Consider the following 57,671-nt stretch of genomic DNA (forward strand, 5'->3'; position numbering starts at 1 on the left):
GAGTCATAGCCGCGATATTCGAGCCGCTTCAGCGCGTCGACGATGAGCGGCGCAACCTGCGAATGGCCGACGATTCCAACGATACCGCACATGGCTTTGCCCCATAGCCTGCAGAATTCCAGCCCCATTGCACACGAGAGCCATGCTATCCCTCCCCGACCACGGGCTGATCGTTCATTTGAAGGAGCCCATGGACTTAATCGAAAGCCGACCTGTCGTGCTTGAAGTCCGAAGTCGCCCAAAGAGGGCGCAGTTCCGTGGCGGAGCCTGCGTGGTCGGCCAAGAGACATCTAAAGACGGGCAGTTCGTTCGAATGATGCGCTTCCGCCAGCCGAGGCGCATGTTGACTCAGCCGGCAAACCAAAACACACCCAACAGCCGGTTAGGCCCGGCCGCCTGATGCCCCCCTCCAAGAGGCTGTCGGGCCGCTTGATCCACATGGGGCCCGGACTGCCCCGGATGCCTGCAAGCGAGCGGCACTTGAGTCCACGCAGGAGACCAAACCTTGGCCTGTCGCTCATGATCTCGACCGCTCCTTGCCGTTAAGGCGCTGAAATCGCTGGCGCTCGGCATCGTTTGATTGCACGAAGACGCCGAACTGACCTCTCGATACAAAGGGGAAGCTTAATCCTCGCCTTGCTCGATCCAGGCATGCTGAAGGGGGATGTAGGGCATGAAGTTCAGAGATTTGATCAGGCGTGCCGACAACGCCGAGAAGTCCTTCGAGGATCTCGAAGCCGACTTGGCGAACGCCGTCGACGAGTGCCTTGGTTTGTCCGATCTGTCAGAGCAGGCAAGAGATGCCGTCGCGGACGAGACGCCCATGCAAGAGGACAACAGCGAACAGGACAAGAGCGCCCAAACCGGAGACAGTGCCGGCACTGCGGAACCCGCGCGACGACTGACCTCTCATACGCAGAGCCGTATGGCCGCCTTGACTTCGTTCGATGGACTGTTTCGCGATGCGAAGCTCCATTTCGAGGAGATCAACGCGAAACTGTCGGAGATCGCAAGCACACATCACCTGACCCGCGAATTGTTCCACATTCTTCACGCCGACATTCTGCGAGCCAACGAACTCGAGCTGGCGAATCTGAACCTGACCGCGGAGCAAAGGAGCCTGTCGGACAGGCTCAATGATCTGAATCGAAGGCAGCACGAGCGGGAAGGCATTGTGGAGGCCTTGCAGCAGCGCGAGGCAAGCCTGGTTCAAGACTGTGAGGCGCTTCGCGGCGCACTGGCCGGGGCAAGGCTGGAACTCGTGGAGGCCGCGAACACGAACGCAAAAAACGAAGCGGAATTCGGAGACCTCACTAACGCACTTGCAGCGGCTACCGTCGAGGCCGACAGACGCGCGCGCGAAAACAAACAGCTGCGGGAAAAGAATGTCAGCCTGTCGATCGACCTCGAAAAAGCGCTGAAGCGGGAAGACGAGGCGCGGCACAGGCTCGACGGGTTTTCCACGATCCATGCCAACGAAGCGGCACGAAACTCCGAATTGCTGGCTGCACTCGGCAAGAGCGAAAAGGAAGCGACACGACTCCATACGTCGCTTGAGGTCGCCCAGGCGAAACTGTCCGAGCTGACGGAAGCCGCCCGTATCATGGAAGCGGAGAAGAACGCCGAGATCGAACGCTGCCGTGCCGAAATTCGAGGATCGCGTTCCGAGATCCAGAACCTCCATTCACGACTGGAACTCGCATCAAACGCAAACAGCGAAGCCTCGAACGAACTCGCCAAGCTCAGGCTTCAATGGAGCGAGGCCGTGGCGGAAAAGCAGGTCGCGGATGAAAGGTTGGCCGCTCTCACCAAGGAGGCTGAAACCGACAAGCTGAACCTCTCGAAGATAACCGCCAATTTTTCACAGCTTTCCCTGCAGCAGGCGTCCGATCAGATACAACTCGATGTCCGCCGGCAGGAATGCGAAGACCTGCGGGCCGAAATTGCATCGGTAAACGCCAGGATCAGGGAACTCCTGCCGCTTGAGAGGCTCCATGCGACGACGAAGGCGAACGCCTTGCCGCACAAGAGCGATGCAGCCAAGGTTCCCGTGACGGCGGAGCGAACACCGCGCTCCATGCGCCGCGTTCGTCGCAGGGCGCTCACCGCATCGTAGGAAGAGGGCTGCCCATATCCGCGGCCCGGTTGCAACGATCCGTCACGTCACTGACGGAAAGCCCGCGACATCTGATCCGTGAGAGGCTTCAGCAGATAAGACCAGACGCTGCGTTCGTCCGTGCTTATATGAACCTCTGCCGGCATGCCTGGTTTGAGCACCTTGGCGTCGGTCAGGCAGGCTGCCTTGTTCTCGACATTGATACGCGCCGAGAAATACGAAAGCTGTTTCTGCTGATCCTTGATCAGGTCCGCCGAGATGCGCTTGACCGATCCCTGGCAAGCAGGCGTGGTGCCGGCGTCGAAAGCAGGAAACCGGATCGAGACCCGCTGGCCGGGACGAATATCATCTATGCGCGACGGCGGAATCAGCGCGTCGACGACGAGGTTGTCGGTGTCGGGGACAATCATCATGAGCACTTCGCCGGGGGCGATGACGCCGCCGATTGTATGGATAGAGGATTCCTGCACCGTTCCCGATTGCGGAGCGCGGATGGTGGTCTTGGTCAATTCGTCTTGCGCCACAACCTTGCGCTCTTCGAGTTCGGTCTGCTTGGCTTCGGTTTCGCGAAGCTCGCTGGTCACCTCACTGCGCCTCTGTTCATCGAGCTGAAGAATTTGCAGTTCGGTCTCGCTGATCCGGGCCTGCGCCTCGGCAACCGCCGCCGCGAGGCGCCCTGACTCTCCGTGCGCCCGGGTGGCATCCAATCTGATGTTGCTCAGTCGCTCCTTGGACACCAGCTTTTTTGTGAAAAGCGCCTGGACGTCGGCAAGATCCCCATCCAGCAAGACCACGGATTGGTCTTCCGCGGCTTGCTGTGCCTTGAGGCCATCGATCTGACGCTCGAGTTGCTTTGAGCGACTTTGCAACTGTGCCTTCTGCCCCGTCAACGCCGTGGCGCGGCTTTCAAACAGGGCGCGCTCGCCATTGACGAGTGCGGCCAGTTCCGGGTCGCCCATCCGCGTCTGGAGGCCGGAAGGAAGCTGCATCTCCGACAGGCCTTGTCGCTCGGCTTCCAACCGCGCAAGTCGAACGGTGGCGCGATCGAGATCCTCACTGATTATCTGCAGGTTGGCCCGCGTCAGCGTGTCATCCAGCCTGGCCACCACGTCGCCGGCCCGGACATGATCGCCATCTTGCGCGAATATGCCGCCAATCGTGCCGCCGGTCAGATGCTGCACTTTCTTTATGTTGCTCTCGACCACCACGGTGGCAGGCGCAATCACCGCGCCGGCGATCTTGGTCAAACCGAGCCAAAGCCCGCCGCCGACAATCAAAAGGGCCGTGATCGCCGCACCCAGGATCAGGTTGGCCCGGATATCATCCCGCGTCTCGGCCGAATTCGCCTCGGTCCTTCGGGTCGCATCGCCGAGCGGCACGTATGAAAACATCGTCGCGTCAGACACGGAGCAGCACCTCACGCATGACCGCTTACTCCCTTCTGCATCGGGACAACCGACGCCGGCCGTTCAGCGGGCGAGGGGAAGGGCCGGATAACGTTGGCCAGGACCTCCTCGCGCGAGCCGAAGGAGTGAAGCGTCCCATTCGACATTACGAGTACCTTGTCGATGTTGGTGAGGGCGGAAGGACGGTGCGCAACGACGATGACTATGCCTCCGCGCTGGCGCACCGCCAGGATCGCGCCGGCCAGGGCGGCATCGCCATCGACGTCCAGGTTTGAATTCGGCTCGTCGAGGACGACAAGAAACGGCTCGCCATAAAGTGCCCTGGCAAGCCCGACGAGTTGCCTCTGTCCGGCCGAAAGGGCTGCCCCTCCCTCGCCCACGCGTGTTTGAAAACCATTCGGCAATCGCATGATCATCTTGTCGACGCCCGCCGCCCTGGCGGCTGCCAGCACGCCCTTGGCGTCGCCCTTGCCGCCAAATCTCGAAATATTGTCGGCAACCGTTCCATCAAACAGTTCAACATCTTGCGGCAGGTAGCCGATATGGGCGCCAAGCTGTTCGTGACCCCATTGGTCGAGCGAGGCTTCGTCCAGCCTTACCGTTCCGCGAAGCGGCTGCCACACGCCCACCAGCGCGCGCACAAGTGTCGTTTTCCCGGAACCGCTTGGGCCGACAATCGCCATTCCCGCGCCCCCCTGCAGGCGGAAACTGACATTGGCCACGGTCGGTTTTTGCTGGCCTGGCGGGGCAATTGTCAGTTCCTCGACCGCAAGCATCGCCTGCGGGGCTGGCAGCTCCATGAGCTCGTCATGGCTGCCGAAGGCGGTCAGCGCCCTTGCCAGTTGGGAATAGCTCTGACGGAATGCCACAAACCCTCTCCAGTTTGCCATCGCCGCGTCAACCGGGGCCAACGAGCGGCCCAGCAATATGGAGGATGCTATGATCACGCCGGGCGACGCTTCACCTCCGATCACGAGATAGGCACCAAGTCCCAGGACGCAGGACTGCAAGGCCATCCGCAGCGCCCTCGACGTTGAACCGGTGGCGCCTACGATGTCGGAAAGGCGCTCCTGGTGCGTGAGATATGCGTGATTGACCTCCCCCCATCGGCGGGCGAGCCGCCCGGAAAGGCCCATCGCGCGGACAACCTCCGCATTGCGGCGGCCAGAGTCGGCAAGATTGCGCTGTGACACAAGCGTCTCGGAGGCGCGCGCGGCCGGGCCGCGGCCAAGGATTTCCGCGACAACCGTGAGCAGCACGACAACAATCGCGCCGCCCGTCGCCAGCAGACCGAGCGAAGGATGCAAAAGAAAGATGACCAGTAGATAAAACGGTATCCACGGTGCGTCGAAGACGACAGTCGGCCCTAATCCGGAAAGGAAGCCGCGCAACTGATCCAGGTCACGAAGCGGCTGTACCCGGCTCGCGTCCTGCCCGCCGATGAGCGGCAAGGACAATGAGAGCCCGAAGACCCGTTGCTGCAGAGTCTTATGGAGGCGATTGCCGATTCGAACCAGGAGGCGAAGCCGCACGAAATCCAGCAGGCCGTAAACCGCGTAAAGGCCCAGCATCCCGATCGTAAATCCGACCAGCGTCGGAACGCTCTGCGAAGGCAGAACGCGGTCGTAGACTTGCAGCATGTAGACGGAGCCGGTCAGGGCGAGAATGTTTATGACCGCCGAGAACACGCCAACGCCTACCAGTGCGGGCGCGGCGCCAAGCATAGCGCCACGCAGATCGGGCGAGTTTCCACCAAGGTTCATGGCTTGCGACCTCCGGTAAGAAGTCGTCGGGCAGGTTCACTGGCTCCGCCGGCCGTCAACATTTTTTTGGTTTTCAGGAGCGTTTCCCTTTTTGCCTTATAATATTACGCCCCACTAACGTACGTGGCCTTCGGTCAAAATGTAGCAAAATCGTGACGCTGGCCCGAAAAACCGGGAATCGACGCATCAAACCAGGGGAAAACTGCCGTTTTAAGGTGCGAGGGTGGCTGTACAGATCGCGTTTCAGGCAAACGAAATCGAGCCTGCGTCATTTTTCCTGGGGGTGAGTCGCCGCTGAGGCAAAGCCACGGCGCCCGGCTCATAGCCGCTTCACTGAACCATTTGAGTAAGCGATCTCGCCTTTCTAGTGCTTCCTCGCGATAACAAGGAAATGCTGCGCCAATTGTCCGGGAACGCGCAGGGTTCTGGATAGCTTCTCGAATGGCTCGATCAGTGCTTCACAGATTCCCGGCAGGAAGCGTCCCGGCCGAGGCAGATAGCCGTAAGGTATCACCTCCTCCACGAGGAAGCCCGAAGCGGTCAGGAGTTTCTTGAATCTGGTTTCGCTTAGCGTGTTGCGAACCGTGCGTCCAAGCGACCAATTGAGCAGCCGGCAAACCAGGCCGATGGGCGAAGTCGCATTCATATGAACGTTGCACACGAGCCGTCCGCCATCCTTCAGCTGCTGGTTTATCGCTTTCAGCGCCTCCCGTTTCAGCTGATCCTCGGCATTCAGAAAGAAGCGAAAAGCGGTTACGACATCGAAGGTCTCTTCGAGGGATTCCATCGTCATATCGATGTTGCGCAGTTTCACATTGTTCGGAACTTGCGCGCAGGCAAGCATGGATTTGGAAACATCGACGCCGACCACCTCGCCGAAAACCTGAGCCGCGACGTTGGTGATGCGGCCTGTTCCGCATGCAAAATCGAGGCAGTTTCGACCGGCTCCGCCCATTGGGCGAAGAAGGTCCAGGATCATTGGCCTTTCGATTTTGTCCCACAACGCACCATAGTAGCCGGACTCGTACGTCATGTTGTAGTGCGTGCCGTAGCCCGGCGCGCAATGACTGGTCCTGTAGTCGTCCGACACCCGGTCGCCCTGAGTGTGGATCTGTTGGCTGGACGCCAGGTCCTGCCAAACTGCGCACTTGCGGGGTTGGGACTCGGCCATGAGAATTCGAACCGCCGAAGGCGTATCGACGGCATAAGCCGCCGGCTGCACCATCCGAGCCGTGTTCGTCAACCATTTCCGCTTCGCATCTCGCTTGGAACTGAGCCTCACCAGGATCTCCTGTTCGGTTCGTTCGACCCTCCAATCGAACAGTTTCCCAAGCCCCCTTCTATCGGCCGGCGGATCGAAGCCGCCTATTGGATCGCGGCACTTTGCAGATCACTGCTGAACTTGGCTTCGACGGTATCCCCCGGCATCACAATCGTATCTTCGTCAGCCGAGATTTTGCGCCACTCGTGGCCTATCTTGCGCACAATGGTGACTTGAGCCTGGATCGTTTCGCCGGCAATCGGCAATGGCTGGGCGGACGCTCCGGTCGGCTGCAACTTCTCGCTGGCGGCGTGGAGTCTGGCGGTGACATCCCCCAGCCGCGCGTTGGTGTCCTTCAGATCCGTCAGCAAGCCAACTTTCCTCTGATTGTCATTGCGTTCGCGCTGCCTGACATAGTCCTCCTGCTGGCGCCGCGCTCTCATGAGCTCGACCGAGGTTTGCAGCGCACCGCTTGAAGAGAGAAGCAAGGCGCGCCTGACATCGGCGAGCCGGGTGTTGGTCAGATTGCCCGCGTCGAACGCCTTGGTTACTTTCGCCAGGTCGTCCTGATCCGCCTTCACGCTCTCGGATTCGACCTGTTCGCGCTTCTGCAAAAGATCGATCTGATCGGCCGCGTCCTTCTGGCCCTTCTCAAGGAAAGCCTGTTCCTGCTGGAAGTCGCTCAGCGCTATCTTCAACGCATCCGCCTCAGCCTGGGCGATCGCTGCCCCGACGCTGGGCGACAGAGGCGACCCCTGCGGTGTCTGCTTGTCGAAATCCGCCTGGTCCTGAAGTTCAGCGCGGAGACGGGCGGCGTGAAAATACTCCTTGGTGTAGTCCCCCCAAAGTGTTTCGTAATCACGCCTGAGATCGACCGGGTCGGGTCCGGTCTGGCCCGCCCGTGACCGCAAGAGGCTGAAGCCGCCGGAGACGGCGAGCGCCTGCCGCACGGTCATGAGCGGACGGTAAGCCTGCTGTCCCGGCGTAAGCACGTCGCCCGTCACGTAGATCGGACGATAGTCGGCGATGATGGCCGTTATATCACCTGGTTTGACGACAACCATCTGCTCTCGTCCATCCGGCAAACGCAGGTGAAAGATCGTGGCCGGCAGAAGCGTCTGCATCCGGTTCTGCAACTCGGACGCGGTCAACCCCCCGACCATAACCATCCCGACTTCGGGAAGGGCGATATTGCCGTCCATCTGGACCACGGCTCGCTGCGTCCGATCCGGAATTGGCGCTATCCCTATCTCGACTGTATCGCCAGGTGACAGGCGATAGGGCTCGACCTCGCCGGCGGCAGCCATCGATGTCAGGAACATCCCGGCAACCGAGGCAAGAACGGTTCGTTTAGTGAAGGCCATTTGCGACAATCTCCTTCTGGTTCGGCACCGGCTCCGAAGGCCATTCAAGACGAGAAACGAAATCGTATACCGGGCCACCGGGCACGCCCCAATTGCTCGACCAGATCACCTGTGAGCCATCCGGAGACGGCGAGGCATGCGTCTCGCTCCAGTAATCGAAGTGCGCGTTTTGCGTGTCGACGACACGGCGGACCTCTCCGCTGCCGTCCAGGCGCAGTGCAATGACCTGCTGAGCGTAAGGCGCCCAATCCGGGTGCTGCGCTATTTCGGCTGGCGTACCGCCATAGCTCAGAAACACCCAGCCCGGCCTGTCCAGCGACCTGAGCGACGCATGCATGGCCTCGCCATATTTCATCAGCGAGGTGACCTTGCCGTCAGCCAATCGGCGCTTGATCACCTGATATTTGTCGGGATCCGATTTGCTGATCCCGACATAGATTTCGCTGCCGTCGGCATCGACCGTCATGTCGCCGTGACCGGGCCGGTGGTGCTCCATCCACTTCTGGCGCAGGACGCCGTCGATGGAAAAGATGAAGTTCGGTTCATTGCCGTCCGGCAATGCCTGTGAGCACAAAATGTTGATCCCGAGCGGGGAGATCGAACACGAGCCGGTGGTTCCTGGAAGCTGGGCAAGATCGATATCCGGGAACTTCTTCCGCTCCTTCAGGTCGTAGCCGAAGACCACCGCCTTGCCGTCATTACGCGTCGCACGCACGGCAATGCGGTTGCCATCGCGGCTCGGATTGCCTTTGTTAGGCCCGAACTGAAGTTTGCTGTAGGCCGACGAGGCGAACACGACATCCTCATGGTTGGTGCGTGGCGCCCAGGTTGAAATCTGCCGGCCGGCAACGCAGATCATCAGCTGGGCATCCCTGGGATGCCATTCGCATTCAATCGAGCGGTCGCGGTGGAATAATGGCACGTAGCTGTGGCCGTCGAGAAAGCACATGCCACCGCAACCATTGACGATCAAAAGAAGGCTCTGGTCGGCATTCCAGGCCTGTGCGCTTGAATAGCGGTGGGTGCAGTATTTCGTCCCGCATACACCGGCCAGGCCGAGAATTCCGGGTTCTGTGATCCGCAAGAAGACCGTGCCGGACGCCGGATCCCTTGTTTCACCGAGATAGTCCGGAAGGTTGGCCGCCACCGGCGGGCCCGATGCGTTGCTTGCCCGGCCGCCGGCCATGTAGAAGTTCAGGAATACGGCACCGGCAATCAGCAACAGTGCCACCACATGCCGGCGCAGCAGGGTCATGTCATATAACCCTTTTCGCGCCGCACCCGGCCTTCGCCAAGGCGCGCGCGCCACCATGCGATCGTCCGCTCGAGCCCATCGCGCAGACTGGTCTGCGCCCGCCATCCCGTCTCGCTTTCAAAGCGCGAGGAATCGGCGAGCAGGGCGCGAACCTCCGAATTTTGCGGCCGCAAACGGCTTTCGTCGCGATGGATCGGTTTTTTGGAACCGCTCAATTCGAGGACGAGGTCCAATACGTCGGAGATGGTCACCGCACGTTGGCTGCCGGCATTGTAGGCGTGGCCGAATTCGAGCCCCGCCAAGCCTGCCGTCAGGAACGCCGCGGCGGTGTCTTCGACAAAGGTCAGGTCACGGATCGGGCTCGTATCACCGACCATGATCGCCGGGCAGTTGGGGTCGAGGGCCTGCCGAATGATGGTCGGCACGATGGCGCGCTCACTCTGGCGAGGACCATATGTGTTGAAGGGCCGCATGATGACGACTGGAACATCAAACGACCTGGCGTAGGACTCCGCCATCATGTCGGCGCCGATCTTGGATGCCGAATAGGGTGACTGTCCCTGCAGCGGATGCGTTTCGCGAATGGGCATGGTCTGGGCAGTTCCGTAGACCTCGCTCGTGGAGGTATGCACTACCCGCTCCGTCTCCCATTGACGCGCCGCTTCGAGCACGTTCACCGTGCCCAGGATGTTGGTTTCCACATAAGACTGGGCGGCCGCATAGGAATATGGAATCGCGATGAGGGCAGCCAGATGAAACACAACAGCCTGGCCACGCATGATCCGGTTCAGGAAGGCGCTGTCGCGGACGTCACCGCGGACGAGCTTCAGCCGGCCGCGGATGTTGTCCGGCAAATCGTCCAGCCACCCATGGCTGTCGAAGGAATTGTAGAGCGCCAGGGCCGTGACATCCGCCCCGTTGCGAACAAGCGCTTCGGTGAGATGCGAACCGATAAATCCATCCGCGCCTGTCACCAGAACTTTCTTGCCATTGTAGCTCATGACTGCGCATTCCCTTGACTTGATGAAGCGCTTTCCATTTGGAGTTCATACGTCGATCGGCGGTGATGGAACCCAGCCGACAACCGCCAGGAAGCCGCGTGCCATCCACATGATGTCGGAGCCGATGGTGCGCTGCGGATAGTAGGACAGGTCGAGTCTTGCCTTGGCCGGGAAAATGACCTCCCGGTAGAACAGGATCGGATCCACGGATTGGGGAAAGAAACGCGCCTCGTGCCGGAAAAGAACCTGCGTTGGGCCCAGCAGGCCAGGTTTGTAACGCAGAACGGCCTCCAGGCCACCGTGGAAGCAATCGGCGAAAGCCAGGCTCTCGGGTCGTGGTCCAACGATCGCCATCTCGCCTTTGAGGACATTCCATAGCTGCGGCAATTCGTCGAGTTTGGTCGCGGCGAGGAACCGGCCTACGGTCGTCATGCGGCTGTCGCCAACCATGGTCAGGGCGAGGCCCTGGGAGCTGCAGTCCACCCTGAACTTGCGGAACTTGTACATGCGGAAGGGTTGGCCGCCGGCGCCCATACGGGTTTGCACGAACAAGACGGAGCGGCCACCTTCGAGCAGAAGCGCCACGGCAATCAGCAGCATCAGCGGTGCCAAAATGACGGACGCGGTGCCGGCGACCGCGAGATCGATCGAACGTCTCACGAAGCCATGCGTGGGGCTTGAGACGAGACGCCGGTGGAGGGAGAGGTCTGATGCATTCATGCCGCGGTTCCTGTCTGGGCGCCGCTGCTGAGCGCGGCTGCCAGCGCAGCCACAACTGCTTCCGCGACAGGTGACGTGATCTGGGGGTGCAGTGGAATTGTCAGCTCTCGCTGAGCAAAATCCTCTGTGCGCGGCAAATGAGTGTCGGGATACCGCTCACGATAGAACGTCATCTGGTGCACCGGCGGATAATGGATCGTGGTCTGTATCCCCAGCGTCCGCAGTTCGTCGATAACATCCTGCCGCCTCGCATAGCGCGGCAGGAGGATCGGCATGATGTGGTAAGCCGACGTCCGGGGTTCGCTGAAGGGAACTGTCACGGCAGGGCAGCGTTCCGCGATGAGGCGCCGGTACAGTACGGCCAGGATGCGCCTGATTTCGTTCCACTCCTGCAGGTTCTGCAGCTGAACCAGTCCGATCGCCGCCCGCAGCTCATCCATGCGGTAGTTGAACCCGAGCATGGTGACATCGTATTGCGGCGTACGACTGTTCAGCCGCTGATGTGTCCCGGTGGTCATGCCATGCCCGCGGGCCTGGCGAATCCTGTCGAGCAGATCGGGGTCGCGCGCAATCACGGCGCCCCCTTCCGCCGTTGTCATGTTCTTGTTGCCATAGAAGCTGAAGGCAGCCGCTGCGCCGAATGTCCCCACTTCCCTCAGGCCAGGGGCATGCGCGGCATCTTCGATGATATGCAGCCCTCTAGCCCGGGCGAAACGCTGCCATTGCTCCCGATTGGGGAGGTAGCCCGCGAAGTGGACGAGAATGACCGCCTTTGTGCGTGGCGTGCACCGCGCTTCGGCTTCCGCGAGCGACATCAGCGGCACGTCCGCCGACTCTATGTCCACAAAGACCGGCGTGGCCCCGACATACAGCACGGCATTCGCGGTCGCCACGAAGGTCAGTGACGGAACCAGCACCTCGTCGCCCGGGCCGATTCCCAGCGCATGCAGGATGAGATGAAGCGCCGCGGTACAAGAGCCGACCGCAACGCAATCCTGCGCGCCATGGATGTCGGCAAAGGCCTGCTCGAAAGCTTGTACCCGCTCTCCCATGGTAAGCCAGCCGCTATCAATCACCTTCGATAGGGCTACCTTCTCCGGTACACCTAGAATTGGTGCGCTCACCAAGAGCATCTTGACCTCCTGAACTGTTATTTGCTGGTTCGGCCTCTACATCTGAAGTCTTCACGCGGCCGCGGCGGCGACCTCGATCGAGGTCGACTGCTCTTCCCAGGCAATCGCCTGTGCGTTCTGGAAGTCGTCAACACGACCGATGTCGAGCCAGAGACCGTCGTGCTTGTACACATGCACGGCCGTGCCGCCCTGCATCATCTGGAGCATCAGATCGTCGAACCCGAATGGGATGCCGGAAGGAATGAACCGCAGGACATCCGGGTTCATGCAGTAAATGCCCATGCTGACGAGATGGGAAAGTGTCGGTTTTTCCCTGAAGAGCTGAACGGCATTGTCGACCTCGTCGATGACGCCGAAGTCCATCTTGATCAGTCGGCAGGCAGTGGCGATCGTAACCGGATCCTTGTGCATGCGGTGCGCGGCCACGAACCGGCTGAGGCTTAGATCGGTAAGAACATCGCCGTTGAGCACGATAAATGTATCGTTCAGTTCTTCCCTGATCAGGGACAGAGGCCCGATGGTGCCGAGCGGCTCCATTTCCTGGGTGTATCTGATCTTCAGATTCCATTGCGATCCATCTCCACAGACGCTGCGGATCAGGTGCCCGAGATAGCCGGTCGTGATGTAGACCTCTTCTATGCCGTTGCGCCGCAGCCACTTGAGAAGCAACTCAAGAACGGGCCGGGCTCCTATCGGCATCAAGGGTTTCGGCAAGACCGACGTGAAGGGCCGAAGGCGCGTGCCCATTCCGCCACATTGAATCACCGCTTTCATCCGATCCTCCCTGAATTACAATTTGGTTCTGTCCGGGCATCTCGTGTTCGAGTTCATTCGGACTGGCATCCGGTCCGACCCTCGGCGGCAATCCGAACATCATACGAGAAGGGTATGTGACAGCTGGGGTGGCTGTCGTCGTGCATTCGAATGGCAACGAGCCAACGCTTTTCCGGTATTGATTTTCCGCGAAATCGAGGCCTGCCTGAGCGGTCAGGACTTGGCCGCGAGCAGCGTTCGCCGAGTACGGGTATTGGCCCTTGGGGCCCCAGCGAAGGCAGGTGCTGGCATCAAAAAGCCGTGAGGCACCGCGACCTCTCGTGCTCGATATCGCTCAGCAGGCCAGGTAGCTCGCGCAGGGTTAAAAAAAATAACAGAAGCTTTTTCGCAATTTAGGATTATATTATCCATGCGTGATGTTCGCGGGTGGGGACGCCGTGGATATCACTGTGATGTCACGACAGGTGGTTGATCACGACTTTCAGCATCGCCACAGTTGTGTCCATCACGGAGGAATGGGAGGTTTCAGCGGGTTTTCTCGTCAGGAACCGAGTGAGCGTTGGGGTAGTTCAATGTATCGGATCGTCATCGCTGACGATCACGGCTTGTATCGGCGCGGCTTGCGGCTGGCACTTACGGCTGGCATTCCGAATGCCGAAATATTCGAGGCTGCGTGTTTCGATGCCGTGGTCAATCTTCTTGAGGAGCAGGCATCCATCGACCTTGCGATCCTCGACCTTAACATGCCCGGACTGTTCAATCAGGAGGTTCTCGGTGACGTTCTATCGGCCTATCCTGGCACGCGCTTTGCGATCGTTTCCGGGGATGATTCGCGCTCTGAGATACTGACCGCTCTTTCGATCGGACTTCACGGTTACATCGTCAAGTCGCAGAAAGACGAGGAAGTCGTGCTGGCCGTAAACGAGATCCTCTCCGGCCGGATCTATGTGCCGGCGCTGTTGTCTCGAGCGTCGGCTGAGAGGCAATATCCGACCTTGCCCCCAGCGAAAAATCCAATTCGTCGGAGCGTGAACGGCGCCAATCTCGACAGGCTCACACCGAGACAGCAGGATGTCCTCAAACTGATGGCGGAGGGGTATTCGAACAAGGAGATCGCCCGCAACCTGGATATTGCCGAGGCGACAACGAAAATCCATGCTGCCGCCATTCTGCGCGAGCTCGGGGTCCGAAACCGGACCGAAGCAGCCGTTTTGCTGCAAAGCTGGCTGTCGAGGAATGTCAACTGACGACGGATCGCTCAAGGTAGGTGGTTTGGGTGACATGCACGGTATGAGAACTTAAAGCGTATCACGAGGCCGTCGCGCAAATGGCGCGCTTCAGAGTTCGATTTCCTTCCGCGACAGTCGCAATGAATACCGCAGTCCATGCTCCGATATTTCCAGTTTCGGGGAATGGCCGACAAGCGGCGTGCCGTCGACTCCGATTATCATGGAACCGAAACCGTGGCGCACGACCTTTGCGTTCTTCCGCCGCCCCGATTCCACCCAGTCGAACACAAGATCGTCGCCCGCGCCGGCGGGTGCGAATTGCCACTTAACCTCAACCCTGCCTTGTGAGTCACCCAGCGCACCGTGTTTCACGGAGTTTGTCGTCAGTTCGTGAAGTATCATCGCAAAGCTCTCGGCGGCGCCACCTGGTACTAAAACGGAGGGGCCGCTGATCGTTATATCCCGTGTTTCCTTGAAGGGCTGCAGTTCCTGGGCCACGAGCTCGTGAAGCAGCCCTGAAATATTGCTGTGACCTGAAAGGAGCATGTGAGTCGCTTCCAGCGTTCTGATCCGATCGATCAGCATTTCCTTGTATTTGGCAACGTCGTTCTCGGGAACATTGATCATCTTCACCAAGGCCGTGATGACCGGGAACAGGTTGCTGAACCGATGGCGTTCTTCGCGCATGATGCGCTCGCGCTTCTTCACGGCAGCGCGAAGAAGCGTGGTTTGTCGACGCTCGGTGAGATCGGCAGCCACCCCGATGCGCAACGGTCGATCGCCGTGTTTTTCCTGCCGACCACGCAGGGCAATCCAGCGCACATGGCCGTCCGTGCGTCGGACACGGATCTCTATGTCGTAATTCACACCGGACGATGGTTTTGCCGAGGCCGCCAGCTTCAGCCAATCGGCCGGATGAATCACGGTCGAGAGCTCTTCCAGGGGGCGGACGCGCGTTGGCGGCAGGCCAAGGATGTCCCAGAACTTGTCGGAGCCCGTGACTGTCCCCTCCTTGAGATCGATACGCCACGTGCCCAGGCGTCCGGCAGACAGGGCGAGATCAAGCCATTCCTTCTGAGCCCGGAGAGCCTCGCGTGCGGCTCGGCGCTCGGAAATATCGTCGATCACCACGAACACGCTCTCGGTGGAGACCTCGTCGGGCCGCGACGAAGACAGGGCCAGACGAGCCCAGAATGCCTTGCCGTCCTTCCTCAACAGGCGAACATCCGCAGCGGATGACGCGGCGCCATTGCTCAGATCCTTCAACAAATCCCGCACGGCATCTCGATCGTCAGGAAGAACAAGCGCCTCCAGCTCCAGTTGCGCAAGTTCCTCTTCTCCGTAGCCGGTCATCTCAAAAAGACGTCTGTTCGATTGCAGCAGTTCGCCACTTCGATTGGCATTCGCAAAACCCAAAGCCGCGCGCTCGAAGGCCCAACGATAGCGGCCCTCGGCGGCATCGATGGCAGCAAGCCTTGCCTCTGCGACCTCAAGCGCCTCGCGCAAATCCTGTCGCAGGCGGTGAAACACAAACGCGATCAGCCCACCCGAAACCAGAAGGAAGATGGCGCGCGTCCAATCCTCCGCAGAGATTTGAGAGTTCAGGACGCGCCGTTCCCACAAGCCGGCGGCTGCCATGAGAAGTGTCGCGGCGATGGCGAGCACTCGCCCTTCGAGATATGCAATGACAATAATCGCCGGAATAAATGCAATAAATGCTGCATCCTGCCCAACATGTATTGTATTTGCCGCTTCGAATACTAAAGAGACCGCCAGCACCAACAGCGAAGCTACATGAGCTAACGGGGAGCCTGACACATTCAATTTCAGTCGGCGCAGAAACGAACCCATGCGCCAGACTACAACCTTCCGTCTAGTCCGTCGAGACTAGGCCATGAAAGGGCAACCTAGTACCACTGCCGGATTGCCACGCTTTTCCCGGCGAATAAGATCGAGGGTTGGAAGGGCTCATCAGAACGTACATTTCGACGAACGCTGCGGAACCGTTCTGCCGCGGAGTTCTTCAACTATGTCGAAACACAAGACAGAGGAGCGCGCTCTGGGCGATATGTAAAATTTAGAGCAAGTAAATAATGCGTAATTTACTTGCGTCAGAAGCAACTAGGGTTGGGGTAGAAGCTATGACACTGATTGACAGGCACAACGACGTGGCTGCGGGCAGCCAATACATCGTACTGAGGAATACTCGCAATGCACGCTCGACACAGCTCCCGGATCGATCGGACGCCAGAATTGGCGGGGCGCGGCGACGCAGTTTGGAATCCATAACCGGCATGCTCGACCGCATAGGCTGCGGCTATCTGGTGCTGGATCGCGACAGAAAAGTAATCGAATGGAACGGGGCCGCTCAAGACACACTGGAGCGCCAGGGCGAAGCGGCCGAAACGGCCAGCGAGCTTTCCGCGGGGCTAAGGCGACTGGTCGCGAATGTTCCGGTCCATTTCCAGCCAGGCTCGCTGTCATGGGTGGTGATCCGCAGCAGAGGCGACAGGCCGGTGATCCTGAATGAAACGGGTGTCATCGCACCCGACGGGACGAGCATCGTCGCCTTGCTGGATCGGGAGAACACCTCAGCGGCCAATCCTCAGACATTGCAAAGGATGTTTGGCCTGACCAGCGCGGAAACGCAGCTGGCATTGCGCCTGGCTCAAGGCGATGCGCCGCTGGAGATCGCTCGCAGCTGGCGCCTCAGCCGCACGACGATCCGCTCCCAGCTTGCCTCTCTGTTCGCCAAGACCGAGACGAAGCGCCAGGCAGAGCTGGTTGCTCTTCTGGGGCGCATTTCGGTCCTGCCGTGAGATAGGCAACCTCGCCGGATATCAGCATCCGTCCGGATCCACACGATCGGGAGCCAGCGTTGCAACGCAGCCGGCGGCTGCGTTGCTCAGGTCGTGGAACTGACGCCGCCCTCTCTCACCATTTCGATGCGGTCGCACACAGGCAGCGCCTGGGGTCTCGAAACAGGAGTGACTTGCTATGGCCGAACTGAATTCGACAGGGCGGAAGCTGGCGGATGCCGCTCGCGTGCAGTCTGACGGCGCTGTCTCGGAACTTGCGCGCGCTGGGCCGGTCGTCGTCACAGGTGCCGCTGGGTTCATCGGATTTCATGTCGCGTCACGACTTTTGCGACACGGCGTCGAGGTTGTCGGCGTCGACAATTTCACGCCCTACTACGATCCAAGGCTAAAGGAAGAGCGATTTGCACGCCTCTGCGCCGAGCCGAGGTTCACGCCAATGCGGATGGACCTCGCGGACCAGGCGCTCGTGAAAGCGCTGTTTTCGGACTTCCGGCCGTCGCATTTTGTGCACCTCGCCGCTCAAGCTGGAGTGCGCTATTCGCTCGTCGACCCGCATGCCTATGTGCAGTCGAACATCGTCGCGTTTCTCAATGTCCTGGAGGGTTGCCGGCGCACCGGCGTCGGCCATCTCGTCTATGCTTCGTCGAGCTCAGTCTATGGCGCCAATCGAAGCATACCGTTTTCCGAGCACCATGGCGCCAGCCATCCGGTCAGCTTCTACGCCGCGACCAAAAGCGCCAACGAATGCATGGCGCATTCCTACAGCCACCTGTTCGGCCTGCCCGTGACCGGATTGCGCTTCTTCACCGTCTATGGTCCCTGGGGCAGGCCCGACATGGCGGTCTATACATTCACCCATGCCATAGCCGAGGGACGAACGATCGAAATCGCCAATGCCGGCCACGTGTGGCGAGATTTCACCTATATCGACGACATCGTGGAAGGCGTGGTTCGCGTGCTCGCCGCGCCGCCGCGCGCCGATCCCGATTGGGACAGTCAGGCAGCCGATCCCGCCACCAGTTCGGCGCCCTATCGGATCTACAATATCGGCAATGACCGGCCCGAGGAGATCAACCGCCTGATCGCCATCATCGAGACGGCGCTCGGCCGCCGTGCACTTCGCGTCAATGTGCCTTTGCCTCCGGGCGACGTTCTGGAAACCCGCGCCGACGTCGGCGATCTTCGCCGCGCTGTCGGCTTCGCGCCGGCAACCGCACTCGAGGACGGCGTGCAACGGTTCGTGGAATGGTACCGGGATTTTCACGGAAAGCAGGCCAGCCGGGAAAGGCAAGCGTTCATTCCGGCATAGAACAAGACAGCGGGTGGCTGGCGGTAACCGGAAAGAGGACAACGCCGGTTCATCAACCCAAAGCCCATGGGATCCACGTGCGAACGGATGGCGTTCGCCCTGCCCCCTGGAGCAGTTCATCATCTCATGGACATGGCGAACTTCTCTTAACTATTTGTTTTTCATTATTTTTTCTGGAAACCCGTTTTCCCTGGAATTGCCCTGGCCGGCAGCACTGTGGCGCTCGATCAGTCTGCCTTGGGATACGCCGGCACCGGAAATGGACGCAACTGCTGCGGGGCGCCGGACCCGACTCCCAAGAGGCGCCGGGCACGGCCAGTCAGCGGCTTCTCGAACAGGCGGTAAGTGATGAGTGCCACGCCGAAAGTGGTCGCCAGCGCCAACGCGATAAAGGTCCATGGGCCAAGCAACAAAATCAGGCCAGTTCGCCAGAAGATGATACGCATGGCGCGGATCACGAACGGATGCAGCAGGTAGAGAGCGAAGGACGCATCGCCAACACCAGCGCCCCATCGCGCGGCCCGACTTTCATGCCTCAACTCACTTGGCGCCAAGGCGGCACTCCAGACGATGAGAGATGCCGGGATGCCGTAAACAACGGGGCGGGCAATGCCGATCGAGATTTCGGGAAATGCCGCCGCGAGCATCAGGGCGGCCAGTCCCGTTGCAGCGACGCAGGCCCTGATGAGACCGGATGGCCGCAGGCCAGAGGCGCACATGATCCCGACCATCACGCCAAGGGCGAACTCGAGAATGATCGGATCGGTCCAGAACGCGAATGGCTCTCGCAAAGGCGCCGCGAGACGGCCCGCGAACACCATCCCAACCAGGGTCGTGAGCAGCACCGTGACAGCCCAACGCATGGGGAGCATGATCGCCGCCGCAAACAATACGTAGAAGAGCATCTCATAGTTGAGTGTCCAACCTAGCTCGTAGAGAGGCTGAACGACGCCGTCAGGGCGAGTGGCGGGAATGAAGAAGTAGGATTCGATTACGAACCTGGAATTGATGTAGGTCTGGTTGAGGAAGGTGGGAGCGAGCAACGCCACGACAAGATAGAGCGTGGTGACCGACCAATAAAGCGGGACAATCCGAGCTATCCGGCGAGAAAGAAAGAGACGCGCGCCACCCGTCTTTGCGAACAGCTGTCGCGACGTGTGCACCATGATCAGGCCGGAAATCACGAAGAAGATATCGACTCCAGCGCTCCATGGTATCGGATTCCAGGCTTGAAAGGTTCGGCCGGCCTCCAATTCCAGGCTCGCCGCATCATGCTGGGCGTGACGCAGCGCAACCGAAGTTGCCGCGAGGGCGCGCAGAACCTGGACCTGTGTGAGGGTTTGACGTTGACCGGGCTCGACAGGCGTCGATCTTTCGGACCGATGGCGCATCGAAGACGTCGAGGCCGACTCCATTGGTTCTTGTCCCATGGATGCTCCGCAGCTTGCCACAACACGGTGACGACCGTCCGGAACTCACGCATCCTTCGAATGACTGACACTGCCCGTAAAATATGATGGCCCTGCCAGCAGGCTTTCAGCCATCTCGGAGGTGCCAAGCCCATTCGCCGCGATGCCGATGAACATGCACCAGGCTTTCGTTCACCGACTGTTCGATGACGCGGGCCGGCACCGACGGATGAAGCGCCCTTATTTGCCCGCCCTCAAGAACCAATTCCCCTGTTGGGCGTCAATCGCGCTCGGCCTGATCGAGAGCAGAGCAAAAACCAAGCCCGGCAAGATTTTCAGTCGCTTGCCGATATAGATGGCCATGGCAACGCTCCAGATACTCAGGGCAAGCGCGACACCCACGGCAGCGCCGATCGGGCCGTACATCGCGACGCCGACGGCACAGGCCACGATGTTGGCCGCGGCGCCGGCGACCATCGTCGTTGCGGCGGCCCATTCGTTTCCAGTCATGGTCAGGAGATTCTGCTGAGGCCCGCACAGCGCGACAAAGACATATCCCAAAATAAGAACACGCGCGATTGGCGCTCCCGCGCTGTAGCCCTCACCGAAATAGCTCAAGAACGGCTCGACGATCAACATCATGGGGATGGCCACCGCTATGGCGCCACCAGCGGAAAGCAACGTGGCTCGTGCGAAGAGCTGCTGCAGGGCCTGACGATCTCCCCTGGCATGCAGATCGGCCGCGGTTGGCGAAAACATGGTAGCGACGGCGATGCGAGAGAGCCCCACAAGCATCGCGACATTCAACGCCAAGGCGAAAATACCGGCTTCACGAATATGGTCTGTCCAGCCCAAGACCAGCACCCCTGCCCGGCTGACAAAAACATCGAGCCCGGTGATGAGCATGAGCGGTGGGGCTGCAAACCACCATTCCCTTGATTCATAACTAGGCTGAGTCTGCCGCAGCCCAGGTGGTTCAAACCTCCTCGCGGTGATGAACACCAGCCCTACCGTGAAGGCGGAACTGATCAGCACCGCCACCATCACCGCCGGCGCGTCCACGACCCGTAGTGCGGACTTGGCCATGATCGCCACCAATATCAGCAGGAGCCCATCTCGCACGATGCGCTCCGGCAAGAGCGCCGAGACGACGCCCCCAAAGGCACGTATGAGCGTAGCGCCAATGGCATAAGCGGTAATCAAGGGTACGGCCGCCATGCCAAGCACGATACTGATCTCAAGTCCGCTTCGCATGTGATCCGATTGCGCATGATCCGAGAAGACGAGGACCAGGGCAGCGCCCGTCATCCCGAATAGCGTCGCCGCAAGAAGCGATTTCTGCAGGGCGAATTTTATCACCCCCCGCGCCAGATCAAGCCTGCCGTTGGCTCTGTAGGCGGGCACAAAACGCAACAAGGATACATTGAAACCAAGCGTTGCCAGATAGGCGAGCACTGAGGTCCAAGCCAGAACATAGGAGTAGATGCCGTAATTGCCGGGCCCGATGAGACGTGCAATGGCCAGCTGTGCAAGGCTCGTCAGCCCGGCACCTCCGATATATATCAAAAGGGCGAAGACGCTTGCTCGAGCGAGCCGCGAGCCGACGTCCTTGTTCCGTCGAGGTGTGGCTGTTGAGGGAGGGGCGGCGGGATAAACTGAAGCCTTTCGAGACACGCGACTGTCGAGACCCATGACGTGGGTATCGGGGACGCCTTCTCTTCGGTCTTGACCTGCCAATCCCCTATCCATCCGCGAAAGCGCGGAAATGACTTGCTTCTCGACCGTACAAATACCCTTGAACGTCGATTGACTGTCGACATTGTCGACGGGAATGATTTTTCGGCCGGAAGTCGCGAGGAGGTCATTTATGGATTCGAACACACCAACGGAGAGCATATTCACGTTCAAGTCGGCCTCAAAAACCCGCTCCGCCGGCGGTTGGTGCTTGATCCGCTGCCGTAAACGGTTCTCCACGACATCGGACGGCACCACCAGCCTGATGGTGAGATCGGCCCGCGGCGCGAGGCTGAGCGCCGTTGCGAGCACGTCGTTGTCTGTGTTCCCATTGAAGGTCGCCAGCGTTCCAATCGCTTGAACGTATCCCTGGTCGAAAATTATAATATCAGGCGATCGCTTGGCCCGGCTCCAGCAATGCGAAAGATGCAGAAGATATCGCCAGATACGAGCGCGCCAGATTCTCTTCTTTGGCGTTATCAATCTTACAATCGACAGCGAAAAGGAAAGATCGTTCGCTATCCCCCCCGACGAAAGCAATATTCTTAAAGTCGAGAATATTGCCGACGCGATTCTCGTGATGAACAGAACGATTCCAAGATCAAGGCTTCCCGCCCTCGTGCTGGGCTTATAGCTGAGGGCGACCTTGGCGTTATAGCCTTTCCCACGCAATTGCTCCGCCAGCGCGTGTGCAAAGGTTGTCTTGCCGGATCCTGGCGGTCCAAAAAATTCAATGATCATTCCGGGTCAGGTCCGATTGTGGGAACGCACCTGGTTCCCTGTGGTATTGTCAGGAAGCGGAGGCGACGGCCCATCAAACCTTCGCCAACAGGAGGTCGGCGTTGTCCCCGACCCGGTAGCCGCCGTGCCTCTTTAGATTCACCTGGGTGAGCACGCTCCCCACTGGAACGGCGACGGATCCACCGCCCCGGAGCGACTCCAGAACACCACGGGCAATGCTGCGCCTCGTCCTGTCCCAGCGAACGGCGAAAAGCACCGCGTCAGCCCAGCGCTTCAGAAGTCTGGTTTCTGGGCCGCCGAGTCCCAGCGGCCCGTTCATGATGACGACGTCGTAGACCGAGAGCAGTTCGTCCGTGAACTGCGATTTGTCGACCGTCGACAGAAGCGTCAGCAGATCATCCGAAGGGGCTGGAGCGGCCATGAGATCGATGCCGATTTCTGGCATTCTCGTGATTGCATCCTGCAGCGTGCAGCGTTCACTCACATAGTCTCCGAAGGAGTTGTGGGCCTTGACGGTGCTGAATTCGCCACGAAACTCGTTCGTGAGCCGCACGTCCTTGCGATCGAGGTCGAGGAAAAGCACCTTTCCGCCCAGTCTGGTTGCCGCCAGCGCCAGGCTCCATGCCAATTCTGTCTTGCCCTCGTCCTGGATGCTGGACGTAACGAGGATGATATGCGGCGGCTGACCCCTGCCCTGGGTTGGCGCCGCGGTGACGAGAAGGGATGTCGCGGCTCGACTGAACGGTGAGTTCTGCTGGCCCAGTACCAGATGCCGCAGCTGTCTCGCGTGAAGTCCCGAAACCTTGGGAAGCAGCCCTATGCACGGAATCCCAAGCTCGGCCTCGGCTTCAGCTTCGCTGCGCAAGGTCTGATTGAAATTGTTGCGGATCAGAACGAACACCGCCCCCATCAGGCCAAACACGATCATGCCGGGTGGAATCAGGAAAATTGGCGACAGGGTCTTGGGATTTGACGGCGGCCATGCCGTTGAAAGAACCGCTACGCCTGGCGAAGGAGCGGCGATGCGCCGTATCAGATCCTGCTGGCGGCCAAGGAGCTCGTTGTAGTGCTGTGTCACGATGGCCACCTGCGGCTCGAGGGCACGCAATCCGGAAAGCTGGCTCGCGGTGTCGGCCACGGCCGCGTCGAGCACTCTCTTGCGGTCCTCGAGAGCCGCGACCTGCGCGCGGTAGACATTCGCCTCCGCGGCGATGTGCGCGATGGCCTGTTCCATCTCGAGGGTGATCGCGCTGCCCGGATCGCCGTTCGCGGCGGCCGGCTGGCGTGCCATCAGGTCCGTCAGCACAGGCGATCCGATCTCTTCGGCTATGGCCGAGACAGGGGCGCCCGCCTTTCGCAGGTCCTCGATATGGCTAAGGCGCGATTCCGAGGCGGAAAGATTGGCTTTCGACAGGAAAATCTGCCGGCCGAGTTCCGCTGTTTCATTGGCTGCGTTGTTGGCCGCACTTTGATCAACGGCGCCGTGTGTCAGCCGGTAGGTCTCCAGCCGATCGGTCGCTTCGACCAGATCCTTTTGTACTTGCGGCAGACCGGCGACCAGCGACTCCAGCTCGTGCTGATCCGATGCACGGCGTTTCTGCACGAGGTCTTCGATATAGACCTGAGCGAATGTGTTGGCGATGAGCGCCGCACGCGCCGGACTGGCATCGGTGAAGCCGATGGTGATGACGCGCGAGCGCAACTCTTGTCCGACCCTCATCCCGTTCCGCAGCGTCTTCAGCTCGGCGGCATCGGCGGCCTCAGCCGCTTCCGGACTTCCCGCCGCCGGCTTGTCCTGCGACCAGATCCGGTTCAGGAGATTGCTCACGAATGAGCCAGCGGCGGGCGGGACGGCACTGACGCCGTTTTTTCCGGCAGCATCGGCATCCTGAGCCTTGCGTAGCGCGACCAGAACTCGACGCAGGTGGGCTTGCGACGAGAGCATCGTCAGATGGTCATCTATGCTCGAATCCAGCGAGTCTTGAACGAGCGCCGTGCCGCCCGGATTGCCGGTGCTTGGGGCGTCGATGATGACCTGCGTCGTCGCCTCGAACAGTACCGGACGGGTAAGACCCGCCAAGCCGGCCAGGATGCCACCCAGAAGGGCAACGGCAAGCAAGAACCATTTTCTCGTCGCCAGGGTGACGACGAGCTGATGGAAGGGAGACGACGGTTGCATATGCTCGCGTGGCGGTCGCCTCATCCGCGAATTGGTGTCAAGCGTAGCGACGGCCATTTGCGTAGCGCGCGGAAGCCTGGCGCGGCTGGCTATGGAACCTTCCATCTCAATCCCCTGTCAGTTCGATATCGTAAGAAAGATGTGTTGACGGCGCCGATGGCCGCATGGCTTCGTTGCGCCACGCCTGGAACATCAGCAGCGGCCACAAGTCGCGGAAATGATCCTGGTTGCCACGCAGGTGATCGCGCCAACATGCGTCGACCTTCGCACAGTCGATGATCCCGTCTCCGGACAGGCGTGTCGTGGCTATGATATCCGTTGCCCAATCGCGCAGGGGTCCTTTCAGCCAGGCTCCGACCGGAACGTCGAAACCTTGCTTCGGCCGATTGACCAGCGAGCGCGGGACATACCGATCGAGGAGCTGGCGAAGGATCCATTTGCCCTTGCCATTTCGGACCTTGGCACTGGTCGGCAGGCGCCAGGCGAATTCCACGACGCGATGGTCTAGGATCGGGCACCGCCCCTCGAGGCTGTTGGCCATGGTGGCGCGATCGAGCTTCACCAATATGTCGCCCGGCAGATAGCCTGTCATGTCGTCGAACAGGAGACGCGAAAGCAGGTCGTCGAGCTTTGCCGCGACGGCAAGCGACGCCGGCGGCTTGCGATGAAGGAGGCTGTTGGTGGAAGACCCCGTCAGTTGCCGAAGCAGCTCGTCTTCGTCTCGCGCCGCGAGCAGGCCGGCGAGGCGGTTCAACCTGTCACCGCGCAATCCGTGCCGCACACTCGCCGAAAGCGGCAGGCTGCCGAAGATGTCTCGGTGGGAGGCCTGGGCCAGCAATCCAGCCCCCGCTGCCAACATTCGACGAAACGATGATGGCAGCTCATGCTGCCTTCTGAGGCGCGTTGCCAGGAAGTGCCGGGAATAGCCCGCGAAACATTCGTCGCCACCATCACCCGATAGAGCCACGGTTACGTGCTGCCTGGCGAGGCGCGAGACCAGCAGCGTCGGTATCTGCGACTCGTCGGCGAACGGCTCGTCCCAGATCCGCGGCAGTTCCGGAATGACTTCAAGCGCCGCGGCCGGTGAAAGGTGAAGTTCGGTATGATCGGTGCCCAGATGCCGAGCAACCGCGGCCGCATGAGGGGCCTCGTCGAACCCGCTCTCACCGAATGCTATGGTGAAGGTCCGAACGGGCTTCCGGGACTGAGCCTGCATCAGCGCGACGACCGCCGAGCTGTCGATTCCGCCCGACAGGAAGGCGCCAAGCGGGACATCCGCAATCATCCGTTCCTTGACGGCAAGGCCAAGCAGCCTGTCGAGCTCTGTCGTAAGCTCCTCGTCGCTGCCGGCGATCGGATCCCGTTGCGCCTTGCTGGCGACATCGGCCAGCGACCACCAGCGGCGAACACGATGCGCAAGCGACCCGGCGCCGCGGGCATTGGCGAAATCCGCCGCCGTCACCGACAGAACTGAACCGGGCGGCAGCTTGAACACGCCCTGCCAGATGCAGAGGTCATCCGGCACCCACCCTTTCGAAAGCATCGTCGCCGCCGCATCGACGTCGACTTCCGGGTTGAAGCCCGGGAAGCATGTGATCGCCTTCAGCTCCGAGGCGAAGACGAGCGCTTCACGTGTCGAGGCGACATAGAGCGGCTTTTTGCCCATTCGGTCGCGGGCGAGATGAAGAATCCGTTTCTTCAGATCCCATAGTCCGAAAGCGAACATGCCGGCGAAGCGCTGGAGTGCCGTATCGAGGCCCCAGCTCTCGATCGCGCACAGCATGACTTCCGTGTCGCTGGTGCCGCGGAAATGATGGCCCTCCCCCTCCAGTTCGCGACGCAGATCGCGGAAATTGTATATCTCGCCATTGAAAGTGATGACGTAGCGGCCGCTCGCGGAATGCATCGGCTGGCGCCCCGCCTCCGACAGGTCGACAATGGCCAGACGTCGGTGGCCGAAGGCGATCCCGGCCTCGCGGCTCATCCAGAATGCCTCGCCATCGGGCCCGCGATGACGAAGGGCCATCGCCATCGGCCCGATCGCCCTGAGGGCATTGGTATCGGCTGCATCTGGCGCCAAGAGAATTCCGGCGATCCCGCACATTCTAATATCTCCTCTGGCGAATGATCGTGGGAACCGACTGAGGCGTTCCAGCGACGAGGCAGAGGGTCAAAGAGAACCACACGATCGGGTGCCGGATGATCAGGTGCGGAGCACTGAAGACAGCGATAGATGCTGTAAGCGCCACGAGAGCGTCCAGCCTCGCACGCCAGGCGGACCAGGCGGCCGAGCCGAGGATCCACAGCAGGGCCAGGACTGAAATCAGGCCGCCCTGGGTGTAGAGATCGAGGATCGTGCTATGGGCCTCGAAGGGTCGCGGCAGAAACTGCTGATTGACCACGGGGGGAGTATCAAGGTGTGGGCCTGGGCCCAGCCCCAGAGATCCGGATCTTGCCCCCTTGTCCAATGCCGCGTCCCAAAGGTAAAGGCGAAGTGCCGCGGTTTCCGCGGTCGCTTCCCCGCCCTTGTCCTTGGTGAGGCTCTTGGCGAAATCTTCGGCGCTGGCGGCCTCGCTGATGGCGTAAGGCGCCATCGATACCGCCAATGGAAGGAACGCAACAGCGAGCAGGAGGCCAAGTTGTCGCGAAAGGCTGGCCTTGCCGCCATCGCCCGCCAGCAAGGCCCGCATCCGCAATCCGAGAAGGATCAGGCAGGCCAGGACTGTCGTATAGAGATAGGTATCGCTCTTTGTCAGCCTTCCGACGTAGAAGGTGAGGATCAGGCTGAATAGCCCAAGGCATCTTCCCAACGGATTGCTGGTGGTCATGGCAAGATGCAGGGCCAGGGGACCAAGCAGAGCGCAGTAGAGTGCAAGCTGGTTCGGATTCTCAGACCAACCGCAAAAGCGATCCCAGTACCAGGGACGGACGCCAGACTGATGGATCCAGCCGAAACCAACCCCTACCTGAATGACAAAGCAAGCACTCGCGATAGCGATCATCCACCAGGCGATACGACGTAAACGGACAGCCGCGTTCGGCTCCGCGGCGGCCAGGCAGGTGACGCAGGCCAACAACGCATACGCCATCGTGTCGTGCAACAAAGGATCGAGGAACAGCGTGGTCGTCAGAAAGCCGATGATGGAACCGACGCCCAGGGCAAGCGTCAGGATCAGCCAGAAACGTGCAAGTTTGGCCAGGGCCGGCGTTACCTCCAGCCGGCCGCCAGCAAGGACCCGCGTGATCGACAGCAATATCCAGAGCGTGAGGAAGAGTTCGCTGTAGCCGAACGGCAGCCCCGGGATGCTGAGCTGCACCGCGTAGGACATTGCTATGCCGAAGGCCAGGAACGCATCACGAATCATTGCCGCGCCTCACCCAATCGGGGGTTTCGCGCACGCTCTTCCATCATTGTCGCGGGGGCCGATCGAGCAAGACTGCCGCTGCCACCGAGCACGGTCTTGTATAGCTCGCAATACTGGTCGACGACCCACGACAGCGAAAAGCGCTCCCGCACGAGTCCGACGGAACGGCCGCCCATGATTTTTCCACGGGCGCGGTCGGACAGGATCTCAATTATTCTGGATGCGAATCCTTCCGCGTCGCGCGGCGCGACGAGATAACCGTTCCAGCCATCCTCGACCACGTCATTGCAGCCGGGCATTCTCGAGGCCACGATAGGCAATCCGGACAATCCCGCTTCCAACAGCACGCGCGGAATCCCCTCGCGATATTGCGTCGGAAACGCGAACAGATCGGCCATGCCAAGAAGGGCCGGAACATCCCGCCTTGGCCCCAAGGCGATCACGTGAGGAGCATATCGCTCGATATCGGACTTGTTGACCGCAAATGGACCTTCGGAATCCTGCGGGCCAACGAGCACGAAACGCGCGTTGGGCCTCTCGGAGAGGATGCGGGGAACCGCCTTGAGCAGGGTCGGGATCCCCTTCTGACGGGTCAGCCGACCGACAAAGATTACGACTTCGGCCGAATGAAGGCCCAGTTCCTCGCGCACCGTGGCGGCTGACGGACCACGATACCGAGCTGTCGAGAATGCATTCAAGTCGATACCAGAACTGCGGATCAGTCGCGCTTTGCCGTTGCCCACCAGCCGGTAGCGCTCGAAGAAGGCTTGATCGTCGCGATTCTGGAAAACGGTCATCGCTGTCCACAACGATGCGAGGCCCTGGAGAGCGCAGAAGACCGGACGCAGCGCCAGAGCGCGCGGCTCCAGCGACGAGAATGTCCAACCAAGGCCATTGATGGTGCGGATGACCGGAACCTGCCCGCGCACGGCCAAGGGCGTCAGGAGGTTGGGCTTGGTGTCGAAACTCTGGACGATGTCCGGACGCAGTTCGGACATCAATTTGCGGACCCTTCCGAGAGCGCCCCATTCCCCGCCGCCGCTGCTAAAGCGGTCGAACCCAAATCGGCGATGTGGGATGCCATGGAGGGAAAATACCCCCCCCACGTCGCTCGACACGGCAGTGACTCGAAAACCCTTCTCGCGCATCGCCAGCAGGAATGGGATTCTGAGACGGTGATCCTCGCCTCCGATGCAGACAAGGTGCGGGTTCATCCCATGCCCCCAGGATGCCGGCAGTATCCCGACCGCATCAAATGGCTGGCTCTTGGATCCGCTCTCATGACCGGTTCATCGCCCCTACACGCACAACGCCCAAACCCACGCTACCAAACCCACGCTAGGAGCAGGGCTTCCCGCTGTCCTCGTCTGTTTGAATGAAGCAGGCGCTGGACGATGCGGCGATGATAGGTCGGCGCATATCGGATCGCCGAGTCCGGTCCGGAATCATTCGTTCTAACGATGCCACGACCAGCATGGTCGCGTACGACACTGCAAAGCCAATCAGCAAAAGGGGAACTGCGTTGGAAGCGTTCGGGCGCCCGCGTTCAAAAAGCCCGTTTCCACGCGCTTTGGCGTCCGTTAGCGGATTGGCAAGCCGGCAGGATGTTGCGATTACCCCCGATATCGGACCTCCAGACGATTTCACATGGAAACGGGCATCGACACGCCCTCTGGACGTGGACGGACCAACCAGCCACCCATTCCAATGGATGTGCGACGATTTCTCCGAGAAACCGGCGTTCTGGCATCTGGAGCGAGTTGTCGAGAGGTACCCGGACAAAACCGCGATCAGTGACGGATTTACATCGCTCAGCTTTGCGGAATTGTTGAACGCAGTCCGAAACCTGGCGGGTGCGATCGCTGGTTCTGTCCCACCGGGCAAGGCGGTCGGGCTCCTTATCGGAAATACGCTGTGGTATCCCGTGGCCATGCTCGCCGCCATGCGCGCTGGCAGGCCTGCCGTGCCGTTAAATCCCCGGGATCCGTTTCAGCGCCTCTCTGCAATTGCCACCAGCGCGCGGCTGGCCGCGATCGTCAAGCCAGGACCAGGTGGGCCGCCAGGTTGGCCGGATGCCTCGCCCATGAAATGGATCGATGCGGCAAGCTGCATGGGCGCAGCGGAGGGCAGCTTGCCGGCGCTGCCTTCCGATCTGTCGGTCGATGCCCCGGCGATCGTTCTGTATACGTCAGGCAGCACCGGGACTCCGAAGGGTGTCGTAAACAGCCAACGGGCGATCCTTCACCGCGTTCAGCAATATGTGGATGCCTGCCACATCGGTCCCGATGATGTGTTCATGCCGCTGACAGGGCCGGCGACAATCGCGGGATGCCGAGAGATGATGACCCCCATGCTGTGTGGGGGCACGTTGTATCTCCTGGACATCGAGAGCGCCGGCATTCGCGCCGCCCGCGACAATTTCAAGAAATGGCAGGTGACAGTTGCCTATCTCGTGCCCGCGCTGCTGCGTGTGCTGATGAATGGTGCCGCGTCCGACACATTCTCTTCGCTGCGGATCGTGCGCGTTGGTGGAGAAAAGATCTTATGGTCGGACATCGACCGGCTCCGCGCCAGCGTTCCCGAGTCCTGCTTTGTGCAGATCAGCTATTCATCCACGGAAACAACAGGCACGCAGTGGTTCCTGCCGAGGGATTATCCGGAACAGGGTGCAACGGTCCCGGTTGGCTTCGTCCTCCCCGGCATCGAATACACGATCGTGGGAGAAGACGCACGCGAGGTCGCCCCGGGAGATGAGGGCGAGTTGTTGATCAAAAGCAACTACACCACGCTGGGCTATTGGGTGGATGGGGAAAACGTCCCTCTTCAGGCAAGCTCCGCCAATCCCCGGCTTCGGATCTTCGCAACGGGCGATCTGGTCAAGGTCGACGACACTGGACGGATGTGGATCGTCGGACGAAAGGGACGCCAGATAAAGATCAATGGAAGACGCGTCGAGCCTGCCGAACTGGAACTCGTCCTGCGCCGCGCGCCTCAAGTGAACGATGCCGTTGCGGTGGTGACGGACGCGAACGAACTTGTGGCCTTCGTCGTCCCGGCGAGAGCTGGCGGAAGCGAGTTCATCGCTGAATTGCGCGACTTGATCAGGACAGCCTTGCCGCCGGCGGTTCATCCAACGCGGCTGCATAGTGTTGCTGAGATACCGCAACTCAAGGGCGGCAAGGTCGACGGCGTCAAATTGCGGGATCTGGATCGCGTGCTGAATGCGCAAGACGCCCAAAACGCGCAAGATGTCCAGCAGGCGACCGACCCACTTGACATCGCAGGCGTCGCGGCCGCCGTCTGGGAGAGGATACTCCCGGGTAAAAAAGCGGCTGGCAGCCACTGGGACGATGCCGGTGGCGATTCACTGAAGCTGCTGCAATTCGTCATGGAACTTGAGACAGCCTTGGGACGTGAACTCAACCTGGAGGCGTTCACCGTCGGGATGAGTTTCGCAGATGTCGTCAGGGCCGCATCGCCGGGACAAGATACAAGCAAATCGCGTGTCGATGCTTCCGACGCCAAGCCCATCCTGTTCATTGTGCCTGGATCAATCGGCTACGGTCCAAGCCTGGCGGCCTTCGGCGCCGAAATGAGCACTGTCGCCAAGGTTGTTGCGGTGCGCTACGGGGACCTCAACGATCTGCTCAAGGGCCATGACACAATACCGCGAATGGTGGATGCGGTCGTCGAGCAGATCAGCCAGGCCCAGCCGGAGGGCAATGTGAATCTGATCGGCTATTCGCTTGGCGGCGGCGTCGCGTTCGAGGCCGCCGCCAAGCTTGTTGCCGCGGGTCGATCGGTCACGTTCCTGGGAATCCTCGACACCAATATCGGGCCAGGGCGGCACAACTACCGCGAAACCGTTGCACGCACCGCCCAGCGCATCCGCACGCATAGAGTGACGGTGGATCGCATGACCTTGCGGGCGCTCGCAAAATTGTTTGCCCAATTTGGTGCCGAGGCTGTGCTGGCAAGGGGCATCGACTGGCTGAAGTGGAGGGCTTTCGCCAGGACGCGATTCATTCTGCGCCTCGAGCTCGAGGAAATCCTGCGGATGCGTGCATTTGGCCGGTGGCTCGCGCGACCGAAACCCACATTGCCGATTACCGCCACCCTGTTCCGGTGCAGACGCAAAGGCGTTCCGGCAGATCTTGGCTGGAGTGCTTTCGTTGCCGATCTGAGCATAGTCCCGATCGTGGGCGGACACCTCGACATGCTCATTGAACCCTATCTCAGCCATAACCGTCCGTTGATAGAAAGGGCCTTTCTGGTGCGCGGCGCATAGCAAATAAACGGTCACCATGAGCGCTCCGCAGTCGAGCGTGAAGCGCCAAATATCCTTGGATAGTGAACAAGCCTCGGAGCCAAGTCGGCCGTCCGAGTCCGCAGCGTTTTGCTCGCTGTGATCAACGATTCTATCAAGGGACGCCGGTTTTTGATTTGTCTCTAATGTATCCTTTCCAATAGGCAGGTGTGGGGCACCTACCGAATCGGACGAAGGATATTTGCATGACAACCCTCCACTATGCCTCGGGTGGGTCGGCCTCCCAGGTCGCAACCGCCGGATTCAACCTTGTAGACGTTTCATCCGTGGACGAACTCAACGCACTGCCGGCTGGCACGAAAGGCCTGGTCTGGCTCGATGAAGCCAATGGGGCGACCTCGTCCTTTATCCAGAAAGTCACGCCCTTCATCGGCAATCCGAAGGTGTTTGGCTTCTTCCTCGTCGATGAGCCGGATCCAACCGGCCAATGGGGAACCTACGCCACCGCGGCGAATTTGAAGGCGGAATCCGACTGGATCCATTCAAATCTGCCGGGCGCCAAGACCTTCATCACCATGATGAACATGGGGTCCTCCGCAAACCCTGATTTTTCGAACACCTTTAATCCCGCCAACACGCATATCGACTATTACGGGTTGGATCCGTACCCGGTGCGCACCGGAACAAGCACGGTCGACTACAACATGATCGACAGGACCGTGGCCGCGGCTGTCGCCTCGGGCATCCCGGTTAGCCAGATCGTTCCGGTTTACCAGACATTTGGCGGCGGCAGCTTCACGACCGACACCGGCGGCCAATATGTCCTTCCCTCCGTCACCCAGGAGCAGACCATGCTGGACCACTGGTCCAAGCTGGTTCCGACCCCCGCCTTCGATTATGCCTATGCATGGGGTTCCCAACAGGGTGACACGGCGCTTGGAAACTCGCCGGCGCTGCAGGCCCTCTTCCTCCAGCACAACCAGACCGACACTGGCGCATCATCGAGCGGCGGCATCGGTTCATCCGGCGGCACCACCACCGTGACGCCGCCGCCCACCACAACCACGCCCGTGCCCCCGACAACCAGCACGCCTTCGAGCAGCGATCACGTCTTCTACGGCACTGGCGGGGCGGACGTAATGCACGGCACCACTGGCGCCGACACGATGGCTGGTCGTGGCTACAACGACACCTATTATGTCGACAACGTCGGTGACAAGGTGGTGGAACTGAAGGGCGGCGGCAACGACACCGTGCTGGCGTCGGTGAGTTATGCGTTGTCGGCCGGGTCGGAGATCGAACATCTCGCCACCACGAACCGGTCTGGCACCACCGCCATCAACCTCACCGGAAACGAGTTTTCCCAAACCATAGAGGGCAATGCCGGCAACAACGTCATCAATGGCGGCGGCGGGCAAGACGTCCTGACCGGAAATGGGGGCAAGGACGTCTTTGTCTTCAATTCCGCCCTCAAGGCCGGCAATGTCGACAAGATCACCGACTTCAATGCGTACCAGGACAAGATCCAGCTCGACCACACTATATTTACCGGCCTTCAAAAGGGCGCCCTTCCCACCTCGGCCTTCTTCGCCGGTGCGGGTGCTCACGACGGCAATGACCACATCATTTACAACAGCTTGACCGGCGCGCTCTCTTTCGACAGCGATGGGATAGGCAGAGCACATCAGATCCAGTTCGCCACTCTTTCTCCGCACCTGTCGTTGACGGCATCCTCGTTCATCGTAACGTGAGCCTTGGGGACGTAAGGCCCTGATCAACAGGGTCTGACGTTTTCTTGAATGCACCTCGGCGGAACGAAATCGCTCCAACGAGCTTTTGTTCGTCATGAGCGCTCGCGGCATCGAATTCCTGCAGAAATGGGTGGAGGAAAACGTTCCACCTTTTTCGAGGGCCGATCCGGCCCTTGCGGCTAAACTCGCCGAACAAGCGACCGCGGACGCCATCAAGGCGGGGATTCGGCCCGAGGAAATCTCGGAAGAAGTCGGAAGCATGCTGACCACCATGCTTGAAGTCCTCGATCACCGCGACACCGAGTGATTGCGCATCCGGCTGCATCGGCAGCCGGCATCGCCGCAGGCAGCGGTATGTGGGACCTGTATAAGGGGCTATCCTCGGTCCCTGTGGACCAGGACACGCGCCCTATCCGCGGCAGACCGCCTGATGGCATCGAGTACATGCATTCCCGCCACCGCGTCGCTGATTGGCCAGGACTGCTTGATCTCCCCCCTTATGGCGCGCGCAAACTCGCGGACCTCTTCTTCATATTGGTTTGCCGGCGCAAAGCGGATGACTTCGACATCCCGGTCATAAATATCGTCACGCTTGCGCAGCTCGATGATCGTCTCTTGTTTTGCCGAGGGCCAGACGGCGACCGGGATTTCCATCCAGCCGTCCGTACCGATAACCATGATCCAGTGTGCCCATGCCTGCAGCAGGGCGCCACTGAACAGAAGATTGCGGTTGTCGGGAAATTCGAGCAGGCCGGCGACGGCAATATCGACACCATCGGGCGCGAGCTTTTCGAATGTCGCGGTCGCGGCGATCGGCTCAGCCTCGAAGAGAAAGCGGGCTGCCGTTATCGGATAGACGCCAACGTCTCCCAAGGCACCACCGCCGAGTTCCGGCTGGAACCTGATGTCCTGCGGATTGTCGTTGGTCACACTGTAGGTTGCGTGGATCTGTGTTACGCGTCCGAGCCTGCCACTGCGGATGATTTCCCGCGCGGCGAGCCATCGTGGATGATATCGGACCATGAAGGCCTCCGATATCTGCACACCTGTCTGCAGTTGAACCTCGGCCAGGCGCAGGGCGTCCGCCGCATCCAAGGCAAGTGGTTTCTCGCACAAGACGTGCTTGCCAGCCCTCGCCGCGGCAATTGCATCTTCGACGTGCCGATTGTTCGGCGTCGGGATATAGATTGCCTCGACCTCGTCGTCGTTCAGCAGGTCGGAGAAAGACGTATAGTGCTTCGAAATACCGAATTCCGAGGCGACGCGGGCCGCACGAGATCCGTCGCGTGAGGAGATGGCTACAACTTCACACTCCGGTACGGCTTTCATCGCCGGTATTACCCAGTCGCGGGCGATCTTCGCTGTCGACACAATACCGAAACGGACCGGCTTCATCGTCTTGCTCTCTCTTGCATTTGATCACGGGTTCGGACGCAGGCGAATAAATGTGGATTTCGCCTGCATGAATTCCAGTAACCCGTCGGGACCGTTTTCCCTGCCGAGTCCGCTGGACTTGCTGCCGCCAAACGGCAGCTGGGGAACCGTCTCAAGATAGGTGTTGACATAGACAAACCCGCTTTCAAGGGCACTGGAGACAGCCATTGCGGTGTCGAGGTTAGAGGTCCAGATGCCATTGGCTAGGCCGTAATGTGTCAGGTTGGCCAGCGCGACTGCTTCGGAAACATCCTTGAAAGTGGTGACCCCAAGCACCGGTCCGAATATCTCCTCCCTGAAGATCGTCATGTGTGGCTCGACGCCAGTGAATATGGTCGGTTCGACGAAATAGCCGTCGTGCAGCCCCGGGCTCGTCGGCGCTCTCCCGCCTGTCACGAGCGTCGCACCTTCCTCCCGGGCCTTTTCGACGTAATCTAGGACCTTCCGCTGGTGCTGCGCATGAATCATCGGGCCGAGATCGGCATCGACGTCGTCAGGCGTACCAAGCTTCAGCGCTTTGGCCTTTTCGGCCAGCTTCGAGACAAACTCCGATGCGATAGTTTCCTGGACCAAAAGCCTTCCGCCGGCGCAACACTCCTCACCCTGATTGATCGTGAAGGCAGCGAGCGCACCGGCGACCGCCGCATCGAGATGCGCATCGGCGAACACGATGTTGGCGCCCTTGCCCCCGAGTTCGAGCGCCACCTTCTTTAGCGACTGGCCGGCAAGGCTGGCGATCTTGCGCCCAACGGCGGTGGACCCCGTGAAGGAGATCATGTCGATGTCCGGGTGCAGGCACATGCCCTGGCCGACCACCTCGCCCGTGCCGGGCAGGACCGCAAGAACCCCGTCGGGGATACCAGCATGCTTGGCCAGTCGCGCATATTCGATCGCAGTGCCCGCTGTGAGCTCCGACGGCTTGATCACGACGCAACATCCCGCGACGAGGGCGTAGGGCAACTTCTGAAACAGGGTCACCGTCGGAAAATTCCAGGGAAGAATCATACCGATGACGGGAAGCGGCTCGTAAGTCACGAGGCCCAGTTTCTCGGCACCCTCGTGATTGACGATACGGCCGGGAATGCTCCAGGCGAGCGATGCAGCATAGCGCAGCAACTCTACCGACCACTCGATCTCGCCCTTGGCGGCAGCGATCGTCTTCCCTGCTTCATCGGCCTCGATGCGGCTGAGCGTTACGAGATTCTCCAGGATGAGATCGGCCCAGCGCAGCAGGATCTTCCCGCGCTCGCTCGCCGCAAGCCCCTTCCATCCGCCTTTCCTGAACGTCTCCTTCGCGAGTACGACGGCACGGTCAAGTTCTGTTGTCCCGGCCAGATGAACTCTGGCGACGCTTTCGCCTGTGGAAGGCGAATTTCTCTCGAAGAGAGCGCTTCCCGCCGGCAACTCGGCAGCCCCGTTGATCCAGATGCCGTATTCACGTTTGGTCATTTCAGAATCCCGATGAAGATCGGCAAGGCAGGAGACGCTTCGCACCCTTGCGGCTCAGGTCAGTCATGCAGCTCTTTGGAGATCGGCGGCCCGACCACGAAGTCAGCGAAAGCCACCTCGAATCCCGCACGTTGAGGAGAGCAGCACATCATGCCGACATCCACCCGGTCGGATGGCGGGAAATAGCCTAGCCTTACGGGCTTCCAGCTGTTGTCGCCGGAGTCCAGATACTGGACGCGAACCGCTTCGCGATGCCGGGTGAGGCGGATCCTCACGCCCGCCGGATCCGTCGGAATGGCAACCAGGGACCAGTCGGAAACATCGTTTGTGATAACGACGGAAAAGTACATCCGCCCGTCGGTAAACTCGATTCCGGCTTTCACCCAATGTGTTTCGCCGAGCCGCATCATCAGGCCGGCCTGATCGTAGAGGGCTTCATATTCACCCTTGATCGTCACCTCGGCGGTGAAATCCCCGGTGACGCTGCGATACAGAAAATGGCCATTGTCGCGCCAGAAGCCGTAAAAGGTTTCTCGCCAGAAGTCGGTTTCGTGGCCTGTCGTGACACGAAGGAGAGCGCCGTCGTTTGTGTATCGCGGTGGCTCGTTGAGCCATTTCAACTGTTCTTCCGCCATCTCCCCACCTTCCCATTCGTTTGTGCCTGTGGTGCCGAGACACTCAGTCAGCGCCTGGGCCACAAGGGTGCCTGTCGATCAATTGAACCAGGTGTCGGATAGGCGGTAGCCTTCCGGGAACGGATCCTCGGGATCCACGCCGTAGTGGCTCACACCCGTCAACCAGGCGCGACCAGAGACCTGCGGAATGACCGCTGGCACATCACCTACCTTGGTTTCGGCGATGATCTCGCAGTCGAAAACCGTGTCGAGAATGGAGAGGTGCCTGAACTTCTCACCGACAGCGAGATCACCACGGGCATGAAGAAGCGCCATGCGCGCCGAAGTGCCTGTCCCGCATGGGCAGCGATCGAGCCGCCCGGGCGACACGACGACCGCGTTCTTGGACGTCTTGACGCCGTTGATAACCTCCACCGGGCCAGCAAACTCGGTTTGATTGATCGTATGGATGAGCGGATTTTCGGGATGAATCGACGGCAGCTGGACGGCTGCCGCCGCCTTGATCCGCTCGCCGATCTCGACAAGCTGCCTGGCCTCGCCGCGCGCGAGCGTCAGGCCTAGATCCGCCGAATTCACGATGCAGTACATCATGCCGCCATACGCGACATCGACCCGCAGCGAACCGAGCCCCGGAACGTCGATCATGCTGTCGCGATGCATGACGAAGGAAGGGATATTGCGAAAGGTAATGCTCCGGCACTTGCCTGCCCGGCATTCGGCGATCACGTCCACCAATCCCGCAGGCGTGTCGACCCGCACGATCGTCTGAGGTTCCTTCATCGGTATCATTCCGGCCTCGAGCGCGACGGTCACCGTGCAGATCAGATTCGAGCCGGACATCGGCACAAAGTAATCGGACTCCATGACGATCATGCCGATGTCGGCATCAGGATGGATTGGCGGCGTGATGAGGTTGACGGCGGCATTCACGCTGCCCCTCGGATCGAACAGCAGCATGTTCCTGAGCCATGAGCTGTCGCGCTCCAGGTTTTCCATCCTTTCGAACATCGTCGCCCCGCGCGGGGGGAGAATGCCGCCCGTGATGACCCGGCCGACCTCACCTTCGGCGTGTGCGCCAACGACAGTTATAACGCGATCCAACTGCATGCCCGACTCCAGTGGCTTCTATATCCAATATCCAATATTTATTGAGAGCAAGCAATAGCCAATGGCGGCTTCGCCCAAAAATTACCACCCAACGATCAGGAGTTTTCGAAATCCGGCAGCGCCTGCAGGCCAGCCATCACGTCGTCGCGAGCGTCCTCGATGTGCTTCCTGAGAAGCTTCTGCGCCAGGGTCTGATTGCCCTCGGCGAATGCAACCGCCAGCGCCTTGTGGTCTTCCAGGGCTTTGGTCTGCGCCGATCGGGCATCGATCTGAAGACGGAGATATCTGTCGGCGGAATTGTAAAGTGACGACAAAAGGGCGAGAGATCGCGGCCGCCTTGCGGAACGGGACATCGCCTTGTGGAACGACCAGTTGAGTTCACTGAGCTTCGCTGGCGATTCCTTTGCCTCCACCCCTCTGGTATAGTCATCCAGGGCGCGTCGCACATGCTCGATGTCGACCTCGGTTGCCCGTTCGATCGCCTTCTTCAGGATGAACGGCTCAAGCGCAAGACGTGCTTCGAAGATATCGATCGCATCATCCACGGTCAGAGACGCGACAACCGCGCCCTTATGAGTGTGAATGACGACAAGTCCCTCCGCCTCGAGCTGCAGAAGAGCTTCACGGATCGGTATACGGCTGACCCCGGCTTCCTCGGCGATCGCTTCCTGCCTGATTTGCTGACCGCCTTTGTAGAACCCGGATATGATCCTGTCGCGGATCAGGTCAACGACCGAAGACGTGACGGTGCGGCGCTTGATGGCGACAGACGGATCCATTTATGACCTATCAGGAAAATTCCAAGCATATTGAATATAGGATATAGAATTGCAGCGCTAGTGCGGCGCTCCGTACTGCACGTCCAAATGGATGTCACGATGACGTCCGGGCAAGCGGCAGAACGGTCGCGCTGTCCTTTCGCCACGAGACATGGACCTTGTCGCCCGCCGTCGGAAGGGCCGCACCAGGCATGTTTTGAACCTGGACCCGGAATTTTTGGCCGCCCCGGCTGACCAGATGGAAGAAAGAGCGACTGCCTGAAAAAATCACGTCGGCAACTTCGGCATCCATCGCATAGTCGAGCTGCGCGTCGGATTGCCGGAAGGACATCGCTTCCGGCCGGACGGACATTACCGCGGCGTCATTCGCGGACACCGGGACATCATTCGAAACCACATCAAACGGTCCGTCCCTGGTCTCCAGCGAAAGCTGCCCGATGCCAGACCCAGTCAGTCTTCCCTCGAACAGATTTGTTTCGCCAAGAAATTTTGCCGCAAACAGCGATCTTGGGCGAAAGTACATATCCTGAGGTCTGTCGATCTGAACGATCCGGCCGTGATCGATCAGCACAACCCGGTCCGAAAGGATCATCGCTTCATCCTGATCGTGCGTGACATAAACGAACGTAGCACCCGTCTCCAATTGGATTCGTTTCATCTCTCCGAGCATATGTTGGCGAATCTTGAGGTCGAGCGCAGCCAAAGGCTCGTCGAGCAGCAGAACCCGGGGGCCATTCACCAGGGCCCGAGCCAGCGCCACCCGCTGGCATTGGCCACCGCTGAGCTCGCCGATGAAACGATGCGAAAGGCTTTCCATCTGCACGGTCCGGAGCATCGCCTGGACCCTTTTGCGGCGCTCGTCCTTCTCGACACCTTTGACCTTGAGGCCGTATGCGACATTGTCGAAGACGTCCAAATGGGGGAACAGCGCGTAGCGTTGGAACACCATGTTCACCGGCCGTTTTTCCGGGGGCAACGCAGCGACGTCCTTGCCGTCGATCTTCAGAGTACCGGATGTGAGCGCCTCGAAGCCGGCGATGATGCGCATCAAGGTGGTTTTGCCGCAGCCGCTCGGGCCGAGCAAGGTCACGATCTCCCCCTCGTTGATCGTGAGATTGATGTCGGTCAGGGCCTGAAAAAGGCCGAACTGTTTTTGACCGTTCGACAGTTCAATCAACGGTGCTTCTGTTGATATTCCAGTGTTCATTCGTAGCCTCAAGAGGTCGCGCGTTCTGACAGGGCCGATGCTCGCTTGAACCGCCCGACGAGGAAGCCGATCGCCATGACGGCGATCGAGAACAAAAGGGCGAGCGTCGAGACCGAGTTGATCAGTGGCGTGACCGTGCGGCGCATCATCGACCAGATGTACATGGGCAAGGTGGTTTCGGTGCCGGCAACAAATGAAGTGACGACGAACTCGTCAAACGACAAGGCAAAGCTCAGGATCGCGCAGGAGATCAAGGTCGGCGCGATCAGCGGAAGCGTTACCCTCCTGAATGTCCCGATCTGCGAGGCGCCAAGGTCGCGGGAGGCCTCTTCGAGTGTTCGATCGAAAAGCGCAAGCCGGGCCCGCATGGCGATCATGAGCATCGGCACGGACAGAACGACGTGAGAGACGACGATCGTGACCGTCGAAAGACGGACGCCCAGCTGCGCGGCCAAGACCAGCAATGAGACACCAAGGAAGAGGCCAGGCAGGGCGATCGGGGTGATGCACAGGATTTCGAGAACGCTTCGGCCAATCCTCCCTAGCCGCAACCAGGCAAGGGACGCGGCCGTTCCAAGGACAAGGGTGACGATAGCTGTTGCCGTGGCGATCATCAGACTTTTGACGAGAGCCTGGCCAAGCTGCGGATCCTCGAAGATCAGCGCGTACCATCTCAGACTGTAACCGTTGATGGGAAAGGAAAACGATTGCTCCGCATTGAAGCTGAACAAGACGATCACGACGAGCGGAATCAGGAGATACGCCAAGGTCGCGTAGACGACCGCCTTCAGCAACATCACGCAACCTCCTTGGCAGGTTTGGTTTTACGCCTGGCCGGAATGAGTCCCGTGAGGCGGCCTAGGGCAAGCACGAGCGCATAGATGACCAGCGACACAAGGAACATGAGAAAGGCCTGGGCGGCACCGAGCGGCCAATTGCCGGTCTTTCGGAATTGATCCGCGATAAGAAGGCCGGTCGTTTGGCCTGAGGACCCGCCGACCATCTGCGGCGTGACGTAGTCGCCTGCGACAAGGATGAATGTCAGCATGAAGGCTCCGATAAGGCCTTGCGCGGCGTTGGGAGCGACAACCCGGAAGAAGGCCCCCAAGGCCGATGTGCCGAGATCGCGCGACGCCTCGATAAGCTCCGCCTTGATCTCGCTCATCGCCGAAACGACCATCAGAATCGCGAATGGCAGATAGATGTGGGTCAACGTTATCGCGACCGCAAATGGGCTGAACAGGAACGCCTGGACGGGTGTGTGGACGATCCCGAGTTGAAGCAACACCGCGTTGAGCAGGCCGTTGGTGCCAAGCAATGTACGCCAGGCGTAGATTCTGACGAGGTAGCTGGAGAACCACGTGACGAGAACGAGATAGAAGATAATCTTCGATCTGGCGACGTAAGTCAGGTAATATCCGACAGGGATCGATAGACAGAGCGTTACGGACGCGGTGACGAGACCGATTACGATTGCGTTGTAGGTCACCCGCAGGAAGAGCGGCGATCGTACCGCCGATATGTAATTGGTCAGCACGAAGTCTGGAACGATGCGGAAGCCGGATGACATCCAGAAACTATAGGAGAACAGCAATATAGCGGGCACCACGAAGAACAACAGCATGTAGATTGCCGCCGGCGCGGCCAGAACGCCTCCGGTTCTTTGTGATGGAGTCATCGCAATTCCTTCAACAAGAAAGCGCAAGAGCCGGTCTCGTCGACCGGCCCCGACGACTGGTTACGGTGGATTACAAGCCTGCCTTGAATTCCTGCCAGGCCTGGACCCAGTCCGCATAGGTCGCGTGCTCGCCATCATCGTCGACGGGGGGAATACCCGGCAAGCCAGACGCGAATATTTCGTTGATCTTCGAATAGTCGATCCGCTTGCGAGCGTCGGCATCCAGAAGCTCGACGGCCTTCTTCGAAACCGGCGCCTGTACGACCGCCGTCGCGACCTTGGCCTGGATCTGGGGATCGAGAGACTGGTTGATGAACGCGTGCGCGGTATCGATGTTGTCGGCCGATATGGGAATGAACCAAGCGTCGACCCACAGCACCGGACCTTCTTCGGGAATCGCCATTTCGAGTGGCACGCCTTGCGCGCGCACCTGCGTGATAATTGACGGATCCGCGACAAGAACCGCCGCGACCTCCTTCGATGCCACGAAATTCGCAACATCGCCCTGATTGATCGAGATCAGGCGCGCCTGGTTTCGATACAAGACGTAATTCTCGAACGCCTTGCCTAACTCCTCGCGGGTCAGCAGAGGATACTTGTCTCCCAAGCCGACCAGACGGGCGATCAACGGCCAGTTGCCCGTCGCATCGTCCATTATCGCGATCTTTCCTTTCAGGCTTGGATCCAGCAGATCCTTGTAGGACGTGGGCTTTTTAATCATGTCGGAGTTATAGAGGAGGGTGTTGAAGCCCCATATGTAGGGCGACCCCCAATGCTTTCCGTCCGAGAACCATGTCGGCTTGTCGAAGAATACGTCAAAGAGATTGTCGGCGTTGTAATTCGGTATCTTGGACATATCGATTGGCGAAACGATCTTCATATCCTTGATATAAAGCTTGCTGTAGGCCTGATTATATTCGGCAAGATCGATGGGGGGAGGATTGCCGGCAATAAATTTGGCCTGGACATCATCCTGAGACGCTATCGAGGAGGTTTCCGCGGTGACACCATTGGTCGACCGCCACTCCCGCAGCTCATTCGTCATGTCGTAGCCTTCCCACGCCATGATCTGCAACGAGCCGCCAACCGCCGCACGGGCCGGTGTTACGAACAGTCGTCCCGTCGACACTCCAAGGCCGGCCCCTGCCAGGCCGAGCAGCGCGGTACGTCGGGTGAACTGGATTGTTTCAAGCATAGACGTCTTCGGTTCTTTCGCCATGTCATTCCCCTTTCGTGTTGGTTCACTCACGTTTTTATAATGGATATTGGATATAATAAATCAGCAGTCAAATCATTTATGGAGCGCGGCGCGGGCCAGGCAGTCCGGCTCCGCGGCCGATCGGCCTCCGGTGGATTTTCAGATCAAGCGCTTCTCGTCGGCGTAGTGCGCCACTTGCGCTGGCAGCGCCTGGCGACCTCGCACGCGATCGACCATCTTCTCGGCGATCATCATTGTCGGGCAGTGGAGATTGCCGTTGGGAATGCGCGGCATGACAGAAGCATCGATCACCCGGAGGCCTTCGACACCATGGACCCGGCCTTCGTCATCAACGACAGCCATATCGTCATTGCCCATCCGGCAACTCGAGCACGGATGGTATTGCGTCCCCATATTCTCCTTGAGCCAAGAGAAGACCTCTTCGTCGGATTTCTTGCGCAGGCCGGGAACGATGGCTTCGCCGCGGATGCTATCCCAACCCCTTTGTTGGATGATCTCGTCAGTATGACGAACGCCGTCGATCAGATTCCGCCTGTCCTGCTGCTGCTGGAGATAGTTCAACACGATTGACGGGTGCAGTCTCGGGTCAGCAGATTTGAGCGTCACCGCCCCTCGGCTTTCCGGCCGGCCAAGGCACACCTGATATTGGAATCCTTCCTCGATGTTGACCTTTCCATGCATCAGTTCGCCGAGCATCGGCAGGAACTCGTGCTGGATGTTGGCATACTCGACGGAATCGCTGCTTTTGAAGAAGGAGCCGACTTCCCACAGATTGGTAATGCCCAAGCCCTTCCTGAAGAACAGCCATTGTGCGCCGATGAACGCCATCTTGATGAGGTTCATGTCGACCGCCGGAGACACGCCTCTATGCGAGGCCCGGTACTTGACGGATACGGCGACATGATCCTGCAAGCCTTTCCCCACACCGGGAACGTCAGCCACGCTCTTGATCCCATACGAGGCAAGTTCCGCGGCGGGACCAACACCGGAAAGGAGAAGCACATGGGGCGAGTTGAAGGCGCCACCGCATAAGATAACCTCGCGCCCGGCTTCCACTGACTGAACCACGCCATCCTTCTCGAAGGTGACGCCGACAGCTTTCCGCCCACTGAAATCGACCTTGTGAACCAGGGCGTTCAAAAGCAGCTCGACATTGCCGCGCTTGATGGCTGGGCGAAGATAGGCCCTACCCCCACTGGCGCGGATACCATTATCGATGTTGGCCTGATAGGCATGGACGCCTTCCTGGCGATAAGCGTTGTAGTCTTCGCTCAACGGGTGCCCGGCCTGTTGCCCGGCTTCCAGGAACGCACGGAAGGGCTCGAGCTCGGCCTTCAGCGTCGTGATCCGTATTGGCCCCTGCCCGCCCCTGTATTCATTGCTTCCCTTGTCATACGATTCCAGTTTCTTGAAATAGGGAAGGCAATGGGCATAGGACCAGTTGGGAAGACCATCTTCCGCCCAGCGGTCGAAGTCGCGCGGATTTCCCCGCACATAGACCATGCCATTCAGGGATCCCGAGCCGCCAAGCATCTTGCCGCGAAGATGGGTGACCATGCGGCCATCGAGAGCCGCCTCGGGCCCTGTTTCGAATTCCCACGTCCGCTTTTTGTCAGTCAGCGGATAGGACATTGCGGCGGGCATGCGAACATAGATCGAATTGTCGTGCGGCCCCGCCTCGAGGACGAGAACATTGACATTACGGTCCTCGCCGAGCCGGGCGGCCACAATGGAGCCGGCCGCTCCAGACCCCACGACAATATAATCGTATTTCTTCGAACGCACCTGTCTCACTCCGGCTTCAAAATTCGGCGATGAAACCGGCGGACAACCGTAGTGCCACTGTCCGCAGGTTCTTCTCAATATGACGATCCGAAGATCATGACGATGATCCAGAGATCATGCGGCCTGCGGCAGCGAGTAGTTTTCGAGCTGCTTGATCGCGTCTTTGATTGTGCGCGTCACGAATTCCCGCTCGTCGCCAACGAGCGGCAGGCGCGGTCCACGCACCCACTCGGGCGCGCCGTAGACTAGGCTCTCGGAGAGCTTGATGTACTGGACGAGCTTCACGTGAGTATCGAGGTGGAAAGCCGGCGTCAGCAATCTGTAGAGCTGCAGCGCCTCATCCTTGCGCCCCTGGTTGCAAAGGTTGAACAGCGTGACGCATTCCTTGGGCCATACATTTGTCATGCCCGACACCCAGCCGACCGCACCGAGCGCGACGCTCTCGACGACCTGATCATCGACGCCACAGAAAATCTGATACCGATTGCCGAGCGCAACATACATGTCAGTCACGCGACGGACATCGCCGGTCTCTTCCTTGACGGCTACGATGGTCGGAGAGTCCGCCAGTTCCTGCAAAACCCGAGGGGTAACGTCGACACCATAGGCGATCGGATTGTTGTATATCATGATCGGTAGCCCACTGGCCCTGGCAAGGCTCTTGTACCATTCGGCTGTCTCTCGAGCATCGGACTTGTACCCAAGGGTGGGGAACGCCATCAGGCCCTCCACACCAAGTTTCTCGAATTCACGGGCACGAAAATTGGCGTCGGCCTGGGTGATCTCGGCGAGTCCGGACAGAACTGGAACCCGCCCGCCCGCCGCTTCCTGTGCGCTGCGGATGACGAGTTCCTTCTCGGAAGGAGTGAGGCAGGCATTTTCGCCGAGCATCGGCAAAACGATCACGCCCGAAACCCCGTTGGCGATCAGCCTGTCAATGGCAGACTGATTAGCCTGTACATTGATCGAGCCGTCCTGATTCAGCTTGGTGGTTACGGCGGGAAACACCCCAGTCCAGTTGTTCATTTTTTCCTCTTGCGTTCGATGGCATACCGCACACCATCATTATATCCAATCTACAATATCCAATTTTTCGAGTCTAGCCCCGACCTTCCTGGCAGTTCGAAAACCTTGGACGAAGAGCTCCGTTTTCGGAATTGGGTGGCCTACGCCTTCCGCAGAAAGTGACGGAGCACGTTGCCCGTCAGCGTCGCAACATTGTTGTCGTAGTTGTCGTAGGCAAGCGACCCGGCCCAGCAGATCGACCCGACGGAGAATATCCCGCCGCCAGCACCGGTTTCGATGAAGACGACATCGGACCTGACATTCGGGTTGTTCGGTCCGCTGACATTCGGCTCGACCTGCGTGACGGACTCGAGGAACGGGTAGTAGGTGTCATTGTGCCGCGAGTTCAGGATCACGCGGGCATTGCCCGGCGTCCCGGCCGCGAAGTCAGCGCTGTCCAACTCGTCGCCCGCGGCGCCCCCGAGGACATAGCCAAAGTCGCCGATCATCTCATCGCCGATGCCCTCGAACATGAAGGCGAGGTCGGGACTGTACGAGTCCTGCGTGCGAGAATAGCCCGAAGCCGTGCCCCAACCGACGCCAGCCGATGCGACGCCGAAAAACAGGCGGCTGCTTTGACCTCGGTGGGAATAGAGGCCTCCGATCTCTCCCGTCGTGGCATGCATCAACTCAGCCGGATGAGACGTCCAGTTGCGCTCACCCGAATAGCCGCGCCGGCACTCCAGCGTCATGGTGTCGTCGCCGTCATAGCTCGTCACCCAATACCAGCCATTGCCGCCGAGATACATCAGGCTCCCGCCCTGGCCGGCATAGGCCTTCAGCGCATCCATCTCCAGTGATGTCGGATATTCCGGGTGAGATCCTGAGACAACGACATCATAGCGGGCCAGAAGTTCCAGGCCCATTCGATGCAGGTCCTCGTCCGTCGCCACGTCGAAACCGACGCCGGATTTCTCCAGCCAGCCAGTGATGTAAAAGTCAGCCGCAAAGTGCCGGCGCGCGGCGTTGAGCCAGGTGATGTAGTTAGGCGAAAAATTGACGACAGGCCGCTTCCAAGAGGAATGCATGACCCCGCTGCCATCCGCATGTCGATCGTAAATCGAAAGCCCCAGTTCGGGGTGCGTATGAACGAAAACATCCGTCTCATTGAGCTGGATCTTGTCGCGCATGCGCTTTTGGTGAGCCTCGCCGCGTTCACCGTATCCCAGATGCTCGTTGGCATAGGCGAGATAGGTGTTGGTGGGCGCCAGAAACAGGACCTTGTTTTTGGATCGCTCGGTCGGCTGGATGTAGAAGGGCAGATGCTCGACCTGATCGCCCTGCGTGAGCTTGGCGGCATAAATGCCGCTCGGCGTCGCCTCGGGAAACGTGGCACTGAAGTCAGTTTCCCATCGTGCATCGTTCAGATCATCCTCATGGAAATGGATGGCGGACCACTCGGATGGATTTTCCTGATAGCGGACCTTCGTTCCTTTCCACAGATGCCCCCGAACCCCGCGAGCCGGCCGATTGACAAGCGTCCCATGCAGGCCGTTGCCTGAAACATCGGTGACGATGCGTGTGTCGATCCCCATCGCAAAATCCCATGACGCGATCGGCCTTGCCCCCTCTCCGGGTGCGGACAACACGGAGGGATTGTCGATCCGGCCGTTGAACCGGTCCACCGGGCGGTCGCGCTCATCCAGGTTGGAACCTATGAGAATGCGATCGACTCGGGTGGGTTCGGGCGTATCCGGCAGCGCGAGAAACCGCGTTTGCCCAAAACGTTGGGATGGCCACAATCCATCGACGGCAAACTCAAGGGCGATGCCGCGATCGCTGCGCCCGCCCTTGATATGGATCCACTTCCCCTCGTGGTCATCGAGGTTCATGGAGAGAACCCTGGCGTCTTCTCCCCCGCCGACGCGCAGTTCAAGCTGGTCTCTCGCGATGACGAGAGACCAGGAAGCCGTGGTCCGGTCGGTGGCGACAGCCAGGATTGTCTGGCACTCGCGATCTTTGAGAGTTGGCTGGACCCAGACCTCGAAACCAAAAGTTGAGATTAGCGGGAAAAACGCGGGCACCACGATCGCGTACGAACCCGGGGCAAGATCCTGAAGCCGCCCCTGATAGAGACCGGCCGCCGCGTTGCCGATGCTTTCTTCTCTCACTGATTGGTCATCGCCATTGATCGCGACGCCATGCAGCCGGACAAACTCGACCGAATATGGCGCCTGGGCCGCGCTGACCTTGAAATCGATCGTACCGCCCGGCTGGATGCTCACATGGCTTGAATACCCTAGGATTTTCACCGTGTTTCCTCGACATACGCTGCCGCACACCCGGCTAAAGCCGCGGCCGAAGCGGGTTGCGTGCCCAAACTCATGATTTTGCATCGCGCGACAGGAGCCCATCGGCGGTGACGGCAAGCACCAGTATCAATCCCTGAACCAGGTACTTGATCTCGGTTGGGGCACTGAGCAGCGAAAGCCCATTGGTGATGCTGCCGATAAGCAAGGCCCCAAGGAGGGCCGCCCATACGGACCCACGGCCGCCAAAAAGGCTGGCCCCGCCGATGACAGCGGCGGCCACCGCCTCGAGCAAGAGCGTTCCGCTGCCGGATTGAGCGGAAACGCCCAATGTGCGTGACGCGGAGATGATGCCGGCAATGCCGGCCAGCGCGCCAGCAATGATGAACGTATAAATGCGGATCTGGCCAACATTGATGGCGGCGCGTCGGCTGGCCTCCACGTTTCCGCCAATGGCGTAGAGATAGGTGCCGAACTTCGTCTGGGTCGTGACATAGGCCATGATCGAGAGGAGAACGATCAATATCGCCACCGGCGTTGGAACGCCGCGATCGAGGTTGAGAATGGCGACGACAAGACCGCCGGCGAGGCTCAAGGCCGCGATTGGCAGCAAAACATTGCTCGGGATTGATTGGTGGATGCCGAGACGCCTCTTGTGGTTTGACGATTGGACAAGGAGCGCGGCAACCACGCCGATACCGATGGCCAGAAGCAGGTAGCCGGCCATCGGCGGCAAGAAGCTGTTGGCGATCCACTGGATATCGGTCCCCGATAGCGGGATCGACCCGCTCCTCGGCAAGAGCATCAGCAGCACGCCCTGCATGGCAAGCGAGGTGCCGAGGGTAACGATGAAAGCGGGCGCCCGGAATCTCGAGATGATCAGACCCTGGACCAAGCCGACCGCCGATCCCGTGACAATTGCCGCCAACAGGCACAGCCACGACGGAAGGCCGACCGTTACCAACAGATAACCCATGACACCGGATGCCACCGCACTGAGTGCGGCCACCGAAAGATCGATCTCCTTCACAATGAGAACGAGGACGAGGCCCAGCGCCAGCATGGCCGTCACAACGATCTGAACGGCGAGGTTCGTCAGGTTTCGCGGCGAGAGAAAGCGGTCGTTCATCGCATAGAAGAAGGCCCAGACGAGTGCGATCGCGATAAGGACGGGGATAAACCGATACTTGCCACTGACTCCACTCAGTATCCGTCTCTGCAGATCCCTGGTGCCTGTACGATCATTTTGCAAATTGGCCCCCTTGCTTATCCGCAGGCCTTTTGAATTGTTCATGGGCTTTCCTAGGCGGCTGATGCGGACAGACCGGTGATTGCCGAGACCAGATCGTCGCGCGAGAACGTTCCACGGCTGAATTCAGCCACTTTGCGACCAAGCCGCAGGACGACAACCGTGTCGGCCATCTCCTGCACATCAGCAAGGTCGTGCGAAATGACGATGACGCCATGATTGGTCTGGCGAAGTCGCATGATCAACGCCATGACCTCCTTGCGCTGGGCGACCCCGAGTGCCGCCGTCGGCTCGTCGAGCAATACAACTTTCGGCTCCCAGAGCACCGAGCGGCAGATGGCGACCGACTGGCGTTGCCCGCCCGAGAGACTGCCCACTGGCACCGTGAGGTCGCGCAAAGTACTGACCCCCAGTTCGCGCAACACCTTCCGCGCCCGGCTCTCCATGTCGGCACGACGCAAACGGCCGGCGGTCAGGATCCCGCCCTGCAGTTCACGCCCCAGAAACAGGTTCTGGACCGTATCGAGATTGTCGCACAGGGCGAGATCCTGATAGACGGTCTGGATACCCAGCCGCATTGCATCATGTGGCGCGGTGATCCTGACCTTTGCGCCGTTGACCCGCATTTCCCCGGCATCGGGCATGTTGATGCCGGCAATGGTTTTGACCAAAGTGGACTTTCCGGCGCCATTGTCGCCAACCAGTGCGACAACCTCTCCAGGACGAACCGCCAGGGATACGCTTTCGAGAGCGTGGACGCCGCCGAAGTGCTTGCTGATATTTATGAGTTCAAGAACGGGCTGGCTGTTCGTGTTTGTGGAACCCATCGCGCTCACCGTCACTTGGTGCACAAGGCGCTCTTGACGGCGGGCCCCGCGCAGACTTCCTCGCGTGTCAGAATTCCCTTGTCGATCAGTTCCGCCTGCACGTTGTCGCGGGTGATGAAGACGTTCTCGTTGAAGATCGCCGGAACCGCCTTCATGCCGTTATCGTAGGTCCCGTTCACCATCTTCTTTTCTTCGCCATTCTTCTCGAGAAGGGCGACGACAAGCCGGACGGCGCTGTCGGCCATCGCACGATATGGCGGCACCATATCGTTCTCGATGTTGCCGGCGAGAAGATGCTGGATCGTTCCGGCCTGACTGTCATAGCCGCCGAAAACCTTGACCTTTCCAAGCAGATCCTGTGCCGCCAATGCGGCTATGGTGCCGTTCGCGGAACTGTCATTGTGGACAAGGATCGCGTCGATATCGCCACCGGCCTGCTGCAGGCAACCGTCCGTCGCGACGCGGGCATTTTCCTCCGAGAGCTGCAGGTTGTCGCTCTTGCAGACGATCTCGACTTCGCCTTTTTGAACCAGGGGAGCAAGCACCCTCTCGGTGCCGCTGACGATCTCGCGGTCAAAGAAGAAGGATGGGTCGCCCGTAATCAGGCCAACCCGGATTGGCTTCTTGGCATCCGCCAGCGTCTTTACCGCAAAGTTGGCAGCCGCTTCGCCGATCGGCTCAAACGGCACGGTGACATAGTAGTCGATGTCGCTGTTGTCGGAATTGTAGGCATACCCGACAATCGGAATGCTGGCATCGTGCGCCACCTGCACGATGCCCTGGCTTTGATTGGGCACAGCCGGCGCCAGAATGATTGCCTTGGCGCCTTGGGTTACGGCTGCCTGGGCCTGCTCGAGTTGCCTCGACGGATCGTTGTCGGCGCTCAGAACGACAAGCTTGAGATTGGGAGCGTATTTCTTCAATGCCTCATCCATCCCCGGTTTGTCATAGGCTTCAAACCGCGTGATTTGGGAATTGGGCGTAAGAAAATATACCGTTCCCTCGATCTTTGAGGCCGCTTCCTCGGCTTGGGCCGTCAGGGTCTCCATCGCGCCCAATCCCGAAAAGGCAACCGTCAATGCGAAAAGGCCACGCGCAACATTCCCGGTGAGTTTCATACCATTCCCCTTGGTCTTCATATTTATAAAGGATATTGGATACAAAATAAAAGGCTGTCAAGCCGCATGATGACGGGTATGAGGGCCTGAGCTTCAAAAAAACGCTGTTCGCCCTTGAGCAGGCGCGCGCGCTGGTGTTCACGCGCTGATCCCGCAATTTCGGGCGAAGGGTGACCGGCAAACGAAGCCGAGCGATTATGCGCGCCACATGGCGGGCCCGTCGCGAACCCGTGCTGCTTGGGAGTTTTCTCCGAGCAGCAAGGCAGCCCCACAGAGGATATCCGCAGCCTCATGAAGGTCGCGGACCGCTATGGCCTTTAGCCGACGACACCGTTGACTGGGATCGGCTGTCGCATCAATATATTGTTTTTATTTACTTTTTCGGCCGCAACTCTCGATCTGCATCACAATACGTAACGCATTCCCGGTGTCGCTTATTGCGGTGCGGCTGGCGAGCGACGTCGAGGTTTGCGCGGCCGTTCGGAGCCTCGTTCCGGAATGACCGCGATGGGCCGTGAGCAGACCGCCAGCTTTTGGGTTTAAGTCTATCGAGACGACCTTGGCGCCAGCGCCCCTGGCGTAACGAGCGATCTTGAGCGCGTCCCGACAGGGTCATAACAGAGCAGCCGACCGACGAAGCGTTGTGACCCGGCGGCCTTGCAGAAAAGCTTTGGGCTTGCCCGATCTGATGGCCCGCAGGAAGCTTCTCGCCGACGTGCGCAACTTCCGTTTATTCGCAAGCCCGCCGAAGGTCCGGAAAGCGCTGGTTAGGCAACATCGACGGCCGGCCGGGACTCAGTCGCGGCCTAGAAGTTTGCCGCTGGCAAGCCAGAAGGGCGGCAGACAGAGCGGGATGGCGGACAGCAGCAGGATATCCTCCTTCACCGTGATGCCGATCCGCTCGGCGACAAACCGGCGGCGTGCCTCGAACCTCTTCGACAGCGCCGGGTGGCGGTGTGCGATCTCGGCACGCAAGCCGACATCGGCGAAAGTCACCGCATCCTCGCAATTGAGCGTCCATCCATCGGGCATCGGCACGGGTATGATGTCGACCTGGAACGGCATGCCGGAGACGATGCGTTCTGTCGAGCCGGGCCGGATCGGGGAATTCATCCACTCGTCGAGGCCGACGAGATGGCCGGGATTAAGGGCGGGGCGCAGCTTGTCCGCCGCCAGGGTCGAAATCACGGCCTCATGGATCGCGCCGCCCTCGGCGCCGATGCCGGCCGCCTCATACCAGGCGATGAGGCCGCGGAAATAGGCCTTGGCCACGTCCAGAAATGCGTCGTCATGCTCAGCGATCAGGCCGCCTCGGGCCGTCAGTCCGCCCCAGTAGCCAACCGCCGTGGTGACGCCGTCGCCACGGCCGGGCACGCGCGCCGTGGGACCGCGCAGGCCGATCACCTGGCCGGACGCATCATTGGTCGCGAACATCGGATGGCAGTTCATCGGCTCGCCAGCATACCCCATGCGCGAGGCCGCGGTCAGTTCGGTGTCTCCGAGCGTGAAGCCGCTCAGGATACGCCACACCGCCATTGAAGACCGGGCCGCGCCCCATTCGGCCTCGGCGATCTGATCGGCATCGACGACGGCGCGCAGCCCTTCCGTCTGATGCATGAGCACCGCCGTCGCATCGGCGATCGACGAGGCGGACACGATCAATGCGATCGCGTCGACGATGAAGGCCGGCACGAAGAAGGTGGGGCGTGGCGCGGACCATTCCTTCTTTTCGAGATATTTCCAACCGACCAGGCCGACACTGTCGCCCGCCGTGATGCCGGCCTCGCGCAGCACGGCCACGAGGTCCGGCTTCTGCATGCGGTCCTGCGCCATCAGGCTCAGGGACTGCGCCAGCATTGTGATGATGCCAGGCAGTCCGGCGACAGGCGTATAGCCGAGGTTCTCGTTGCCGGTGACGACGATGCGCTGGCCCGATTTGCCGAGCAGCAGGATCGCCTCCTCGAAACGCGGCTCGAAACCGGTCAGGAAGGCGATGTTGGCGGCATGCTCGCGATCGGCATAGACGGCGAGCCAGTCCGTGCCGGCGCGATCGAGCGCCTTGGCGCAACGGGCCTCATAGGTCGCTGGCGGAATGGCAGGGCGCTCGACGGGGATGCCGAAATCGGGAATGTCGACGGTGCGAAGGCTAATGCTCATCATGTCTCTCAATCTGTCAGGAAATGCGGATTTTCGGCTGAAGCCGATCGTCAGTTGGATGCGACGGCGACGGATGCCGTCCTGTTTGCCGGCACGTCATTCATCGGCAAGAAAGCCGATGCTGGAGGGCAGCACGCTGCAGGTGACCTTGTCGCCGGCAACGATGCCGCGCGCCGTCGCCGAGGATGCCAGGACCAGGAGTTCCTGGCCGTCCAGAGTGGACACGGTCATGCGCTCGGACGAGCCGACGAAGGAGATGTCGGCGACAATGGCGGGAAAGGCAATGGCCCCGTGGAGCGGCTCGCCGATGGCTATGGCCTCCGGACGCATCCAGACCGTCAGCGCCGATCGGCCATGCCGAGACGCGTCGTAGCCACCGGGCATCGGCGCCCGGCTTCCGAACAGCTCGATGCCGCCATCGACGGCGCGCGCCGAAACGATGTTGTTGCCGCCGAGGAAGCCCGCGACGAAGCGCGAGGCGGGCGCGCGGTATATGTCACGCGGGGTGCCGACCTGAACGATCGCGCCATTGTGGAAGACGGCTATGCGGTCCGACATGGCATAGGCTTCCTCCTGGTCATGGGTAACATAGACGAAGGTCACACCGGTCTGCCGATGAAGCCGTTTGAGTTCGCGTTGCATGGTGTCGCGCAGCGTACGGTCGAGCGCCGATAGCGGTTCGTCGAGCAGCAGAATCTTCGGGCCGAAGGCCAGCGCGCGGCCGATCGCCACGCGCTGCTGCTGACCGCCCGACAATTCACGCGGCTTGCGCGCGGCCAGCCTGTCCAGGCCGACGAGATTGAGGATCTCCTCCACCCTCGCGGCGATCCTGGCCTTGTCCCATTTGCGGACCTTCAAGGGGAAGGCGATGTTGTCCGCGGCGTTCAGGTGGGGAAACAGCGCATAGCCCTGGAAGACCAGTCCGAAATTCCTGTCCTCCGGATCGACGCGCGTGATGTCGACGCCATCCAGCAGGATGGCGCCGTCGTCCGGCTTGGTGAACCCGGCGACCGACATCAGCAGCGTGGTCTTGCCAGACCCCGAAGGGCCGAGCAAGGTTACGAACTCCCCCGCCTCGATCGACAGATCGATGCCGTCGAGCGCGACGGCCGAACCGTAGGCCTTGCGGAGGTTTCGGACGTCGAGAAAGGACATTCAGATCGGGTCCCGGGCAAGCGGACCTGTCGAGCAGTGAATGCCGCCGCCGTTCAGTTCGATACATTCATAGTCCAGCGTCAGGATCTCGATGCCGGCGGCGTCGAGCCGGTCGGCCAGGCGCGGCGTGCGGGTGGCGTGCATGACGACCCGACCCGGTGCGATCGCCAGGCAGTTGAGCGAGAAGGCGTTGTCTTCCGGCGGGAGTTCGATCAGCTTCATGCCGCGCTTGTTGAGGTAGTCGATGAAGACATAGGGCAGTTCGTTGATGTTGATGATCGCCGTCTCCTTGTCGATCATCATGAAGCTACCGTCGATGTGGATGCGATAGCCGGGCATCGGCACCTTGATCAGCTCGACGCCCAGGCTGTTGAGGATCATCTCGACCTGCCGCACGCCCTCGGCGTTGCAGGCGACGGAGACCGAGCAGACGGCAGTCTTGTCGTCGAGGAGCGCGAACCCACCGCCTTCGAACACCGCTTCGCCATGCAGCGTGCCGAGGATCGGGCAGCCGGCCCTGGCGAGCGCCTGGGTGACCATCAGTTCCTCGCCGCGGCGCGCCCGGCGGGCAAGGCGGGTGACGATCGCCCCGCCCTTCACGCCGATGACGCTGTCGCGGCAGAAGGTCGACTTGAGAGCGCCGGGGGCTGCCTTCTCGGTAAGGATGACGTCGACGCCCTCGGAGCGCAACAGCTTGGTGAAGCTATCGTGCGCCGCCTGCATGGCGGCGAGATCCGGCGGCGTCTTGCCCATGAAGTACCAGCCTTTTTCCGGATCGCCGAAACCGCCGATCTCGGGCATGGGCTTGTTCTTGTCGACGACATTGATCTCCTCTCCAGGCCGGTGCATCAGCACGGCGCGCAGCTTGCCGACATCATTGGTGCAACCCCAGGGCCGGCCCCAGACGCGGGTCTGCTCTTGCGGGTCGTGGAAAGCCGGCGTCGGGACGGAGCCGAAGGTCTGAAAGAACTTGGCCTCGCGGTATTCGTGCTCGCTCATTGCGGCGCTGTGGGCAGTCATGTCTTCGATTTCCTTTCTGAAACAAGCGAAGCGATTGAAGGTCGTGTCATGACCGGCGCTGGGCGATACGTTCCCAGACGGTCATGCGCAGGATGAGGCCGACGATGGTGACCGCCAGCATGACGGTAGCGATCGCGGCCAGCGCGGGATCGACGGCATCGGCGATGCTCGTCCAGATCTTGCGCGGCAGGGTGACGATGCCGCGGCTGGTGATGAAGAGCGTCACGGTGATCTCGTCCCAGGAGACGATGAAGGCGAGGATCGCCCCGGCGACCGTGCCCGGCACTATGTTGGGCAGGATCACGCGCCCGAAGATCGTCGCCGGGCGCGCGCCGAGCGAGCGGGCCGCCTGCACCAGACGCGGATCGAGGTTCGACAGCGAAGCGCCTATCGCCAGCACGGCGAGCGGTATCGCCAGGATCACATGGACGATGGTGACGCCAAGCCATGTGTCGAGAAGGCCCAGCTTCGACCACAGGCGCACCATGCCGACCGCATAGATGATCGGCGGCACGATCAGCGGCGAAAGCAGGACAATGCGCAGGATCGTCGGCCAGCGTCCGACATAGACCCATGCGCCCATGGCGAACGCCGCCGAAACGCCGGTCGCGACGATGCTTGAGGCCACGGCGATGCCGAGGCTGGTGAGGATGCTGGGCATCCAGCCCGCGCGCCAGTTGGCCAGGGCCGCGAAATGGTCGAAGGAAATGCCGTTGTTGGGCAGCGACAGATAGTCCCGGTCGGTCAACGCCACGGGAATGACCACGAGCACCGGAACGAACAGGAAGGCGAGCAGCAGCCAGGCCAAGAGCTTCGGCAGCGCGCGTTCGAGCAGACGGCGGGTGCGTGGCGTCATTTGCGGCCGCCTTCGAAGGCCGCGCGCAACGCCGGGCTGCGCATCGCCAGCGCGATGAGGGCGCCGACGACGAGCAGGAGCATCGTCGACAGTGCCGTCGCCACGCCCCAGCGCAGGGTCGAGGATATCTGCACGGAGATGTACTCGGCGACCATCAGCACCCTGCCGGCGCCAAGGATCGCCGGGGTGACGAGGAAGCCGAGCGAGAAGATGACGATGAACAGGCTGGCGATTGCCAGGCCGGGCATGCTGAGCGGCACCCAGACGCGAAAGAAGATGGTGACCGGGCGCGCGCCGAGCGATCGCGCCGCCTGGATGATCCTGTGGTCGATCTCCGAGAGGTTCGCGTAGAGCAGCATGATGGCGAAGGGCATCATGTAATGGACCATGCCGACGATGACGCCGAACTGGTTGTAGACCAGTTCGAGAGGTTCACCGACGGCTCCGCTGCCCACAAGGGCCGAATTGAGCACGCCGTTGCGGCGCAGGATGGTGATCCAGGCAAAGGCGCGCACCAGCACCGATATCCAGAACGGCACCATGACCATGAACAGGGCGACGCGGCGCTGCGCCGGCGGCATGTGGACCAGCGCGAAGGCGACGGCATAGCTCATGACGATCGTAAGCGCGGTCGTCACCGCCGAGACGAAGACGGTCGTGCGCACGACGCGGCCAATCGCGGCATTCTGAAACAGAGCCACGTAATTGCCGATGCCGAAGGTCGGCTCGGTGAAACTGAGCGCCAGCACCTGAAGGATGGGCAGCACGTAGAGACACAGGGTCAAAAGCGCCGCCGGCACCGTCAGGCAGAAGGCCCAACGCTGGAATGACGTCATGGTCTTTCGAACCACCACCGGCCGATGGCCGGTGGTGGTCTCCAATGGTTAGCGCGAAATGAAGTCGAGGAACTTGTTCTGCAGTTCGGCCTCGTTGTCGGCATAGTATTGCGCCGAGACGGCCAGACCTGTCTTGGCGTTCTCGGGTGCCAGCGAATAGACCGCCTTGTCCTCGTCGGTCATCAGCGCCAGCGCCTTCGGGTTCGACGGTCCGTTTCCCATGAGGCGCAACAGCGTCACCTGGCCTTCC

At 60.3% G+C, this 57,671-nt stretch carries 44 protein-coding genes (1 of these 44 running past the window's edge); 7 read left to right on the top strand and 37 right to left on the bottom strand.

Annotated features, from left to right (window positions below; all coding sequences use genetic code 11):
* Positions 1-673: 673 nt before the first annotated feature.
* Positions 674-2,116, top strand: coding sequence for a coiled-coil domain-containing protein (locus AC07SZ_RS30215; RefSeq protein WP_056567905.1), 1,443 nt, complete (start codon positions 674-676; stop codon positions 2,114-2,116).
* Between the two features lie 47 nt (positions 2,117-2,163).
* Here the strand turns inward: AC07SZ_RS30215 and AC07SZ_RS30220 are convergent, their stop codons facing one another.
* From AC07SZ_RS30220 to AC07SZ_RS30260, 9 genes are all read right to left on the bottom strand, one after another.
* Positions 2,164-3,507 carry an HlyD family type I secretion periplasmic adaptor subunit gene (locus AC07SZ_RS30220; protein WP_056567904.1) on the bottom strand — a complete coding sequence of 448 codons (1,344 nt, stop codon included), beginning with the start codon at positions 3,505-3,507 and terminating at the stop codon, positions 2,164-2,166.
* A 26-nt stretch (positions 3,508-3,533) separates the two neighbouring features.
* The gene (locus AC07SZ_RS30225; protein ID WP_065005144.1) at positions 3,534-5,285 is read right to left on the bottom strand and encodes a type I secretion system permease/ATPase; all 1,752 of its coding nucleotides are present in this window, start codon (positions 5,283-5,285) and stop codon (positions 3,534-3,536) included.
* A 364-nt stretch (positions 5,286-5,649) separates the two neighbouring features.
* Positions 5,650-6,567: a class I SAM-dependent methyltransferase gene (locus AC07SZ_RS30230; RefSeq protein ID WP_244493991.1), complete on the bottom strand. Its 918-nt coding sequence runs from the start codon at positions 6,565-6,567 to the stop codon at positions 5,650-5,652.
* An 83-nt stretch (positions 6,568-6,650) separates the two neighbouring features.
* Entirely contained in the window at positions 6,651-7,910 is a 1,260-nt protein-coding gene (locus tag AC07SZ_RS30235) for a polysaccharide biosynthesis/export family protein (protein ID WP_494917323.1), read from the bottom strand.
* Positions 7,897-9,165, bottom strand: a complete 1,269-nt coding sequence (locus tag AC07SZ_RS30240; protein ID WP_494917180.1) for a hypothetical protein — start codon at positions 9,163-9,165, stop codon at positions 7,897-7,899. The genes AC07SZ_RS30235 and AC07SZ_RS30240 overlap by 14 nt, the downstream gene beginning before the upstream one ends.
* Positions 9,162-10,166 (bottom strand): SDR family NAD(P)-dependent oxidoreductase, encoded by a 1,005-nt coding sequence (locus AC07SZ_RS30245; RefSeq protein WP_056567893.1) that lies wholly within the window; start codon positions 10,164-10,166, stop codon positions 9,162-9,164. The genes AC07SZ_RS30240 and AC07SZ_RS30245 overlap by 4 nt, the downstream gene beginning before the upstream one ends.
* Positions 10,167-10,211: 45 nt before the next feature.
* Positions 10,212-10,886, bottom strand: a complete 675-nt coding sequence (locus AC07SZ_RS30250; RefSeq protein WP_494917182.1) for a sugar transferase — start codon at positions 10,884-10,886, stop codon at positions 10,212-10,214.
* On the bottom strand, positions 10,883-12,019 hold the full coding sequence (locus AC07SZ_RS30255; protein WP_056567887.1) for a DegT/DnrJ/EryC1/StrS family aminotransferase: 1,137 nt from the start codon (positions 12,017-12,019) through the stop codon (positions 10,883-10,885). The genes AC07SZ_RS30250 and AC07SZ_RS30255 overlap by 4 nt, the downstream gene beginning before the upstream one ends.
* Positions 12,020-12,070: 51 nt before the next feature.
* Positions 12,071-12,793: a nucleotidyltransferase family protein gene (locus AC07SZ_RS30260; RefSeq protein ID WP_056567884.1), complete on the bottom strand. Its 723-nt coding sequence runs from the start codon at positions 12,791-12,793 to the stop codon at positions 12,071-12,073.
* Positions 12,794-13,365: 572 nt separating this feature from the next.
* Between AC07SZ_RS30260 and AC07SZ_RS30265 the strand changes: the two genes are divergently transcribed.
* Complete coding sequence (locus AC07SZ_RS30265) at positions 13,366-14,040, top strand: LuxR C-terminal-related transcriptional regulator (protein ID WP_494917185.1); 675 nt, start codon at positions 13,366-13,368, stop codon at positions 14,038-14,040.
* A gap of 90 nt (positions 14,041-14,130) precedes the next feature.
* Here AC07SZ_RS30265 and AC07SZ_RS30270 read toward each other — a convergent pair whose 3' ends face one another.
* The gene (locus AC07SZ_RS30270) at positions 14,131-15,873 is read right to left on the bottom strand and encodes a sensor histidine kinase (RefSeq protein WP_494917187.1); all 1,743 of its coding nucleotides are present in this window, start codon (positions 15,871-15,873) and stop codon (positions 14,131-14,133) included.
* Between the two features lie 290 nt (positions 15,874-16,163).
* Here AC07SZ_RS30270 and AC07SZ_RS30275 point away from each other — a divergent pair, with 290 nt between their 5' ends.
* Complete coding sequence (locus tag AC07SZ_RS30275) at positions 16,164-16,841, top strand: helix-turn-helix transcriptional regulator (protein WP_056567873.1); 678 nt, start codon at positions 16,164-16,166, stop codon at positions 16,839-16,841.
* A gap of 178 nt (positions 16,842-17,019) precedes the next feature.
* A complete protein-coding gene (locus AC07SZ_RS30280; protein WP_244493990.1) occupies positions 17,020-18,150 on the top strand; it encodes an NAD-dependent epimerase/dehydratase family protein in 1,131 nt (376 codons plus the stop codon).
* Between the two features lie 227 nt (positions 18,151-18,377).
* Here AC07SZ_RS30280 and AC07SZ_RS30285 read toward each other — a convergent pair whose 3' ends face one another.
* From AC07SZ_RS30285 to AC07SZ_RS30310, 6 genes are all read right to left on the bottom strand, one after another.
* Positions 18,378-19,580 carry an acyltransferase family protein gene (locus tag AC07SZ_RS30285; RefSeq protein ID WP_494917190.1) on the bottom strand — a complete coding sequence of 401 codons (1,203 nt, stop codon included), beginning with the start codon at positions 19,578-19,580 and terminating at the stop codon, positions 18,378-18,380.
* Between the two features lie 219 nt (positions 19,581-19,799).
* Entirely contained in the window at positions 19,800-22,034 is a 2,235-nt protein-coding gene (locus AC07SZ_RS30290; RefSeq protein ID WP_494917192.1) for an oligosaccharide flippase family protein, read from the bottom strand.
* Between the two features lie 73 nt (positions 22,035-22,107).
* Positions 22,108-24,318 (bottom strand): GumC family protein, encoded by a 2,211-nt coding sequence (locus AC07SZ_RS30295; protein WP_494917194.1) that lies wholly within the window; start codon positions 24,316-24,318, stop codon positions 22,108-22,110.
* 1 nt (position 24,319) lies between these two features.
* Positions 24,320-26,317, bottom strand: a complete 1,998-nt coding sequence (gene asnB, locus AC07SZ_RS30300) for an asparagine synthase (glutamine-hydrolyzing) (RefSeq protein ID WP_494917196.1) — start codon at positions 26,315-26,317, stop codon at positions 24,320-24,322.
* A 1-nt stretch (position 26,318) separates the two neighbouring features.
* The gene (locus AC07SZ_RS30305) at positions 26,319-27,578 is read right to left on the bottom strand and encodes an O-antigen ligase family protein (RefSeq protein WP_056567861.1); all 1,260 of its coding nucleotides are present in this window, start codon (positions 27,576-27,578) and stop codon (positions 26,319-26,321) included.
* Positions 27,575-28,792, bottom strand: a complete 1,218-nt coding sequence (locus AC07SZ_RS30310) for a glycosyltransferase family 4 protein (RefSeq protein WP_172374424.1) — start codon at positions 28,790-28,792, stop codon at positions 27,575-27,577. Before AC07SZ_RS30310 ends, AC07SZ_RS30305 begins: the two co-directional genes overlap by 4 nt.
* A 161-nt stretch (positions 28,793-28,953) precedes the next feature.
* Between AC07SZ_RS30310 and AC07SZ_RS30315 the strand changes: the two genes are divergently transcribed.
* The 3 genes from AC07SZ_RS30315 (at position 28,954) to AC07SZ_RS30325 (ending at position 33,903) form a co-directional block, all read left to right on the top strand.
* Complete coding sequence (locus AC07SZ_RS30315; protein WP_494917199.1) at positions 28,954-31,866, top strand: AMP-binding protein; 2,913 nt, start codon at positions 28,954-28,956, stop codon at positions 31,864-31,866.
* Positions 31,867-32,090: 224 nt separating this feature from the next.
* The gene (locus tag AC07SZ_RS30320) at positions 32,091-33,596 is read left to right on the top strand and encodes a calcium-binding protein (RefSeq protein WP_494917201.1); all 1,506 of its coding nucleotides are present in this window, start codon (positions 32,091-32,093) and stop codon (positions 33,594-33,596) included.
* Positions 33,597-33,690: 94 nt separating this feature from the next.
* Positions 33,691-33,903 carry a DUF768 domain-containing protein gene (locus tag AC07SZ_RS30325; protein ID WP_065005147.1) on the top strand — a complete coding sequence of 71 codons (213 nt, stop codon included), beginning with the start codon at positions 33,691-33,693 and terminating at the stop codon, positions 33,901-33,903.
* A 68-nt stretch (positions 33,904-33,971) separates the two neighbouring features.
* Here AC07SZ_RS30325 and AC07SZ_RS30330 read toward each other — a convergent pair whose 3' ends face one another.
* The 21 genes from AC07SZ_RS30330 to AC07SZ_RS30430 all read right to left on the bottom strand — a co-directional run.
* On the bottom strand, positions 33,972-34,991 hold the full coding sequence (locus AC07SZ_RS30330) for a Gfo/Idh/MocA family protein (RefSeq protein ID WP_494917203.1): 1,020 nt from the start codon (positions 34,989-34,991) through the stop codon (positions 33,972-33,974).
* A 24-nt stretch (positions 34,992-35,015) separates the two neighbouring features.
* A complete protein-coding gene (locus tag AC07SZ_RS30335) occupies positions 35,016-36,479 on the bottom strand; it encodes an aldehyde dehydrogenase family protein (RefSeq protein WP_494917204.1) in 1,464 nt (487 codons plus the stop codon).
* 59 nt (positions 36,480-36,538) lie between these two features.
* The gene (locus tag AC07SZ_RS30340) at positions 36,539-37,114 is read right to left on the bottom strand and encodes a DUF1349 domain-containing protein (RefSeq protein WP_056567841.1); all 576 of its coding nucleotides are present in this window, start codon (positions 37,112-37,114) and stop codon (positions 36,539-36,541) included.
* A gap of 78 nt (positions 37,115-37,192) precedes the next feature.
* Positions 37,193-38,221, bottom strand: coding sequence for a proline racemase family protein (locus AC07SZ_RS30345; protein ID WP_494917205.1), 1,029 nt, complete (start codon positions 38,219-38,221; stop codon positions 37,193-37,195).
* A 95-nt stretch (positions 38,222-38,316) separates the two neighbouring features.
* Positions 38,317-39,000 carry a GntR family transcriptional regulator gene (locus AC07SZ_RS30350; RefSeq protein WP_056567835.1) on the bottom strand — a complete coding sequence of 228 codons (684 nt, stop codon included), beginning with the start codon at positions 38,998-39,000 and terminating at the stop codon, positions 38,317-38,319.
* Positions 39,001-39,094: 94 nt separating this feature from the next.
* Positions 39,095-40,207, bottom strand: coding sequence for an ABC transporter ATP-binding protein (locus AC07SZ_RS30355; RefSeq protein WP_056567832.1), 1,113 nt, complete (start codon positions 40,205-40,207; stop codon positions 39,095-39,097).
* 8 nt (positions 40,208-40,215) lie between these two features.
* A complete protein-coding gene (locus AC07SZ_RS30360; RefSeq protein ID WP_494917206.1) occupies positions 40,216-41,004 on the bottom strand; it encodes an ABC transporter permease in 789 nt (262 codons plus the stop codon).
* Positions 41,004-41,885, bottom strand: coding sequence for an ABC transporter permease (locus AC07SZ_RS30365; RefSeq protein ID WP_056567826.1), 882 nt, complete (start codon positions 41,883-41,885; stop codon positions 41,004-41,006). Before AC07SZ_RS30365 ends, AC07SZ_RS30360 begins: the two co-directional genes overlap by 1 nt.
* 70 nt (positions 41,886-41,955) lie before the next feature.
* The gene (locus AC07SZ_RS30370) at positions 41,956-43,104 is read right to left on the bottom strand and encodes an ABC transporter substrate-binding protein (RefSeq protein WP_056567823.1); all 1,149 of its coding nucleotides are present in this window, start codon (positions 43,102-43,104) and stop codon (positions 41,956-41,958) included.
* Between the two features lie 138 nt (positions 43,105-43,242).
* On the bottom strand, positions 43,243-44,889 hold the full coding sequence (locus AC07SZ_RS30375) for a choline dehydrogenase (protein ID WP_056567818.1): 1,647 nt from the start codon (positions 44,887-44,889) through the stop codon (positions 43,243-43,245).
* 114 nt (positions 44,890-45,003) lie between these two features.
* Entirely contained in the window at positions 45,004-45,915 is a 912-nt protein-coding gene (locus AC07SZ_RS30380) for a dihydrodipicolinate synthase family protein (protein WP_172374425.1), read from the bottom strand.
* 140 nt (positions 45,916-46,055) lie between these two features.
* Complete coding sequence (locus AC07SZ_RS30385; RefSeq protein ID WP_172374426.1) at positions 46,056-48,179, bottom strand: N,N-dimethylformamidase beta subunit family domain-containing protein; 2,124 nt, start codon at positions 48,177-48,179, stop codon at positions 46,056-46,058.
* Positions 48,180-48,276: 97 nt separating this feature from the next.
* The gene (locus tag AC07SZ_RS30390; protein ID WP_494917208.1) at positions 48,277-49,497 is read right to left on the bottom strand and encodes a sugar ABC transporter permease; all 1,221 of its coding nucleotides are present in this window, start codon (positions 49,495-49,497) and stop codon (positions 48,277-48,279) included.
* 8 nt (positions 49,498-49,505) lie between these two features.
* Positions 49,506-50,279 carry an ATP-binding cassette domain-containing protein gene (locus AC07SZ_RS30395; RefSeq protein WP_056567806.1) on the bottom strand — a complete coding sequence of 258 codons (774 nt, stop codon included), beginning with the start codon at positions 50,277-50,279 and terminating at the stop codon, positions 49,506-49,508.
* Between the two features lie 11 nt (positions 50,280-50,290).
* Positions 50,291-51,418 (bottom strand): ABC transporter substrate-binding protein, encoded by a 1,128-nt coding sequence (locus AC07SZ_RS30400; protein ID WP_494917210.1) that lies wholly within the window; start codon positions 51,416-51,418, stop codon positions 50,291-50,293.
* A gap of 774 nt (positions 51,419-52,192) precedes the next feature.
* Complete coding sequence (locus tag AC07SZ_RS30405; protein ID WP_494917212.1) at positions 52,193-53,554, bottom strand: Xaa-Pro aminopeptidase; 1,362 nt, start codon at positions 53,552-53,554, stop codon at positions 52,193-52,195.
* A gap of 96 nt (positions 53,555-53,650) precedes the next feature.
* A complete protein-coding gene (locus AC07SZ_RS30410; RefSeq protein ID WP_494917214.1) occupies positions 53,651-54,709 on the bottom strand; it encodes an ABC transporter ATP-binding protein in 1,059 nt (352 codons plus the stop codon).
* The gene (locus AC07SZ_RS30415; protein WP_056567796.1) at positions 54,710-55,729 is read right to left on the bottom strand and encodes a dimethylarginine dimethylaminohydrolase family protein; all 1,020 of its coding nucleotides are present in this window, start codon (positions 55,727-55,729) and stop codon (positions 54,710-54,712) included.
* Positions 55,730-55,775: 46 nt separating this feature from the next.
* The gene (locus AC07SZ_RS30420) at positions 55,776-56,585 is read right to left on the bottom strand and encodes an ABC transporter permease (RefSeq protein ID WP_056567793.1); all 810 of its coding nucleotides are present in this window, start codon (positions 56,583-56,585) and stop codon (positions 55,776-55,778) included.
* Complete coding sequence (locus AC07SZ_RS30425) at positions 56,582-57,421, bottom strand: ABC transporter permease (protein ID WP_056567916.1); 840 nt, start codon at positions 57,419-57,421, stop codon at positions 56,582-56,584. Before AC07SZ_RS30425 ends, AC07SZ_RS30420 begins: the two co-directional genes overlap by 4 nt.
* A 48-nt stretch (positions 57,422-57,469) precedes the next feature.
* Positions 57,470-57,671, bottom strand: partial view of an ABC transporter substrate-binding protein gene (locus AC07SZ_RS30430; RefSeq protein ID WP_494917217.1) — the 3' end only. The gene runs 902 nt beyond the window's last position; the window shows 202 of its 1,104 coding nt (coding positions 903-1,104); the start codon falls outside the window, past its right edge; its stop codon occupies positions 57,470-57,472.

The organism is Mesorhizobium sp. GW821-FHT07A06 (genome assembly GCF_059419085.1).

Bases quoted from the DNA above. Each gene is read 5' to 3' on its own strand.
- AC07SZ_RS30215 (WP_056567905.1), top strand. From the start codon at position 674: ATGAAGTTCAGAGATTTGATCAGGCGTGCCGACAACGCCGAGAAGTCC.
- AC07SZ_RS30220 (WP_056567904.1), bottom strand. From the start codon at position 3,507: ATGTTTTCATACGTGCCGCTCGGCGATGCGACCCGAAGGACCGAGGCG.
- AC07SZ_RS30225 (WP_065005144.1), bottom strand. From the start codon at position 5,285: ATGAACCTTGGTGGAAACTCGCCCGATCTGCGTGGCGCTATGCTTGGC.
- AC07SZ_RS30235 (WP_494917323.1), bottom strand. From the start codon at position 7,910: ATGGCCTTCACTAAACGAACCGTTCTTGCCTCGGTTGCCGGGATGTTC.
- AC07SZ_RS30240 (WP_494917180.1), bottom strand. From the start codon at position 9,165: ATGACCCTGCTGCGCCGGCATGTGGTGGCACTGTTGCTGATTGCCGGT.
- AC07SZ_RS30245 (WP_056567893.1), bottom strand. From the start codon at position 10,166: ATGAGCTACAATGGCAAGAAAGTTCTGGTGACAGGCGCGGATGGATTT.
- AC07SZ_RS30250 (WP_494917182.1), bottom strand. From the start codon at position 10,886: ATGAATGCATCAGACCTCTCCCTCCACCGGCGTCTCGTCTCAAGCCCC.
- AC07SZ_RS30255 (WP_056567887.1), bottom strand. From the start codon at position 12,019: ATGCTCTTGGTGAGCGCACCAATTCTAGGTGTACCGGAGAAGGTAGCC.
- AC07SZ_RS30260 (WP_056567884.1), bottom strand. From the start codon at position 12,793: ATGAAAGCGGTGATTCAATGTGGCGGAATGGGCACGCGCCTTCGGCCC.
- AC07SZ_RS30265 (WP_494917185.1), top strand. From the start codon at position 13,366: ATGTATCGGATCGTCATCGCTGACGATCACGGCTTGTATCGGCGCGGC.
- AC07SZ_RS30270 (WP_494917187.1), bottom strand. From the start codon at position 15,873: ATGGGTTCGTTTCTGCGCCGACTGAAATTGAATGTGTCAGGCTCCCCG.
- AC07SZ_RS30275 (WP_056567873.1), top strand. From the start codon at position 16,164: ATGACACTGATTGACAGGCACAACGACGTGGCTGCGGGCAGCCAATAC.
- AC07SZ_RS30280 (WP_244493990.1), top strand. From the start codon at position 17,020: ATGGCCGAACTGAATTCGACAGGGCGGAAGCTGGCGGATGCCGCTCGC.
- AC07SZ_RS30285 (WP_494917190.1), bottom strand. From the start codon at position 19,580: ATGGGACAAGAACCAATGGAGTCGGCCTCGACGTCTTCGATGCGCCAT.
- AC07SZ_RS30290 (WP_494917192.1), bottom strand. From the start codon at position 22,034: ATGATCATTGAATTTTTTGGACCGCCAGGATCCGGCAAGACAACCTTT.
- AC07SZ_RS30295 (WP_494917194.1), bottom strand. From the start codon at position 24,318: ATGGAAGGTTCCATAGCCAGCCGCGCCAGGCTTCCGCGCGCTACGCAA.
- asnB (WP_494917196.1), bottom strand. From the start codon at position 26,317: ATGTGCGGGATCGCCGGAATTCTCTTGGCGCCAGATGCAGCCGATACC.
- AC07SZ_RS30305 (WP_056567861.1), bottom strand. From the start codon at position 27,578: ATGATTCGTGATGCGTTCCTGGCCTTCGGCATAGCAATGTCCTACGCG.
- AC07SZ_RS30310 (WP_172374424.1), bottom strand. From the start codon at position 28,792: ATGAACCCGCACCTTGTCTGCATCGGAGGCGAGGATCACCGTCTCAGA.
- AC07SZ_RS30315 (WP_494917199.1), top strand. From the start codon at position 28,954: ATGAAGCAGGCGCTGGACGATGCGGCGATGATAGGTCGGCGCATATCG.
- AC07SZ_RS30320 (WP_494917201.1), top strand. From the start codon at position 32,091: ATGACAACCCTCCACTATGCCTCGGGTGGGTCGGCCTCCCAGGTCGCA.
- AC07SZ_RS30325 (WP_065005147.1), top strand. From the start codon at position 33,691: ATGAGCGCTCGCGGCATCGAATTCCTGCAGAAATGGGTGGAGGAAAAC.
- AC07SZ_RS30330 (WP_494917203.1), bottom strand. From the start codon at position 34,991: ATGAAGCCGGTCCGTTTCGGTATTGTGTCGACAGCGAAGATCGCCCGC.
- AC07SZ_RS30335 (WP_494917204.1), bottom strand. From the start codon at position 36,479: ATGACCAAACGTGAATACGGCATCTGGATCAACGGGGCTGCCGAGTTG.
- AC07SZ_RS30340 (WP_056567841.1), bottom strand. From the start codon at position 37,114: ATGGCGGAAGAACAGTTGAAATGGCTCAACGAGCCACCGCGATACACA.
- AC07SZ_RS30345 (WP_494917205.1), bottom strand. From the start codon at position 38,221: ATGCAGTTGGATCGCGTTATAACTGTCGTTGGCGCACACGCCGAAGGT.
- AC07SZ_RS30350 (WP_056567835.1), bottom strand. From the start codon at position 39,000: ATGGATCCGTCTGTCGCCATCAAGCGCCGCACCGTCACGTCTTCGGTC.
- AC07SZ_RS30355 (WP_056567832.1), bottom strand. From the start codon at position 40,207: ATGAACACTGGAATATCAACAGAAGCACCGTTGATTGAACTGTCGAAC.
- AC07SZ_RS30360 (WP_494917206.1), bottom strand. From the start codon at position 41,004: ATGTTGCTGAAGGCGGTCGTCTACGCGACCTTGGCGTATCTCCTGATT.
- AC07SZ_RS30365 (WP_056567826.1), bottom strand. From the start codon at position 41,885: ATGACTCCATCACAAAGAACCGGAGGCGTTCTGGCCGCGCCGGCGGCA.
- AC07SZ_RS30370 (WP_056567823.1), bottom strand. From the start codon at position 43,104: ATGGCGAAAGAACCGAAGACGTCTATGCTTGAAACAATCCAGTTCACC.
- AC07SZ_RS30380 (WP_172374425.1), bottom strand. From the start codon at position 45,915: ATGAACAACTGGACTGGGGTGTTTCCCGCCGTAACCACCAAGCTGAAT.
- AC07SZ_RS30390 (WP_494917208.1), bottom strand. From the start codon at position 49,497: ATGAACAATTCAAAAGGCCTGCGGATAAGCAAGGGGGCCAATTTGCAA.
- AC07SZ_RS30395 (WP_056567806.1), bottom strand. From the start codon at position 50,279: ATGGGTTCCACAAACACGAACAGCCAGCCCGTTCTTGAACTCATAAAT.
- AC07SZ_RS30400 (WP_494917210.1), bottom strand. From the start codon at position 51,418: ATGAAGACCAAGGGGAATGGTATGAAACTCACCGGGAATGTTGCGCGT.
- AC07SZ_RS30405 (WP_494917212.1), bottom strand. From the start codon at position 53,554: ATGAGCATTAGCCTTCGCACCGTCGACATTCCCGATTTCGGCATCCCC.
- AC07SZ_RS30410 (WP_494917214.1), bottom strand. From the start codon at position 54,709: ATGTCCTTTCTCGACGTCCGAAACCTCCGCAAGGCCTACGGTTCGGCC.
- AC07SZ_RS30415 (WP_056567796.1), bottom strand. From the start codon at position 55,729: ATGACTGCCCACAGCGCCGCAATGAGCGAGCACGAATACCGCGAGGCC.
- AC07SZ_RS30420 (WP_056567793.1), bottom strand. From the start codon at position 56,585: ATGACGCCACGCACCCGCCGTCTGCTCGAACGCGCGCTGCCGAAGCTC.
- AC07SZ_RS30425 (WP_056567916.1), bottom strand. From the start codon at position 57,421: ATGACGTCATTCCAGCGTTGGGCCTTCTGCCTGACGGTGCCGGCGGCG.